The 57,671-nt window shown below is 35.6% G+C and carries 53 protein-coding genes, 1 tRNA gene, 1 rRNA gene and 1 pseudogene (1 of these 56 running past the window's edge); 28 read left to right on the top strand and 28 right to left on the bottom strand.

Going from position 1 to position 57,671, the window contains the following annotated elements:
• Positions 1–110 precede the first annotated feature (110 nt).
• The 5 genes from rrf to B9T31_RS13805 all read left to right on the top strand — a co-directional run bounded on the left by rrf (position 111) and on the right by B9T31_RS13805 (position 5,967).
• Positions 111–225 (top strand): 5S ribosomal RNA (gene rrf / locus B9T31_RS13785).
• 139 nt (positions 226–364) lie between these two features.
• Entirely contained in the window at positions 365–877 is a 513-nt protein-coding gene (locus B9T31_RS13790) for a sigma-70 family RNA polymerase sigma factor (protein WP_086182523.1), read from the top strand.
• Positions 874–1,830 carry a FecR family protein gene (locus tag B9T31_RS13795; protein ID WP_171264764.1) on the top strand — a complete coding sequence of 319 codons (957 nt, stop codon included), beginning with the start codon at positions 874–876 and terminating at the stop codon, positions 1,828–1,830. The genes B9T31_RS13790 and B9T31_RS13795 overlap by 4 nt, the downstream gene beginning before the upstream one ends.
• A gap of 59 nt (positions 1,831–1,889) precedes the next feature.
• Positions 1,890–4,271, top strand: a complete 2,382-nt coding sequence (locus tag B9T31_RS13800) for a TonB-dependent siderophore receptor (RefSeq protein ID WP_171264765.1) — start codon at positions 1,890–1,892, stop codon at positions 4,269–4,271.
• Between the two features lie 478 nt (positions 4,272–4,749).
• Positions 4,750–5,967 (top strand): MFS transporter, encoded by a 1,218-nt coding sequence (locus B9T31_RS13805; protein WP_086182526.1) that lies wholly within the window; start codon positions 4,750–4,752, stop codon positions 5,965–5,967.
• A 7-nt stretch (positions 5,968–5,974) separates the two neighbouring features.
• On the opposite strand, the gene B9T31_RS13810 is transcribed toward B9T31_RS13805, so the two are convergent.
• The 3 genes from B9T31_RS13810 to B9T31_RS13820 form a co-directional block, all read right to left on the bottom strand.
• Positions 5,975–7,354 (bottom strand): dihydrolipoyl dehydrogenase, encoded by a 1,380-nt coding sequence (locus B9T31_RS13810; RefSeq protein WP_086182527.1) that lies wholly within the window; start codon positions 7,352–7,354, stop codon positions 5,975–5,977.
• 193 nt (positions 7,355–7,547) lie between these two features.
• Positions 7,548–7,973 (bottom strand): beta-lactamase hydrolase domain-containing protein, encoded by a 426-nt coding sequence (locus tag B9T31_RS13815; protein ID WP_086182528.1) that lies wholly within the window; start codon positions 7,971–7,973, stop codon positions 7,548–7,550.
• Positions 7,966–8,301 (bottom strand): beta-lactamase hydrolase domain-containing protein, encoded by a 336-nt coding sequence (locus B9T31_RS13820; RefSeq protein WP_086182529.1) that lies wholly within the window; start codon positions 8,299–8,301, stop codon positions 7,966–7,968. The genes B9T31_RS13815 and B9T31_RS13820 overlap by 8 nt, the downstream gene beginning before the upstream one ends.
• Before the next feature lie 134 nt (positions 8,302–8,435).
• On the opposite strand from B9T31_RS13820, the gene B9T31_RS13825 reads away from it, so the two are divergent.
• Genes B9T31_RS13825 through B9T31_RS13835 form a run of 3 tightly spaced genes read left to right on the top strand, consistent with a single transcriptional unit; the run spans position 8,436 to position 10,208 of the window.
• Positions 8,436–9,323, top strand: coding sequence for an alpha/beta hydrolase (locus B9T31_RS13825; protein WP_086182530.1), 888 nt, complete (start codon positions 8,436–8,438; stop codon positions 9,321–9,323).
• A 9-nt stretch (positions 9,324–9,332) separates the two neighbouring features.
• Positions 9,333–9,761 (top strand): thioredoxin TrxC, encoded by a 429-nt coding sequence (gene trxC / locus B9T31_RS13830; RefSeq protein WP_086182531.1) that lies wholly within the window; start codon positions 9,333–9,335, stop codon positions 9,759–9,761.
• Between the two features lie 21 nt (positions 9,762–9,782).
• A complete protein-coding gene (locus tag B9T31_RS13835) occupies positions 9,783–10,208 on the top strand; it encodes an acyl-CoA thioesterase (RefSeq protein ID WP_086182532.1) in 426 nt (141 codons plus the stop codon).
• 44 nt (positions 10,209–10,252) lie between these two features.
• Here the strand turns inward: B9T31_RS13835 and B9T31_RS13840 are convergent.
• Positions 10,253–10,734 (bottom strand): annotated as a pseudogene (locus tag B9T31_RS13840) (DUF4442 domain-containing protein).
• Positions 10,735–10,790: 56 nt separating this feature from the next.
• The gene (locus B9T31_RS13845) at positions 10,791–11,279 is read right to left on the bottom strand and encodes a YajQ family cyclic di-GMP-binding protein (RefSeq protein WP_086182533.1); all 489 of its coding nucleotides are present in this window, start codon (positions 11,277–11,279) and stop codon (positions 10,791–10,793) included.
• 91 nt (positions 11,280–11,370) lie between these two features.
• Between B9T31_RS13845 and B9T31_RS13850 the strand changes: the two genes are divergently transcribed.
• Positions 11,371–11,688 carry a rhodanese-like domain-containing protein gene (locus tag B9T31_RS13850; RefSeq protein ID WP_086182534.1) on the top strand — a complete coding sequence of 106 codons (318 nt, stop codon included), beginning with the start codon at positions 11,371–11,373 and terminating at the stop codon, positions 11,686–11,688.
• A 69-nt stretch (positions 11,689–11,757) separates the two neighbouring features.
• Here the strand turns inward: B9T31_RS13850 and mnmC are convergent, their stop codons facing one another.
• The 4 genes from mnmC to B9T31_RS13870 form a co-directional block, all read right to left on the bottom strand.
• A complete protein-coding gene (gene mnmC / locus B9T31_RS13855; protein WP_416202543.1) occupies positions 11,758–13,611 on the bottom strand; it encodes an FAD-dependent 5-carboxymethylaminomethyl-2-thiouridine(34) oxidoreductase MnmC in 1,854 nt (617 codons plus the stop codon).
• Positions 13,612–13,685: 74 nt separating this feature from the next.
• Positions 13,686–14,168: a hypothetical protein gene (locus tag B9T31_RS13860; protein ID WP_086182536.1), complete on the bottom strand. Its 483-nt coding sequence runs from the start codon at positions 14,166–14,168 to the stop codon at positions 13,686–13,688.
• A 5-nt stretch (positions 14,169–14,173) separates the two neighbouring features.
• Complete coding sequence (locus B9T31_RS13865) at positions 14,174–14,476, bottom strand: YciI family protein (RefSeq protein ID WP_086182537.1); 303 nt, start codon at positions 14,474–14,476, stop codon at positions 14,174–14,176.
• Between the two features lie 37 nt (positions 14,477–14,513).
• A complete protein-coding gene (locus tag B9T31_RS13870; RefSeq protein WP_086182538.1) occupies positions 14,514–15,125 on the bottom strand; it encodes a septation protein IspZ in 612 nt (203 codons plus the stop codon).
• Positions 15,126–15,172: 47 nt separating this feature from the next.
• On the opposite strand from B9T31_RS13870, the gene B9T31_RS13875 reads away from it, so the two are divergent.
• Complete coding sequence (locus tag B9T31_RS13875) at positions 15,173–16,024, top strand: PHP domain-containing protein (RefSeq protein WP_086182539.1); 852 nt, start codon at positions 15,173–15,175, stop codon at positions 16,022–16,024.
• 24 nt (positions 16,025–16,048) lie between these two features.
• Here the strand turns inward: B9T31_RS13875 and B9T31_RS13880 are convergent, their stop codons facing one another.
• Both B9T31_RS13880 and radC read right to left on the bottom strand, forming a co-directional pair.
• Positions 16,049–16,960: a bestrophin family protein gene (locus B9T31_RS13880; protein WP_086182540.1), complete on the bottom strand. Its 912-nt coding sequence runs from the start codon at positions 16,958–16,960 to the stop codon at positions 16,049–16,051.
• A gap of 75 nt (positions 16,961–17,035) precedes the next feature.
• Positions 17,036–17,725: a RadC family protein gene (gene radC, locus B9T31_RS13885; protein ID WP_086182541.1), complete on the bottom strand. Its 690-nt coding sequence runs from the start codon at positions 17,723–17,725 to the stop codon at positions 17,036–17,038.
• A 112-nt stretch (positions 17,726–17,837) separates the two neighbouring features.
• On the opposite strand from radC, the gene coaBC reads away from it, so the two are divergent.
• Positions 17,838–19,112 (top strand): bifunctional phosphopantothenoylcysteine decarboxylase/phosphopantothenate--cysteine ligase CoaBC, encoded by a 1,275-nt coding sequence (coaBC, locus tag B9T31_RS13890; protein ID WP_086182542.1) that lies wholly within the window; start codon positions 17,838–17,840, stop codon positions 19,110–19,112.
• 73 nt (positions 19,113–19,185) lie between these two features.
• Here the strand turns inward: coaBC and B9T31_RS13895 are convergent, their stop codons facing one another.
• Entirely contained in the window at positions 19,186–20,124 is a 939-nt protein-coding gene (locus tag B9T31_RS13895; protein WP_086182543.1) for a phosphatidate cytidylyltransferase, read from the bottom strand.
• Between the two features lies 1 nt (position 20,125).
• Entirely contained in the window at positions 20,126–20,797 is a 672-nt protein-coding gene (locus tag B9T31_RS13900) for a lysophospholipid acyltransferase family protein (protein WP_086182544.1), read from the bottom strand.
• A gap of 160 nt (positions 20,798–20,957) precedes the next feature.
• Here B9T31_RS13900 and B9T31_RS13905 point away from each other — a divergent pair, with 160 nt between their 5' ends.
• Together B9T31_RS13905 and B9T31_RS13910 are read left to right on the top strand one after the other, a co-directional pair.
• On the top strand, positions 20,958–21,314 hold the full coding sequence (locus tag B9T31_RS13905; protein WP_228146050.1) for a hypothetical protein: 357 nt from the start codon (positions 20,958–20,960) through the stop codon (positions 21,312–21,314).
• A 44-nt stretch (positions 21,315–21,358) separates the two neighbouring features.
• Positions 21,359–22,021, top strand: coding sequence for a CDP-alcohol phosphatidyltransferase family protein (locus B9T31_RS13910; RefSeq protein WP_086182546.1), 663 nt, complete (start codon positions 21,359–21,361; stop codon positions 22,019–22,021).
• A 75-nt stretch (positions 22,022–22,096) separates the two neighbouring features.
• Here B9T31_RS13910 and dusA read toward each other — a convergent pair whose 3' ends face one another.
• The 4 genes from dusA to B9T31_RS13930 all read right to left on the bottom strand — a co-directional run bounded on the left by dusA (position 22,097) and on the right by B9T31_RS13930 (position 26,371).
• Positions 22,097–23,119 (bottom strand): tRNA dihydrouridine(20/20a) synthase DusA, encoded by a 1,023-nt coding sequence (dusA, locus tag B9T31_RS13915; RefSeq protein WP_086182547.1) that lies wholly within the window; start codon positions 23,117–23,119, stop codon positions 22,097–22,099.
• Positions 23,120–23,553: 434 nt separating this feature from the next.
• On the bottom strand, positions 23,554–24,762 hold the full coding sequence (locus B9T31_RS13920; RefSeq protein ID WP_086182548.1) for an MFS transporter: 1,209 nt from the start codon (positions 24,760–24,762) through the stop codon (positions 23,554–23,556).
• A 15-nt stretch (positions 24,763–24,777) separates the two neighbouring features.
• Entirely contained in the window at positions 24,778–25,206 is a 429-nt protein-coding gene (locus B9T31_RS13925) for a RidA family protein (RefSeq protein ID WP_086182549.1), read from the bottom strand.
• A 241-nt stretch (positions 25,207–25,447) separates the two neighbouring features.
• Positions 25,448–26,371: a DMT family transporter gene (locus B9T31_RS13930; protein WP_086182550.1), complete on the bottom strand. Its 924-nt coding sequence runs from the start codon at positions 26,369–26,371 to the stop codon at positions 25,448–25,450.
• Positions 26,372–27,011: 640 nt separating this feature from the next.
• Here B9T31_RS13930 and B9T31_RS13935 point away from each other — a divergent pair.
• The 4 genes from B9T31_RS13935 to B9T31_RS13950 all read left to right on the top strand — a co-directional run bounded on the left by B9T31_RS13935 (position 27,012) and on the right by B9T31_RS13950 (position 31,566).
• A complete protein-coding gene (locus B9T31_RS13935) occupies positions 27,012–27,692 on the top strand; it encodes a hypothetical protein (RefSeq protein WP_086182551.1) in 681 nt (226 codons plus the stop codon).
• Positions 27,693–28,648: 956 nt separating this feature from the next.
• Entirely contained in the window at positions 28,649–29,776 is a 1,128-nt protein-coding gene (locus B9T31_RS13940; RefSeq protein ID WP_086182552.1) for a Re/Si-specific NAD(P)(+) transhydrogenase subunit alpha, read from the top strand.
• A gap of 11 nt (positions 29,777–29,787) precedes the next feature.
• Positions 29,788–30,108 carry a proton-translocating transhydrogenase family protein gene (locus B9T31_RS13945; RefSeq protein WP_086182553.1) on the top strand — a complete coding sequence of 107 codons (321 nt, stop codon included), beginning with the start codon at positions 29,788–29,790 and terminating at the stop codon, positions 30,106–30,108.
• Positions 30,109–30,111: 3 nt separating this feature from the next.
• Entirely contained in the window at positions 30,112–31,566 is a 1,455-nt protein-coding gene (locus B9T31_RS13950) for an NAD(P)(+) transhydrogenase (Re/Si-specific) subunit beta (RefSeq protein WP_086182554.1), read from the top strand.
• Positions 31,567–31,653: 87 nt separating this feature from the next.
• Here B9T31_RS13950 and arsC read toward each other — a convergent pair whose 3' ends face one another.
• Positions 31,654–32,082 (bottom strand): arsenate reductase (glutaredoxin), encoded by a 429-nt coding sequence (arsC, locus tag B9T31_RS13955; RefSeq protein WP_086182555.1) that lies wholly within the window; start codon positions 32,080–32,082, stop codon positions 31,654–31,656.
• Positions 32,083–32,166: 84 nt separating this feature from the next.
• Between arsC and B9T31_RS13960 the strand changes: the two genes are divergently transcribed.
• The 3 genes from B9T31_RS13960 to arsH are packed head-to-tail and all read left to right on the top strand — an operon-like array spanning position 32,167 to position 34,242.
• Entirely contained in the window at positions 32,167–32,487 is a 321-nt protein-coding gene (locus B9T31_RS13960) for an ArsR/SmtB family transcription factor (protein WP_086182556.1), read from the top strand.
• 4 nt (positions 32,488–32,491) lie between these two features.
• The gene (gene arsB / locus B9T31_RS13965) at positions 32,492–33,538 is read left to right on the top strand and encodes an ACR3 family arsenite efflux transporter (RefSeq protein ID WP_086182557.1); all 1,047 of its coding nucleotides are present in this window, start codon (positions 32,492–32,494) and stop codon (positions 33,536–33,538) included.
• Positions 33,538–34,242 (top strand): arsenical resistance protein ArsH, encoded by a 705-nt coding sequence (arsH, locus tag B9T31_RS13970; RefSeq protein WP_086182558.1) that lies wholly within the window; start codon positions 33,538–33,540, stop codon positions 34,240–34,242. Before arsB ends, arsH begins: the two co-directional genes overlap by 1 nt.
• 81 nt (positions 34,243–34,323) lie before the next feature.
• Here the strand turns inward: arsH and rsfS are convergent, their stop codons facing one another.
• The 5 genes from rsfS to B9T31_RS13995 all read right to left on the bottom strand — a co-directional run bounded on the left by rsfS (position 34,324) and on the right by B9T31_RS13995 (position 40,250).
• Positions 34,324–34,725 carry a ribosome silencing factor gene (gene rsfS, locus B9T31_RS13975; RefSeq protein ID WP_086182559.1) on the bottom strand — a complete coding sequence of 134 codons (402 nt, stop codon included), beginning with the start codon at positions 34,723–34,725 and terminating at the stop codon, positions 34,324–34,326.
• Positions 34,726–34,809: 84 nt separating this feature from the next.
• A complete protein-coding gene (locus B9T31_RS13980) occupies positions 34,810–35,595 on the bottom strand; it encodes a hydroxypyruvate isomerase family protein (protein ID WP_086182560.1) in 786 nt (261 codons plus the stop codon).
• Between the two features lie 9 nt (positions 35,596–35,604).
• The gene (locus B9T31_RS13985; protein ID WP_086182561.1) at positions 35,605–36,480 is read right to left on the bottom strand and encodes an NAD(P)-dependent oxidoreductase; all 876 of its coding nucleotides are present in this window, start codon (positions 36,478–36,480) and stop codon (positions 35,605–35,607) included.
• A gap of 43 nt (positions 36,481–36,523) precedes the next feature.
• Positions 36,524–37,312: a crotonase/enoyl-CoA hydratase family protein gene (locus B9T31_RS13990; RefSeq protein WP_086182562.1), complete on the bottom strand. Its 789-nt coding sequence runs from the start codon at positions 37,310–37,312 to the stop codon at positions 36,524–36,526.
• A 118-nt stretch (positions 37,313–37,430) separates the two neighbouring features.
• Positions 37,431–40,250: an ATP-binding protein gene (locus B9T31_RS13995; protein ID WP_086182563.1), complete on the bottom strand. Its 2,820-nt coding sequence runs from the start codon at positions 40,248–40,250 to the stop codon at positions 37,431–37,433.
• A 288-nt stretch (positions 40,251–40,538) separates the two neighbouring features.
• Between B9T31_RS13995 and cysM the strand changes: the two genes are divergently transcribed.
• From cysM to B9T31_RS14020, 5 genes are all read left to right on the top strand, one after another.
• Positions 40,539–41,465 carry a cysteine synthase CysM gene (cysM, locus tag B9T31_RS14000; RefSeq protein ID WP_086182564.1) on the top strand — a complete coding sequence of 309 codons (927 nt, stop codon included), beginning with the start codon at positions 40,539–40,541 and terminating at the stop codon, positions 41,463–41,465.
• A 10-nt stretch (positions 41,466–41,475) separates the two neighbouring features.
• Positions 41,476–42,288 (top strand): 3'-5' exonuclease, encoded by an 813-nt coding sequence (locus B9T31_RS14005; RefSeq protein WP_086182565.1) that lies wholly within the window; start codon positions 41,476–41,478, stop codon positions 42,286–42,288.
• A 14-nt stretch (positions 42,289–42,302) separates the two neighbouring features.
• On the top strand, positions 42,303–43,694 hold the full coding sequence (gene rlmD, locus B9T31_RS14010) for a 23S rRNA (uracil(1939)-C(5))-methyltransferase RlmD (RefSeq protein WP_086182566.1): 1,392 nt from the start codon (positions 42,303–42,305) through the stop codon (positions 43,692–43,694).
• 30 nt (positions 43,695–43,724) lie between these two features.
• Positions 43,725–46,028 carry a RelA/SpoT family protein gene (locus B9T31_RS14015; RefSeq protein ID WP_086182567.1) on the top strand — a complete coding sequence of 768 codons (2,304 nt, stop codon included), beginning with the start codon at positions 43,725–43,727 and terminating at the stop codon, positions 46,026–46,028.
• Between the two features lie 468 nt (positions 46,029–46,496).
• Complete coding sequence (locus B9T31_RS14020; protein ID WP_086182568.1) at positions 46,497–47,153, top strand: 4'-phosphopantetheinyl transferase family protein; 657 nt, start codon at positions 46,497–46,499, stop codon at positions 47,151–47,153.
• Positions 47,154–47,197: 44 nt separating this feature from the next.
• Here B9T31_RS14020 and secF read toward each other — a convergent pair whose 3' ends face one another.
• The 5 genes from secF to queA all read right to left on the bottom strand — a co-directional run bounded on the left by secF (position 47,198) and on the right by queA (position 52,940).
• Positions 47,198–48,169 (bottom strand): protein translocase subunit SecF, encoded by a 972-nt coding sequence (gene secF / locus B9T31_RS14025; RefSeq protein ID WP_171264766.1) that lies wholly within the window; start codon positions 48,167–48,169, stop codon positions 47,198–47,200.
• An 8-nt stretch (positions 48,170–48,177) separates the two neighbouring features.
• A complete protein-coding gene (secD, locus tag B9T31_RS14030) occupies positions 48,178–50,076 on the bottom strand; it encodes a protein translocase subunit SecD (RefSeq protein ID WP_086182570.1) in 1,899 nt (632 codons plus the stop codon).
• Between the two features lie 53 nt (positions 50,077–50,129).
• Entirely contained in the window at positions 50,130–50,459 is a 330-nt protein-coding gene (gene yajC, locus B9T31_RS14035; RefSeq protein ID WP_086182571.1) for a preprotein translocase subunit YajC, read from the bottom strand.
• A gap of 100 nt (positions 50,460–50,559) precedes the next feature.
• Positions 50,560–51,690: a tRNA guanosine(34) transglycosylase Tgt gene (gene tgt, locus B9T31_RS14040; RefSeq protein ID WP_086182572.1), complete on the bottom strand. Its 1,131-nt coding sequence runs from the start codon at positions 51,688–51,690 to the stop codon at positions 50,560–50,562.
• Between the two features lie 209 nt (positions 51,691–51,899).
• A complete protein-coding gene (queA, locus tag B9T31_RS14045; protein WP_086182573.1) occupies positions 51,900–52,940 on the bottom strand; it encodes a tRNA preQ1(34) S-adenosylmethionine ribosyltransferase-isomerase QueA in 1,041 nt (346 codons plus the stop codon).
• 176 nt (positions 52,941–53,116) lie between these two features.
• Between queA and B9T31_RS14050 the strand changes: the two genes are divergently transcribed.
• From B9T31_RS14050 to glnE, 3 genes are all read left to right on the top strand, one after another.
• Positions 53,117–53,203, top strand: a tRNA-Leu gene (locus B9T31_RS14050).
• Positions 53,204–53,854: 651 nt separating this feature from the next.
• Positions 53,855–55,090 carry a sensor histidine kinase gene (locus B9T31_RS14055; protein WP_086182574.1) on the top strand — a complete coding sequence of 412 codons (1,236 nt, stop codon included), beginning with the start codon at positions 53,855–53,857 and terminating at the stop codon, positions 55,088–55,090.
• 86 nt (positions 55,091–55,176) lie between these two features.
• Positions 55,177–57,671, top strand: partial view of a bifunctional [glutamate--ammonia ligase]-adenylyl-L-tyrosine phosphorylase/[glutamate--ammonia-ligase] adenylyltransferase gene (gene glnE, locus B9T31_RS14060; protein ID WP_086182575.1) — the 5' portion only. Its footprint extends 265 nt past the window's final position; the window shows 2,495 of its 2,760 coding nt (coding positions 1–2,495); the start codon lies at positions 55,177–55,179; the stop codon falls past the right edge of the window.

The following is a 57,671-nucleotide window of genomic DNA, read 5'->3' on the forward strand; positions in this document are numbered from 1 at the left end:
AACAAACTAATTAAACTCAGATATCTCTGTTAATAACTCTTTTGACCAAGCAACGGCACGTAGTGTAGAAATACAACGAATAAGACCAAATGCAAAGTCATAACAGTTGTGCTGGCGACAATAGCAAGAGTGAACCACCTGATCCCTTCCCGAACTCAGAAGTGAAACCTCTTTGCGCTGATGGTAGTGTGGGGTTACCCATGTGAGAGTAAGTCATCGCCAGCTCATTAATCCTAAACCCCCTTAATCAACAGATTAAGGGGGTTTTTATATAGATAATTAGGGAGAAAAGAAACTTATCTTTTATTGCATTAGGGTATACAGAATAAATATATAATTGAGAATCATTACTAATAGCATTTGTATGATTGAATCGAGTCATAAAAACCAAGTTGAACAGTTATATCAAGAACATCATTCTTGGGTGTACACTTGGCTTTATAAAAAACTAGGAAATCAGGCTCAAGCAGCTGACCTTGCTCAAGATACATTTGTGCGTTTGTTAATGAAAGAAAAACGATTAGAATTGAATGAACCACGTGCATTTATTACAACAATTGCAAAAGGTTTAATGAAAAACTGGATTGAACGTAAACAAATTGAGCAAGCTTATTTAGAAGTTCTTTCACAACAGCCAGAATTATTTTGTCCCTCACTTGAAGAAACAGTCTTAATCATTGAAAGTTTACTTGAAGTATTTTGTTTATTAGATGGATTACCAATTATTGTTCGTCAAGTTTTCTTATCTATACAAGTTGATGGAATAAAATATGATGAAGTTGCGACTCAATTTAATTTATCATTAAGTACGGTTAAACGTTATACGAAACAAGCATATATGCAATGCTTATCTGCATATGTGAACTCCAATTTATGATAAAAATATCAAAAGAAATTTATAGCGAAGCTGTAGATTGGCTAATGAGAATGCAAGAAGCGGAATTGTCAGATACTGATCAATTACAATTTGAACAGTGGAAAAATCTTAGCTCTGAACATCATTATGTTTGGCAAAAAACATTAGAGATGTCGAAGTTAATTGAACAAATACCATCTGATATTACACAGCCTATTCTAAAAAACATGGATCAATATCAAGCAAAAGATAAGAAAAATTTGTATCTTGGGTCAACTTTTACATTTATATTCATATTCATTATATATTTTATGTATCCATATTCACCATGGTATGCAGATTATCAAACAGATGCAATAAAGCAGAAAACAATACAATTACCCGATGGCGGTATGTTAACGCTGAATAATTCGTCAGCAATTGATGTTAATTATTCAAATGATTTGCGTAAGATTGTTATTAAACGTGGTGATATTTGGATTAAAACTCATCATGATGTAATGAATAGACCTTTTATTGTCGAGTCATCTCATGGCACAGTGCAAGCACTGGGTACTGAATACTATATTAGTCAAAGAAATGAGAATACATTAACAGCAGTCGATGTTGGTGCAATTAAAGTTACACCGGAGCAGAGTGCACAAACTCTTATTTTAAATAAAAGTCAGCAAGTGATATTTAATTCACAACATATTTTCAATGCGATGCCTATACAGCCATCATCATTTGCTTGGAAATCTGGTTTTATTATGGCCGATAATATTACCCTTAAAGCACTCATGAATGATTTACAACCTTACAAGAAAGGTCTGGTTTATCTATCTGATGATGTTAAAAATATTAAAGTTTCTGGAAATTTCCCGACGCAGAATTTACAGCAAACGTATCAAATGATTTCAAATACCTATCATGTTAATGTTGATGAATTCTTAAACGGATACATTATCAAAATAAAAAAAAATAAGAAAAATTGACACTTTTTTAATTCTCAGCGGGCATGGTTAATAAGAAGATTAATTTCATTGGAATGATTATGGCACGTGTAGGAAAGGCAGAGTTTTACTCATCATTTTTGAGTCAATCTGTAAAAGAATTACTCTTATGCTCAATATTGGGTTTTACTTCTGGTAGTTTTGCCAATGGAGAAATTCAAAAAAATTATCAAGTTGAAAAGGGAACATTGGGACAAATCTTATCGCATTTCACATTTCAATCAGGTATTGCATTATCATTTGATCCTGCTATTACTCAAGGTAAAATGAGTTCGGGGTTAAATGGTCGTTATACTGCTGAACAAGGTATTCAAAGGCTGATTAAAAATACGGGTTTAAGACTTGTAAAACGTAATGACCAGAGCTGGCAGATTGTTGAAGAGCAGAAGAAAGTAGAAATCAATGAATTAATTATTTCAGATAATCGTGGTCAAGCAGAATTTACACAATTACCGACGGTTATAGTAAATGCTGAACCTAATTATAATACGTTTCATCAGAAAGCAAGTTTGTCTCATTTAGACTTAGATCAACAACATACGCCACAATCTATTTCAATCGTAGACCAAGAACAAATAAAATCACAAAACTTACAAACAGTTGCACAAGCTCTAAATTCAGTCCCAGGGATTACCACAGTCAATTATGGTGATGGGAGTTCATATTTTAAATCACGTGGTTATGACACAGATATTCAATATGATGGTTTACCTGCCAATGATAGTTTGCAATATATTAATCAATTCGATTTAGCCTATTATGACCGTGTAGAAGTGCAACGTGGCGCAGCAGGGATATTACAAGGTTTTGGTAATCCTGGAGGAACGGTTAATTTGGTTCGTAAAAAGCCAACTGAAGAATACCAGTTGAATGGTAGTGCTGGAATAGGAAGTTGGCAAAATGCGCGTACGACATTTGAGGTTAGTGGTCCTTTAGATACATCTAAACAGTTTACAGGGTTGTTTGGGACAGCATTACGAACTCAAAATAGTTTTCGAGATTATGAAAAAGACCAGCATGGTTTATTGTATGCAGCTTTAAGCGGTAATTTTACGGATCAAACAGTATTAACAGTAGGCGGTGCTTATCAGCATAACCGTGATAAGGGAATTGATTACGGAACGTCTTTATATAGTAATGGTATGCCTGTAAACGCACCAATATCAGCATCTTTTGGTTTACCTTGGAGTTATATTTCCGAAGATATTTCTGAAGTTTATGCTGTACTAGATCATCAAATAAATGAAAAATTAAAAACTCAAACATCGATAAAATATCGTGAAAATGATTACGATAGCCGTTATGGTTATATCATGCGTCGGGTGAACTTAAATAATACAGCAAATTATTGGTTACAAGCACAGAATGTAAATACTAAATGGTATTCTGCAGATTCGTATGTCGATGGTAAATTTAATTGGTTGGATCAAGAGCAACAATTTGTCTTGGGTATTAACTATGATCATTATAACAAATTGAATCAATGGGGAGGGAAAAGTGGAGGTGTTGTAGATATTTTTAATATACATATCCCTGAAACAAATATCCCATTTTTAAATAGTGAAGAGATAAAAACACAGCAATATGGTGCTTATGGACAATTTTTATTAAAACCTGTCCGTGATTTTTCAATTATTTTAGGTGGAAAACAAATTTGGTATAAATTAGATAATTCAAATTTAAAAGATCAAATTGGAAAACCAACGCTGCAAAAGTTCAATCCGTATGTGGCTTTTACTTATGATATTACGACCAATATGACCAGCTATATCAGCTATAACAGTATATTCTCACCATCATCAGATACAACCTATACTGGCGTGTTACTGAAACCACGTGAGGGCGAACAGTTTGAGGTGGGTGTAAAAACTCAATTGGTCGAAAACTTAAGTTTAAATATTGCTGCTTATCAGTTAAAAGATGAAAATCGCCCGAAAGCAGATCCGATAAATCCAAATTTTTCCGTTGCAATTGGCAAGGCAAGAACTCGTGGTGTTGATGTATTGTTAGAAGGTAATTTATCAGATAATTGGAAAGTGAATACGGGGTATACCTATCTTGATAGCAAAGTTTTAGATACCGATACTGTCAATAAAATTCAAGATGTAGAAGAGCCAAAGCACTCCTTTAAATTATGGACAACGTATGCTTTGCCATATTTTAACAGCCCTGGAACGTATATTGGTGCTGCATTTAGAGCGCAATCAAAAACTTCACGTGATGCTAGTAACCCATATTGGCAGAAAAACTACACTGTTACAGATGTATTATTGGGCTATCAAGTTGATCCTAATTTAAATTTAAGTATGAATATTAATAATATTTTTAATGAAAAATACTATACACGAGTGCCTTCAAATTTCTTTGGTTTATATGGTGAGCCGAGAAATGTTATGCTGACATTACGTTATAACTATAAATAATAGTATGTAAATTGAGCTTGATTTTACTAAAATTAATAAAGATCATCATTGCGATGAGCATGATAAAGAAGCCCTGATGTATTGTCAGAGCTTCTTTAATTAAATTTATAATATTTATATGATGATTTTTATTTTTTGATTATATTTTTAGTTGATAGGTTGTTGTGTTCTTATCACCTTGATTGTTACATCTTAAGCATAATAAGTTTGATTGGAGAAAAATAGGCGGATATAACGGCTCATCATGTAAGACAAAACTTACAAATGTAGAAAAAGTAAAAATAAAATATTAATAATTCAATATATTATTTTTTATATTTTGATGAGACGTTTATTCATCTGTAATTTTAAAAATAGAGGGGGTGAAATAAAATTATTTTAAAAAATAATAAGCTATAGATAAGGCTACGATAAACCTCGAATTACTATAATTTTCAACTTAAAATAGCGATATAATAAGCATATCAAGGGGATAAATATGCTTAAAGTAACAGAATCAGAAAATTATATTGAGTATGGAACATCCGCTTTTACTGCTGTACTTGTCTCATTATTTTTAGCAGGTTTTGCCATATTTTCCTGCTTATATTGTATACAACCCTTAATGCCAATTTTGGCAGATTTTTTTAAAGTTTCTGTAACTCAAAGTAGTTTCCCTTTATCCATTTCAACCATTGCACTTGCATTCGGTTTATTGATAACTGGCTTTATTTCTGATTATTTTGGTCGTAAGCCTGTGATGGTCATTGCATTATTTAGTGTTGCAATCTTGCTTTTAATCAGTGCTTTTCTACCTTTTTGGTCATTATTTTTAGTTGTCAGAGTTTTCATTGGCATTGCTGTTAGTGGTGTTGCAGCAGTTGCAATGACCTATATTGGTGAAGAAATTGCACAAAAAGATATTGGTTTAGCGATGGGCTTATATATATCTGGCACGGCAATTGGTGGCATGGGCGGTAGATTTATAGCAGGTGTATTGGTTGATTTTGTAAGTTGGCAAGCAGCCACAGCGGTAATCGGCTTAATTAACTTAATCATAGCCTTTATTTTTTATAAAAAACTCCCAGCCTCAAGGCATTTTCAAAGTTATCCTATTCGTTTTTCTCGCTTTATACGCTCATTTAAAGAAAATCTAAAAGATTCCAAATTAAAGCTTTTGTTTTTACAAGGTTTTATTTTAATGGGATGTTTTGTATCTGTTTTTAATTATATGAGCTTCCATTTATTAGATCAGCCATTTAATTTATCTCAAGTTTGGATAGGTTGTTTGTCTTTGGTGTATTTAGCAGGAATTTATAGTGCACCACGTGCCGCTGAATGGGGGAGAAAATGGGGGAGACACAGTGTTTTACCTTGGATGCTGGTCTTGATGATGTTTGGTGTTTTTTTGATGTATAGCCAAATGCTTTATATTGCATTTGCTGGATTGTTAATTTTTACTTTTGCTTTTTTTGCTGGTCATTCGACAGCAAGTAGTTGGGTGTCTGTACAAGCGCTACAGTATAAAGCAGTTGCTTCTTCTTTATATTTATTTAGTTATTATTTAGGTTCCAGCTTACTTGGAAGTGTGAGTGGCTTAGTTTGGGAATACTCGCAGTGGAATGGGCTACTTGCTTTTATGCTCGTTCTTTTATTCTTCGGGGTTTATATTGCTTGGCGACTTAAACAACTGACAAAAGCATCATCAGTTGTTTAGTACAAATCTAATGCGTATTGAGTTGTCGTCTCGCATGTTTGAGAGCTGTTCGCAATCCTTCTTCTAAGGTTGGATGATAGAAAGGTTTTTTAAGAAGCTCATCTAGGGTGAGTTTTGAATCGATTGTCCAAGCGAGTAAATGAGCTAAATGCTCAGCTTCAGTTACAAACAGCTCTGCACCAATCAGTAAACGCGTTTCCTTTTCAATATACAGCTCGATGGCTCCTTTATTTTCTGCCATGACAGTCGCTCGACCTTGTTTACTATAGTCAACATAACCACAAACGTAGTTAATGCCTTCTTCTTGTAATTGCTTTGCACTTTTACCAACAATGGCCATTTCTGGTTGACTAAAAACAATGCTGAATGGTGTTAAGGTCTTTAAGTTTTTAAGTTGTGGATAGTTTAAGCAGTTATAAACAGCTTCACGTCCTTCATGTGCAGCTTCGTGTTGAATTGGAGTAGTTGTATATGCATCACCGACAACAAAGATTGGGTACTCTCCTAATTGTTTGGTGGATGGATCTATATTTAAATGTGTTAAATTTTGATATTGCGAATCAATATGCTGTAAATCTAATGTGCTTAATAGACTACGACGACCTGTTGCATTCAAAACATACTCTACATGGATGGTTTTGCTTTCGCCATGTTCAGTAAAAGAAATCTCAATATCGTGTTCATTTTTCTGTATATGATCTGGCAAGACTTCGAAATGAATGTTGAGTTCTGAGCCTAATTCGTGTTGGGCTAAGGCTTGTAATGTTGTACTGGTTAAAGAACCCACTTTACGACTACGCGCAAAAATATCAACATTGACGCCTAAACGATGCATTGCTTGTGCTAATTCAAGTGCAATTACGCCACTGCCAATAACCGCTAAAGATTTGGGTAGACATTCGAGTTCAAAAATTTGATCCGAAGTCAGAAGATACGATTGTAATTCCGCTTTGAGTTTTGGTTCAAACGTTGGAGTTGAGCCAACTGCAAGAATAAAAGTTTTTGCTTGATAATGTTGATCATTGACTTGAATCGTTTGATGATCAATAAAGGACGCGCGACCAGAAATTTTATGATGTTCTGGCCAACGGTCTACATCTTTTTGTGTTGCTGAGGTAAATTGATCGCGTAATAAGCGAACTCTGTGCATAACAGCACTCGCATCAAGTTGTGCATCAATCGTTAAAGCTAATTCATGTGCATGTTGAATATTATGCATACGATTAGCACTCGCAATTAGTACTTTACTTGGCATACAACCTACACGAGCACAGGTGGTATCCCATGGACCATCATTCACAATCAAAAGGTTTTGAGTATATTTAATAGCCTCTTTATATGCAGCTATTCCCGCAGTACCCGCACCGATAATAATAATGTCGTACATAAAAAAACCTAATAAATGAGCATCGTTAATACATATCACATTTATAGGTTTTAATAAAAAAATTTAAAATAAAATGGAAATTTACCGTTTAATTGGTTAAATCGATGTTCCGACACTCACGCCCACAGTTGGGCGAACATTCATGGTACTGCATCCAACAATCGTGAGGGAACATAAAAGAATCATCAAAAATTTATTCATTGAGTAAGCCTTGTTTTTTTGCCTGTGCATATAAGGATGCTGAGCGAGCTCCGGTTTTACAAACCATTAAAATAGGTTTAGGTAGCTCATTATAATATTGAGCAAACTCTTTAATGTCTGTTTGATTAATATTGCCACTTTTTACAGGTTGATAAATCACGCCAATTCGTTTTTTTTCAGCAATGTCTCTCAACTGGGAAACAGATACAAGATTTCCAACTTCTTGATCTGGGCGGTTAACGATGACAGTTTTAAAACCCTGTGAAATTAATTGGGTAAATTTATCAGTAGTCATCTCGCCAGAAACACTCAGGGTTGGTGCCAAAGCTTGACTTAGATTATCTTGTGCAACCACGATAGGTGAAATATAAGCTAAACTAAAACAGAGCAAAATACGTTTTAGATAATGATTAATCATCTAAAAGATCCATTTGCTTTGCAAGTTGATAAAGATTGTTTGACCTGTTACCTGTACGACAAAACATTAGAATAGGTTTTGGTAATTCATTAAAATTATTTGCAAATTCTCGAATGTCCAACTCAGAAATTTGACCAGGAATGACGGGTTGATAGACATAATCTAAACCTGCATCACGTGCAGCAACTTCAAGTGCAGCTGACGTTGGTTGCGTTGGGCCACCTTCAAGATCTGGTCGATTGTTGATAATAGATTTAAAACCTTTTTCAACAACTTGACCAATATGCTCAGGACCAATTTGACCTGCAAAACCAACGTGATCACTCATTGCGGCACTCCATTCAAATAAAATATAAAGATAGCCTATGATAACATTAAGCTGTAAATTGATCTTAATGTTCGAATAAATTTATAAATAATTAAATTTACTTTAGTCATACATGATTGTGGAATGGAGCCAGCATGTTTGCATATATTGTTGAACCACTCTATGTGAAAAATGGGCAAGACGTCATTGCAGCAGATTTTTATCATCCTAAAAATATAGAACGTCCTCCTGTAATTTTAATGGCACCTGAATTTGCTTCGCTACGACATTTTAAGTTAGCGCAATTTGCAAAAAGATTTGCAAGAGCAGGTTATGCCGTCGTTTTATTTGATTATCGATATTGGGGTGGAAGTACAGGGCGACCAAGAGAGCTGATTTCATTAGATTTACAATTGGAAGATTGGCGTATGATGATTGCTCATCTTTCAGCGCGTAAATCTATTGATACAACGAAGATTATATTATGGGGAACAGGATTAAGTGGGGGGTATGTACTTCAATTAGCAGCCACATTAAATAATATTCATGCGGTTATTGCTCAAGTTCCATTTGTTGATGGTAATGAATATGCAAAGTCTTACCCGATTCAATATATGGCAAAAGCACTGAAACGATCGAGTCAGGATTACATGAGTGCTAAAATTGCCATACCATCGAAGAAACTGGCAGTCGTTGATCCAAATGGATTATGTATATTTCCAACACATGAGGCTTATGAAGGGTATTTGTCAATTCTCAATCCCGACTTTTATTGGAGTGGAGAAGTCCCAGCACGTGTATTTTTTAGCTTACTTAAATTTAGACCTATTTTGCAGGTTGAACACATAAAAATTCCATCCTTAATTATCGCAGCTCAACATGATCGCCAAATGCCTGTAGAGGTTGTGCGTGAAACAGTGACGAATCTTGCGCTTCATGTTGAATATCATGAATGGGAAATGAATCATTTTGATATTTATCATGGGAAAAACTTTGAAAAAGCCATTTCGACCCAATTAGACTTTTTATCTAAATTAATATGAGAATGTTAGATGATTATTGTTTGTCCTGCATGTAGTGCAAAAAATCGAGTGCCTGAGGAAAAACTTTCAGAGCATCCAAGTTGTGGCCAATGTCACGAAAACTTGATTCCATTAGCACCTATAACGTTAAATGAGAAAAATTTTAGTCAATTTATTTCATCCAGTGACTTACCCATTTTTATAGATTTATGGGCGGAATGGTGTGGACCATGCAAAATGATGGCACCTCATTTTGAGCAAGTGGCGAAGGATTATCCTCATGTGATTTTTGCGAAAATTAATACGGAAGAAAATCCACGGTTAAGTGCTGCATTTAATGTCCGTAGTATTCCAACTTTAGTTTTAATGAATAAAACCAATGAAATTGCTAGAATAAGCGGTGCGCTACGATCTAGTGAACTAAAACAATGGCTAGATCAGCATTTGAATGCTTCGTAATTACGCGAACTTGGAGTTAATGTGTCAGATTCTTATGTAAAACCTGAAGGAATATTGTCTCTTCAAACGATTGCAATGCCAGCAGATACGAACTGGAGTGGAGATGTCTTTGGTGGCTGGATTGTGTCACAAATGGATTTGGCTGGTGCAATTCATGCAGAACGTTTTTCTAAAGGGCGATGTGCCACGATTTCCATTAACCAAATGACATTCTTGGTGCCTGTTAAAGTCGGCGATGTTATTACTTGCTATACAAAAATTTTGAAAGTGGGGAATACTTCAATTCAAATGCAAATTGAGGTTTGGGATAGTCACGATAGCTCTCGTCCTGCAAAACGAGTAACGGAAGGCGTTTTTACTTTTGTTGCTGTTGATGTAAAAGGTGCTAAACGTCAGATTCCTGAAGAATCAAAACAGTTGTTTTTAGAAGCTCAAACAAAAAATTAAGAGATATCGATAAAAAATCCCAGAGTTAATCTGGGATTTTTTGACTATTTTTTTTGCAGTTGATTCTTTGCCACCCATGCCCATCGCATCTCACAGTGAATAGGTGATTCAGCACTCTCATCGGTGACTATAACCGATCACTATTTTGCATATATTGTTGTTGTTCGTGGGTCAGTGTGGCGATGGCTTGCATAGTGCCTTGGATTGGGCGCTTAAAATCAATATGTAAAGATTTAATCAGAACAATGACACGGTCAGGTACATTGAGTGCAGTAACAAAACCAGTTGCTGTTTCTGCAAGTAACGTCATGGCACATGCATGCATTTGTCCAATGTGATTTTGCATAGATTTATGATTGTCCATACGGACAATCACTTGTTGCGGTTGCATATCTATATATTGAATTTTAGCGGTTCCCACCATAGGGACAATCCGACCAAACGCTTTATTCCAAAGCTTTGTACGAATTGGCTTTGGAAGCTTAGATGTCATGTTGACAAGTTTAAGTAAGCGATTGGTTTTCATTGCACCTAAATCTCGTATAAAAAATTAATTTTTTAGCCTACAAATGTCAACGAACCCTAGTCTTTAAAGTTATTAAACTGTAAAGGAACACCAAACTGTTGTTCTTTTAAAAAACTCATGATTTGTTGCAAAGTATCGCGTTTCTTGTCTGTTACACGAATTTTATCTCCTTGAATAGAAGATTGCGCTTTAATGCCACTTTCTTTAATAGCTTTATTAATTTTTTTCGCAGTATCTGAGTCAAGCCCATCTTTTAATTTAACAATTTGTATGTAATTTTTACCTGAAGCAGTTGCTGTTTGTGGATCAAGTGCTTGAATATCGATCTTACGTTTATAGAAGTGGCTTTCGAGCATGCTATATACCTGATCGCATTGGAAATCACTTTCGGTTTTAATTTTAATTTCTTTTGCTTTTTCGTTAAGTTCAATAGAAACATCTTGACCACGGAAATCGAAACGTGTTGCAATTTCTTTTTGGGTGTTTTGAACAGCGTGATTAACTTCAAAAACTTCCAATTCTGAAACGATATCAAAAGATGGCATACATTAGACCTTTGCAAATATAAAGAATATCTGAGATGCTAGGGATGTTTTCTTCATTTGCCAAGTGCTGTTTACATCAAAGGAGTGCGTAATGATCCGTAAACAAGAAATTACATCATTTGAGTTCCCAGAAAATGCCGTAATCTGGGATGTCCGTGATACAAATGCGTATGCTGAAGTGCATGTAAAAGGTGCAGTTAATCAGCCTATTGCTAATTTATCAGTAGATAGTTTATCTCAGGTGTCTGCGGATCAGCCAATTTACATTTTATGTGGTGGTGGAAGTAAAGCACCTCGTGCTGCTGAATTGTTAGAAGGTTTTGATAGCAGTCGTGAGTATGTTGTTTTAATGGGAGGCACACGTGCCGCTCGTGACGCAGGCTTACCTTTAGTAGAATTAGGTAGCTAAATAAAAAAGCGCCATTTGGCGCTTTTTTAATGAAATCAGATTTTGCTAAAATTGTAACAAAAATTATCATTATCCTTTGAAATATGGTTTTTTAATCTTTACTTTCTTTTGAAATCGACGAATATTAATTTTTTTTAGTAAATTTGAAGAAATTGGGCAAGCTTCAGTAAGAATTAAAGCTGCTAAAATTTCGCTACACAACGGTGCAAATAAAAATCCTTTTGAACCTAAACCCGCCAGACTATAAATCTGCTCATCTTCATTTAAAGTACCAAGTAATGGAAAGTAATCTTGACTTTGAGCACGAATAGATGCTCGACCTTGCCAATTTTCAAGGGATATTAGCGATTTTGCATATTGTGGGAATACATTGTGGATAAGTTCATAGTTATGCACATGATCTTCAAGTAGCACTTCTTCATCTTCTCGGTTTGGATAAAAAGATGCACCAATAATCAATTGATCTGTATTGAGTTGCATACAGTATCCACCATAACTATAGGCTTGATCTAAGCGTAGTGATTGAGGTGTATGATTCAACCAGCTGACTTGTCCACGTATGGGTTTTAAAACAGGATAATTTTCAAAGAGAGAAGTGCTTTGCCTTGCAGCACAAACAATTGCATGATCATACACAGCCAATAAACGTTTTTCAGCAAATAGATTGACTCGATCTGTTTGGGTGATTTGCGTAATTTCTGCATGTTGGTATTGGATAAGGGGGTGTTGCAAAATTTGATCACATAATTGATGTGGATAAACTGCCCCAGCTTTAAGTAGTTTTAAACTTGAATATTCGGTTTCTAGCTGACTTTGGTCTTTTGTTTCAGCAGTTAATATATGGTTTGGGTATTGCTGAGCTAAATTTAGAGACTCATCTGTATTTTTAAGTACTAGTTGATTAATTTGCAGAGGGCGAAATGCCTTAAAATTTTGATAATAGCTTAATGCATACTGCCATGCTAAGGTCATTAGATGTTCAGCACTTTGATTAAGTGGGCATAGCTTTGGATTGAGTAATGCTAAAGGATTACCTGAGCCACCTGAAAGTGGTGCTAACTTATCGTAGATGACGACTTGATGACCCCGTTGTGCAAAAGCCCATGCACAACTTAAACCAGCAATACCCGCGCCAATAACTGCAATACGGCGTTGTTTATTTTGAGCCTTCAAGTTTACTGGACTTTTTTTTTGAGTGGATTCTATGTCCTGTAAATCATTTATGCTTTCCGCTGCAAGCCAGATTGCTTTTAACATTTCACGTTTATGACCAAAACCACGTGGTCTGGTAATTTGAATTCCTTGCTGTTTTAAGCCTCTTTTTAACACGCCTGCCACACTAAATGACGCAAACGTAGTACCAATATCTGAAAGTCTTAGAATATGCTTGAGAACATTTTCTTCCCACATATCTGGGTTGCATGAGGGTGCGAAGCCATCTAGAAACCAAGCATTTACTTGATGGGTTTTTTCCATATGAGGGAAAATATCATGCACATCACCCAGCCATAAGTCTAGAGAAAAATTGGCTTCAGGAAAGTTTAGGCGGTGACAACCTGCAATTGCTAAAGGATATTGCTTAATTAATTGTTCAGCAAAGGGCTGTAATTCTGGCCATGCTCGTAACGCACGAGTAAGATCAGCCTTATTGAGTGGAAATTTTTCCACAGAAATGGCATGTAAATGACTTTGATTATTGGGTCGAACTTGTTGCCAAAGCTGCCAAAGCGCCAAAATATTGAGTCCAGTGCCAAATCCAGTTTCACCCACACTGAAATATTCAAAATTTTGTAGATTTGCTAGGCGTTCTGCTAAGTCGTTACCATTTAAGAAAACATGTCTTGTTTCTAGTAAACCATTACCTTTGGAAAAATATACATCTCCAAATTGTTTAGACACTGGAATATCAATCCCATCGATCATTTGCCAATCAAGATCAGCAGTTTGAATTGCACCAGACAAATCTCAAAGCCTTTTATGAATATATTAAAATGAGTTTACCATTGACGACGACGTTTGCCATAAACGTAACTGGCAATCAGAAAGCCTAATAATACGCCTATTGCAATCGTAACTGCACCATATAAAAACATTTGCGCACTACGCTCACTTTGTAGGACTTGAACTTGCACCCCAAGATTATCATTTTTTAATTGTAATTCTTGATTTTGAGATAGTGCTTCTAAGTTTGCTTTTTCAAGTTGTTGTAGACGACTTTCTTGATCTTTCACCAATGCTTTGACTTTGGCTTCTTGTAGTATTTTATTTTTGGCCAGTTGCTCTGCTGTGAGTTTTTGGTCTGGTATATGCGCCGTATTTTGTGATGCTGAAGGAATCACGCCAGGTTTATTGGCAGGAATCGTATGCACCGTTGCTAATTGTTGCCCTGTTGCAGGAGGTGTTGTACTTTGGGGTTCAACAGCCCAAGCAGATGAACCTAAATATAATAAGCTGAATACACTAAAAACAACGATGCGCATGAACCTTATCCTTTAGGGAATGCTTTATTAAATGGTTTAACATCAATATGACTATAGACCCCTTCTTTTAAGAAAGGTTCTTCTTTTAACCAAGCATCGAGAGCTTCTCTTGATTCAAAATCGACGATAATGGTACTGCCGTAAAAACCCGCTTGTGGATTGCTTGGATCTTTAGGCATAGCACCAGCAACAATTAAACGACCTTCTTCATCTAATTGATTTAAGCGAGCAATATGTTGTGGGCGAATAGCAAGGCGCTTTTCAACAGTGCCTTCCTGATCTGTACAAGTAACGACAAATAATGGCATGTGAGTGCTCTCTATCTTGAATGAATGAACCAAATAATTACTCAGGATTTTTAAAGTATTTACGCAATACAATAAACTGGATAATAATAAAGGAAAACATCACAATCATGTCACCGAAAGCTGTAAATTCTCCCCAATATTTTCCATTCATATACAGAAAGGCGAAAAAAACATGCAAAGATGACATCAGTGCAAACATTGCAGCCCAAGCATAATTTAGTTTAAGCCAGCCTGTTCTTGTTAAATCAAAGATAGGACCAAATAAACGCTGAATTAGAGGCTTACGTTCTTTACCAAAGAAAGGTGATAAAATGAATGCAGCGGAAAAAACAAGGTTTAATAATGCAGCTTTGAGTTTGATATAAAAATCATCTGATAGCATTAAGGTAATACCACCAAATACAACCGTCATGAATAGTACAATCCACTGCTGCTTTTCTAAGCGGAACTTTTGCATGATAAACATTGCACCGTAGACCACCAGCATAGAAATAATTAAGCCAGTCGTTGCAACAAGAATATTATTATTATCTACGCCCCCAGTAGAACCAACCAATTGTAATAATGGGTGATGCGTATCTTGTGGATCTACCGTTTTATATAAATAAAAGAAAATAATTAGTGGCACAAAGTCTAAAAGTGCTTTCATGTTAAAGTATCTGAATCTGATTAAATAAATGACATATAGTATAAGTGATGGAAGGCATAGATTTACATACACATAGTAATATTTCTGATGGAACTTTATCGCCAGAACAACTCGTATATGCTGCGGTAGAAAGAAAAATTCATACCTTGGCACTAACCGACCATGACACCATGGATGGTTTGATTCTGGCAGAAAAAGCAGCAGAACAACAGCCAATTAATATAATTTCTGGAGTTGAAATATCCAGTCAATGGTCTAGACCATCAACCAAAAAAACGTATGGTGTTCATATTGTTGCATTAAATATGAAAAACTATGATCCTTTAAATGTCGTTTTAGCAGAACAAAAAAAAATTCGTGCTGAACGAGCAAAACAAATTTGTAATTTATTAATTCCTTTGATTCATGACGATATTTATCCAGATGTCATTTTAAAAGTTGATGGGGATGCTGATCGAATTACGCGAACACATATTGCAAAAACATTAGTTGAAAAAGGCTATGTATCTCGGGTGCAGCAAGCATTTGATAAATACATTAAAGAGGGTAAAAAAGCCTATGTGAAATTTGATGGCTTGGATTTAGAAAAAACCATTGAGGTTATTCATCAAAGTGGTGGTTACGCTATTTTAGCTCACCCAACGAAGTATGATTTATCTGCAACAAATATTCGTTATTTAATTGAAATCTTTGCTCAATATGGGGGAGATGCTATCGAACTTCCACCTGCAAGTGAGCCTGCATCTACGCGTCAAATGATTGATCGTATGGTTGCAGAACATCAATTAAAAGTTTCGGTAGGAAGTGATTATCATGGCGATCATATGCCATGGCTTCGATTGGGACAAATTCCACGTGTGAAAGAAGGTCAAGTTGGAATCTGGGAGCTTTTTAGATAAAACTGATTTAATCGCAGTAAAAGATTAAAGTAAATTATGATTTTGAGCTTGAATTGGAGGCGGGGTTTGTTTGCCTAGCGTTCCAAGTAGTTCTATTTCAATGGTACGAACCATTGCATCTAAAGGAAGATCATTACTTTGCGTTCCAAAAGGCTCTTCAATTTCAGAACTGAGCGCATCTAATCCTAAAAAGGTATAGGCCAAAATACCAACTAAAAGAGGTGTTGCTAAACCAAGCGTTGCACCTAAACTAAAAGGCAGCATAAAGCAGAAGAAATAAACAGTACGGTTTAGTAATACTGAATATGCAAATGGTAAAGGCGTTGTTGCAATTCGATCACATCCTGCTTGTACCAAACAGAAATCTGAAACATGATCATTGAGCTGCGTATAGATAATATCTGAAATTTCACCTTCTTTGAGTGCTTGCATCAGCTCCCATTGAATGAGGCTAAGTGTATATTGTGGTGCATTGACTTGTTGATAAAGTTGAATTAAGGCCTGAGGACTCATGCCACTAGTGGCAACGAGTTCGGTCGGATTAGCTGTTTGATGTCTCAGACGATCTCTAAGCACATTAGCAAATACGATGACATGTTGAATTACACGTTCACGTCGACCTTGGCTCAGTATACGGCAATCTCGATCAAAATGACGTGCATTGGCAATTAACATTCCCCAAAGTTTACGAGCCTCCCACCAACGGTCATAACATGCAGAATTCTTAAAACCAAGAAAGATCGAGAGCACAACACCAATTAAGGTGAAACCAACCAAAGGAAACTCTGGAAAGCTAAAATGTCCAGCATATGATAGTCCACCAACAACTGTAGAAAGTAGCGTTACAAAACCTAAAGGCGGAAGTACCTTTGGTAAAATAGTGCCACTCCAAGAAAACAATAATTTAAATACGCTGGTTTGTTCGCGGACGATCATTTGTTGGAATCTTCATATTTTTTTCAAATATTCGTACCTTGTCATAGTTTTGTCAATCTTAATATTCTATTTGGTTCATTTTTTCAATAATGAATGTTCTGCAAAGGAAAAATGTCCTTCTAAAGAAATAATACAATGATCTATTAATTGAATATCTACCATTTGACAGACATATTGAATTTGATGTGTCAGCTGAATATCCGTATTTGATGGAAATGGCATGCCTAATGGATGATTGTGAGCAACAATAATAGATGTGGCTTGTTGCATAATTGCATATCTCAGTAACGTGTTTATAGAGATCTCACAGGAGTTGATTGAACCGAAAAAAAGCTTTTTAAAATGAATTTTGCGTAAATGACTATCGAGACATAACACAGCAAAAACTTCTTGTGTTTCATTTAATAATTCAAATTTTAAATAGTTGATGAGTTGGGTTGAGTTATTCAGTTCTAGTTTATCTTGCATTAAATTCGTTGAAACATAGCGAAGTCCTAATTCCTTCACAGCCATAAGCTGAGCATATTTACTGGTACCTATACCATGAAACTGTGAAAATTCACGATAAGGGGCATCAAGCAATACACTCAGTTGACCAAAGTGTTGAATGAGTAAACGCGCAAGTTCTACGGCAGAATGTTGTTGTGAGCCAGAACGTAAAAAAATTGCTATTAATTCAGCATCTGATAAGTGCGATGCACCGAAGTGGAGTAATCTTTCTCTAGGGCGCTCATTTTCAGGCCAGTTTTTTATAGAAATAATCATATTTTTTATACTTTTTTTTGATGAGTAATGCTTAAATTCCTAGAACGAGTCTTGGGAAAGGTTTTATTTAATGATATTGTGAGCGCCACTGCAACAGAAAGGTAGCCTGTTTGTGAGTTTTGACTTAAGTGTAATTCCGAATAAAAATATAGTATTAGCGGTAACAGGGGGGATTGCAGCTTATAAAAGTGCAATTTTAGTGCGCCGTTTAAAAGATGCGGGCTTTAATGTTCGCGTGGTGATGACGAAAGGTGCGTTGGCATTTATAACGCCATTAACATTTCAGGCACTGTCTGGAAATCCAGTACATATTGAGTTATTGGATCCTGAAGCAGAAGCTGGAATGGGGCATATTGAACTGGCGCGCTGGGCGGATTTGCTCTTGGTCGCACCTGCAACATGCGACATCTTGGCGAAATTTGCTGCGGGTTTAGCCGATGATCTTTTATCGACACTATACTTAGCAACCAAAGCACCTGTTTGGGTTGTACCTGCGATGAATCAACAAATGTGGGCTGCTAAAGCAACACAGCGTAATTTAGCCACCTTAGTTGAAGATCAAGTTCATGTGATTATGCCAGATGCTGGTTCACAAGCTTGCGGTGATGTTGGTTTAGGTCGGATGCCTGAACCCGAATCAATTGCGTATCAAGTTACCGCATATTTTCATCAAGCACAGCGTGCCATTGCTGAAAAATTTGGTTTATTGGCTGGTAAAAATGTGGTCATTACAGCAGGTCCTACGCGTGAAGCCATTGATCCTGTGCGTTATATTTCAAATCATAGCACTGGAAAAATGGGGTTTGCTTTGGCAGCAGCATGTTATGCAGCTGGTGCAAAAGTGACATTAATTGCGGGACCTGTGAGTCTAGACACACCGAATGGTGTGCGTCGAATCAATGTGCAATCTGCATTGCAAATGCTTGATTGTAGTCTGGAAATGCTTAAAGAAGGCTGTGATGTCTTTATTGCAACTGCAGCAGTTGCTGATTATCGTGTTGCACAGGTTGCTGAGCATAAAATTAAGAAATCTGGTGATGAGCTAGATGTGGCATTGATTAAAAACCCAGATATTGTAGCAACGATTGCCCAGCAAACTAAACGACCTTTTATGGTTGGTTTTGCTGCTGAAACTCGAAATGTTGAAGAATATGCAACGGGTAAATTACTGGCTAAAAAGCTAGATATGATTGCATGTAATGATGTTTCACGAACTGATATTGGTTTTGCATCAGATCAAAACGCGATGACGGTATTTTTTGCAGAGCAATATCATATGGATAAGCAAAATTTAGAGAAGGCATCTAAGCAGATAATTGCTCAGCAACTGGTTGAAGCCATACATGAAGCTTTACATATACAATCTGACAATGATGAACAGTTTTAATTTTGAAAATGCTTAATATAAATTAAATGCAGCTTGGGCTGCATTTTTTATTTATTGACATAACAGTCGGGCTTTAGCCCCACCAATAACGAATGATATGGAAAAATATTGGTGCAGAAAAACAAATAGAATCAATACGATCCAACATGCCACCATGACCTTGAATGAGATTCCCCCAATCCTTCACACCACGATCACGCTTAATGGCAGACATCACTAAGCCACCAAAAAAACCAAAAATACAAACAATAAAACCAATTAACGTAGCTTGCCAATAATTAAAAGGTGTTAGCCATGACATGGCAACACCTAAGGCAGTGGCAAGAAATATGCCGCCAAATAAACCTTCAATAGTCTTAGATGGTGATAAAATGGGTGCAACTTTATGTTTACCAAATAATTTTCCACACATATATTGTAAAACATCAGAAATCTGCACCACCATAATGAGCCAAATTGCTAACCAAATTTTTTCACCATCAAAACCACTTACTTTTAAATTGAGTAGTGCGGGAACATGAGAAATACAGAATACACTCACCATTAAGCCCCACTGAATTTTGGAACTACGCTCTAAAAAATGTGTTGTATCTTCTGCTTTTAGGCTTGCGATTGGCACAAGTAAAAAGACGTAGAGTGGAATGAAAATTGAATAAAGACCATACCAGTCTGTATAAATTAAGTAGTACTGATAAGGAATGACGAAATAGAAGGCAATGAGTAATGGAAAATAATCCCCGCGCCGTGTGGGTAATAAACTAATAAACTCACGTAATGCAAAAAAAGAAATAAGCGCAAATAACACAATAAATGCGATTTTACCCAACGTAATTGCTACTGCTAATACAATTAGCATGACCCACCAAGCATTGATACGGGCAACTAAATTATCGATAACAGGTGCAGGTTCCTCACCAGCACGTCGTTTTAAAATAAAACTAATACTAGAGGAAAGGATGAGAATACCAGTAAAGATACCAAATAAAATATAGGTTGCTGGAAGCTGAGCCATATTATTGTACCTCGTGGTTTTTTAATTCTAAGAGTTGGTGGCGTGCATAAGCTAGAAATTCAGTTTTAGATAAATTTAAATTATGAGGTAAAGGGGCACCAAAAATAACAGTGGATAAAAGTGGTAGAGGTAAAAATGCACCTTTAGGCATAACGCGCTTTAAATTTGAAATCCATACTGGGACAATTTCAACCTGTGGAAATTGTTCGGCTAAGAAAAATAAACCACTTTTAAAATCTAATAGCTCTGTGTCATCACTTAAATTACGTGTGCCTTCAGGGAAAAAGATAATAGAATCCCCCTGTGATAATGCATCTGCAATACAATATAAAGGATCTGTGGATTTATCGCCATTTCGCTGAATGGTAATTCCTGAAAATGTATCTTGAATTAAAAATCGACGAAACCCAGCTTTTAACCAATAATCAGAAGCAGCAACAGGACGTGTTTTTTCTCGTAGTTCTTTAGGTAGTGAAGACCAGAGTAAAATAAAATCAATATGACTATTATGGTTTGCATAATAAATTCGTTGAATGGGTTTAGGCTCACAGCCCAGCCATAAACTACGTGCACCAGTGAGTAAGCGTGCACTGCGACGAATAATAAAAGAAATAAGACGTGCAAGAGGGTGGCTGATAAATGGAAGCATACTTTGTTGTGATGATATATTCATAATTTTAATAGCACTTTAAAAGTGATGTATCACTTTGATTATTTTGTAATAATACTTCAATTATTGTATAGTGCAACAGATTAAGCTAAAGTAAATGTGAATAGTACAACAAATTCAGAAAATGATTAAAAAAATTAATAATACTCAAAGGTATAATTATTTGTCAGCCACACTTGCGTTTTTACTGTGGGGTACATGGTCTTTTTATATCAATTTTCATCAAGGTAGTTTGCAAGAGGGTATCGTATCTGGGTTAGCACAAGGTATTAGTAGTTTCATTATTACACTATTTATGACGTACTTAATTGAAAAGCAATTCAATTTTTATCATCATAAAGTCTTAAAATTACTTCTTCCTCCTTTATGCACTGTTTTATTGACTGGAAGTTGCTTGCTCATTGTTCACCATATTGTGCAAACTCCCAATATTTTAAAAACAGTTACTCCAGCTTTAACTGTTGCTTTATGCTTTGCTTTTTTTACTAATTTTAAGTTATATCAGCAACTTAAAGGGTAAATATTCTTTAGGGTTTTCATTTAATTAAAAATAAGAGAGGCAATATGGCAGATGAATCGATTGAGAATAGACGACCGCTCAAAGTACGTGAGGTTGGCTTAGTAACACAGTTGGCTCGTTGGTTAAGTCAAAAATCTATTACGCCCAATCATATTTCTCTTTTAAGCATTGTTTTTGCTTTATTGGCAGCAGTTGGTTTAATCGTTACTTTATATAGTACAGGTGCATCAAGGTTTTTTGCCTATATGTGTACTGCATTATTTATTCAAGGGCGTTTACTTTGTAATTTATTTGATGGCTTAGTGGCAATTGAAGGTGGAAAATCTACAGCATCTGGTGAGTTATTTAATGATATTCCAGACCGAATATCGGATCCATTGATTATTATTGCAGCTGGTTATTCTATTGTAAGTATTGGTTTTGGGGATGTATTGGGTTGGTTGGGTGCATTACTTGCGGTTTTAACAGCTTATATTCGAACTTTAGCTGTTTCAATTGGTGCGCCAGCAAATTTTACAGGTCCTATGGCAAAACAACATCGGATGGCTTTATTAACAGTTGCCTGTATTGCAACTGCAATTGAACAGACATGGTTCAATCATGATTATATTATGATTATAGCCTTAATTATTTTGAATATTGGAGCTGCGATCACGATTATTCGTCGAACAATTTTGGCTTATCAATTTTTAGAAAAGCATCAGTAAACTTAGTGGATATTCGCTTGAAAAGATGGAAGAGATTGATTATTAATTTTATAAATCAATCTCTTATTGTTTAAATTAATTTACTTGATGCTGTTGGATATAATCTTCGGTACGTTGCATTGCCGCTTGAATATTGGCAATGGCATTTTCAACATCTGCAAATGTTTTAGCATTACCGCCACTTAAGGCTTGTCGCCATTTACGTGCGCCAGGAAGATTTTGAAATAATCCTAAAATATGCCGTGTAATCACGGAGAGAGGGGCACCCTCTTCCATCCGCCTTGCAATATAAGGCAACATTTGCTGCATGATCTCAAAGCGATTTGGCATATCTAGGTTCCATAATTGTCCAAGTTCTGCCAATAAATAAGGGTGATGATAAGCTTCACGACCAATCATGACACCATCTACATGTTCAAGATGTTTTAGCGTTTCAGCAACTGTTTTGACCCCACCATTTAGTTCAATGAGCAAATGTGGACGATCTTGTTTTAAACGATATACATCTTCATAGCGTAAGGGTGGAACTTCACGGTTTTCTTTAGGAGATAATCCTTGTAGTAATGCAATACGTGCGTGGACAATAAAATTTTTGCATCCCGTTTTTGCGACAGTATCAACAAAATGTAGCATTTCTTCATAGGACTGCATGTCATCAATACCAATACGGTGTTTAACGGTGACAGGAATATCGACAGCGTGCTGCATTTCTGCAATACATTCAGAGACTAAATCTGGCTCGGCCATTAAACATGCTCCAATTTTATTATTTTGAACACGATCGCTTGGGCAGCCTACATTGAGATTAATTTCATTATATCCCCAATCTTGTGCCATTTTAGAACAGGTTGCTAAATCTTGAGGGTTTGAACCACCTAGTTGTAAAACAATAGGATGTTCTTCTTGATTAAAATTTAAATGTCGTTTTGCATCACCAAAGAGTATCGCGCCAGTGGTGACCATTTCTGTATATAAAATAATATGAGGATTAAATAATCTAGCAAAAAATCGGTAATCTTTTGTGGTCCAATCCATCATAGGTGCAACGGAGATACGTGGAAGCTTTGATATATCTACATTTTGTTTTAAATCAGTCATTTAAACACCTACGTTGGTCCATATTCCTCATAACTTTTATGATGCTTTTACTATATAAATGATTATCATAAAATCAATCACCTATTATTCTAAATTGAATGATGACGGTCATTTGACTTTAATCGACGTGTAGCATTTAGAAAAAGAGGATATGACATCACTTGATATAGGAACTTTTAATATAAAAGTTTAAGTAAAAGGAGTATGTAAAGAAAGAAGACGAATTAGAAAAGAATCCTGAATTAATGTCAACTGTCAAAATGACATGAGGATGATAGAAGCTTTGTATACATAATAGTTCGCTATTTTTGAGTATGACTCAAGGATGAACAAATCTAAAAAAGTAAATAAAAATCTAATGTACAGAATGTTTAGAATAGACATTAGACTTTTATAACATTTAAATTTTAAAATGTTCGTGAGAAAGGTATCACTTATTTTGTATGTGTTAACGGAATATTTAAGTTGAGTTTATGAGCATATAATCGATCAATAATGGCAAATAGAGCTGCCAAGCAAACAAAGGTTAAACCTGCGATACAACTCATTTTCCATCCTCCGTGATGCCAAGCATAGATACCGACTGCTGAGCCAGTTGCACCACCGATGAAATATAGAGTCATATAAATAGAATTAATACGTGATTTTGCATCATCTCTTAGTCTAAAAATAATGTTTTGGTTACTGGTATGCACCATCGCTAAACCTAAGTTAATCGTACCAAAGCCAACGATATAACTCGCGATAGAAAATTGTCCGTAATATAAGAAAATCCAACTTAATGCTAAAATACTAATTCCAGACCAAGTAATAGCTTGTGTATGACCTTTATCTGCAAACTTACCAACTGTTTTTGTAGACAGTGCACCAAATACGCCAATCAGGGTGATAATTCCAACCATGAAGTCAGGTAGGCCAAATGATGAGCCTAATAAAACAGCAATTGTTGAGAATAAAATACTCATTGCGGCAAATGCACAGCCACCAATCAGTGAACGTAAAACCAGTCTTTTTTCCTCTTTGAATAAAGCAGCCATTGATTTAAAAATATGAAGATAGCTGATTTTTGAAATAGGAATATATGGTAGACGACGTTGCAAAATAATGGCAATGATAAGCATTAAAATTGCACTGAAAAAATAAATAAATTTCCAGTGAATTAGGTTTGAAAATAGTCCTGCTAAGCTTGTTGAAACTAGAATCCCAACCAATAATCCGCTCATCAGTAAACCAATAACTTCACCTAATTTTTGAGGTGCGACAGCCATGGTTGCAAAAGGGATTAAAACCTGTGCGGCAACAGAAAATAATCCGATCATGATTGTTCCGACCCATAACATGGGTAAATTAACGGAAAATGCACATATAAATAAGCCGATAGAAGCGAGCACCATCAAGAGAGGAATAAACTTCGTTTTATTAACAATATCGCCAATCGGAACAATTAAAAGCAAACCCAGCGCATAAGAAACTTGTGCAAATGTTACCGTAAGTGCAACTTGTGACTCTGGGATTAAAAATGATTGATGGATTGAATTAATTAATGGCTGGCTATAGTAATTCGCACCAGCGCATAAACCACAAGCAATAGCCATTAACCAAAGTAAGGATTTATTCTCACTAATGTCATGTTTGAGATGCATAATTTCTATTTAACCTTAACAATATGCTGTAACTTCAATCTCAATGAGCATATTGGGGAGTGCTAATCGAGGAACTGGAATTAAGGTGCAAGCTGGAAAAGGTGTATTATTCCACATTTTTTCGATTTGTTTGATAAGTATTTTGTGTTTTTGATCATCATGATCAACAATGAGTACTCTTAATACTGCAATATTAGAGATATTTACATCAGCAGCAGTTAATGCATTTTTAATATTTTCTAGAGTTTGAATTACTTGCTGCTCAAAGTCTAGTGACAAAACACCATCAATATTTTCTCCACCTTGACCTGCAATATGAATCACACGATTAAAATTTTCAACAATTGAAATATGGCTATATGCATTAGGTGTTGGATCATAAAGCTTTGTTGGGTTGATAAATTGTAAATTGGTTGTATTTTTATGATCTTTTTCAAGTGACATGGTTTGTATCCGATTAGATGAAGTATTAGATTATTATTAAACCTTAAGTTAACTTTAGGTCAAGTGCTAATTATAGAATATATATTGAGTAAGCAATTAGTTTGTGATTCATATTTATCACTGAGCACTTATTTATTCTGTACGTTAGTATTATGAATAATATGAGCTGAATATATCAATGATCAGTTTTGAAAATCACCATGATGATTGAATTCATCAGATACGGTGCATAGATTTTTAATCATGCTAATTTTTTCTTTGCAAACGTAATAATCAATACACCAGTGATATTTAAAAAACAGCCAAACCATTGAATCATATTTAAATATTCACCAAGGAATAGGGTGGCAAGAATGAGAGTTAAAACTGGACCTACAGATGCAATCATTGCAGCTTGAGATGCACCTAAACGAGCAATACTTTGAGCCATTAATATTGTGGGTAAAACAGTCACTAAAAAGCCAAGTGCAATTCCATACCAAATCGTCTCTGTCGGAAGTTGTGATAAAAGTTTTAATGGTTGAGGTGTTTCAATAAAAAAATGAAGTAATGTTCCAATACATGCAACGCTTAACGCTAATCCTGTAAAATTCCATGAACCAAACTTTTGAATTAATCGGGGAGTCAGTAAAAGATATATGGCAAAGCTCACTGCGCTCGCAAATACAAGGCTTGTACCTAACCAAAAATCTCCTTCATGAGGGACTGTACTTTGCTCTTGGAGCATGACAATTACTGTTCCACCATAGCTTAAGGCAATCGCAAAAATACTTTTAATCCCAAGTCTTTGTCTAAAGATAAAACTTGAAGCAATCACAGTGAGGGTGGGATAAAGAAATAAGATAATTCGCTCTAATGATGCACTAATATACATCAGACCAACAAAATCGAGCCAACTTGAAAAATAATATCCAATTAAACCTGCCAGCAGTAATAATGCCCAATCAGTAAGCGCAATATTTTTATTATGGTGTCTATTTAGCCAGCAAAGAACTAAGAAAAATGGCAAAGCACTTGCCATTCTCAATGCCATTAAAACGGTGCCATCAACAAGTGGAGACTGGGCATATGCTTGCTTAATGAGAATAGATTTTGTACTAAATAAAAATGCAGCAAGTACTGCAAAAAGAGAACCTGTTTGGGTTTTAGTCAGAGAAAACTTCATATAGGCAACTTTTATGCTTGAGGCAATGCTTTAAGGAATAATCAACGATGAGCTGCATGATTTATCCAGATAATTATAAACCCGAAATCATTAGATATTAAAATATAAATAAGTCATAGATCGATTAACAAATTGGAATAAGCTGTTCGAGCTCCTAGCTGAGGTGATCAATGTTAAAACCAGATATGAAAAGGGAGGATGAAGAAATAGTGATTAAATTGTGTATAAATATTAAACAAAATCAGAATAAATAGAATGATGAAATTCATCTAAGAAATAAGCATTATATTTTAGTTTTTTATTAAATAATTACTATTCTATTCATATGTTTACAGTGAGTTTTTTTGTTGTGTCTGCCTATCTTGATGATTTAATATCTATTTTAATAATGATAATTATATCAATAAATTAAAAAATAATGTGTGTTTTTTATAGTCTATTTTTGATGTATTTATATTTTATTATTTTGTTTGTTTAGTACGAATTTATAATTGCAAATATTAACATTAAATCATTAATAAAAATAAAAATAAAAATATAAATTAGATAGTTAGGTGGTAGTAAATTTACAACGTAAATAGAAAACTAATATGAATAATCAGATAATTTTTAAATATGATCTTTCACTGGAGACACAAAAATGAGATTAATAAAAGCAATATCTTTATTGGGGCTGACGCTCTCTTTTGGAGCACAGGCGATGGCTGAAAACCCTTTCTCTGTTCGTGTTGAAGGCGGATTAACGGGATATGGGGGGGCAGTTCTTTATGAGGTAAATCCCTATGTTAGCTTAGCTCTAGGATATAATGGGGGAAGAGTAAATTGGCGAGACAATATTAAAATTAATAAAATTAAGTATGATTTAGATATGGATAATAATACGACATTCGCAAATGTCATTATACGACCTTGGGGAAATAACAATAATACGTGGATTAGTTCTTTTTATACCATTGCTGGTATTGCTTATATTGGTGACAATTATAAACTTCATCGATATTTTAAACCAGGAGAAAAACGCCCTTCTCAAATCAATAAGTATGTACCTAAAAATGTTGGAATCGAAGCAAGTGGATACTTAGATTATGGTAGTAATCTATCGCCTTATGTTGGTTTAGGTATTTCTCCGAAATTTAATAAAAATTGGGGTGCATTTTTTGAAATAGGAACATCTTATACTGGAGAGGCTGAAGTTCATCTGACTCATGTAAATGGTCGAAATGTGGGATCGATTGGTGTGAAAACTGACTATCGATTAGATAATGAAACCATTTTTAAATGGCATCCTGTGGCTAAATTGGGGATCACATATTCTTTTTAATTTTAAATATCGTCATGGCTAAAACAAGTAAAAAACTGATTTTAGCCATTTTTTATGTCAATTTATGAGAACGAGACATACTCACCAATAACCCAAAAAAAGCTGAATGACATTTGTAATAATAGTTCATTATTTTAGAAAATTAGTTATTAAGTAAAACGATAATCATGATGATGATTAGGATTGTTGAATAGAATTTAGCTGCTCGTAAAATTTATTTTCAGATCTGATATGCGGTGGAAAAGAGGGAAATGGATAAAATGAGTAATTTTATACTTCCTCATTAGATTATTACTCAGGAAAAATCGGTAAAAAAGATTGGGATGAGAATAACCTAAAAGATCTTATTAAATTTTGCTCGAAAATGGTGCAAATTCAAATTTCATATCACAGGCTAAAATGATCATAAAAAAAGTTTAAAAAAAATTGTAAAATTTAAAAGACTTTTATTTTGTTCATTGAACATTTAAAAATAACGAAATAATGTTGCTAGAAATAATAAAAACAAAACAGAATACGGATTCAAGTAGTGGTTGATTGAATACTAATTTTTTACTTATGTCATTTGGGTCAATATCTCAATAAAAATTAAATTCTAGGAAGAAAATGCCCATAAATAAGCGCCAAACAAGTATAAGTAAATTTCTGAATTGATGACGCTGTAGTGTCAATTTGGTCAATATGGCGAGCGTGTATAAGGCTTCATAAAGCATGTAATTGTAAAGAAAGATAACTTCTAATATAAAAAAAAGTTATAAGAAGCATAACCATGTATTTTTAAATTTTATTAGGATTCGGATGAATTGCCAGTTCATGTTCTAGGTATTTATTAAATAAATAGTAGGTAGTAATTAAAAAAATTTTCATTAGAATCCAAAAAATCACAGAAATTTATATCCTGAGGGAATACTGCTGAACTTTGCAGTATTGATATGAAATTAGCTTGAGGGACGCTCATGCAAATCGGAATTCCAGCAGAAACTGCTCGCGGTGAAAATCGTGTTGCGGCAACACCTGAAACAGTAAAGAAATTAATCAATGCAGGTCATAGTGTTGTCATTGAACGTAATGCAGGTGTAAAAGCTGCTTATATTAACGATGCTTATGTGCAAGTTGGAGCAAAAATTGTTGATGATGCTTATTTAGACAGTCAATTAATTTTGAAGGTTCGTGCACCACAAGATGATGAAATTCAAAAACTTTCTAAAAAATCAACAGTGGTGGCAATGTTTGATCCATATCGCAATACAGAACTGGAGCATTTTGCGAATCAACAGGTATCGGCTTTTGCACTTGAACTTTTACCGAGAACCTTATCACGTGCACAAAATATGGATGTGCTTTCTTCTCAAGCTAATTTAGCAGGATATAAATCTGTACTGTTAGCAGCAACAGAATATCAACGTATGTTCCCGATGTTAATGACGGCAGCAGGAACGGTGAAACCAGCTCGTGTTGTGATTATGGGGGTGGGGGTTGCAGGCTTACAGGCAATTGCGACCGCAAAACGTTTAGGTGCGATTGTTGAAGCAACTGATTTACGTCCAACGGCCAAAGATCAAGTTGAGTCTTTAGGTGGAAAGTGGCTAGATGTTCCGATGTCTGAGGACGAGCAACAACGTGCAGCCGATGCCGCTAAGAATGGTTATGGTTGGATGCCAGGTGAACAATATATTAAAGATCAAGCGGCAATTGTCGATAAAGCAGTAGCAAATGCAGATATTGTGATTACAACTGCGTTATTACCTGGACGTGATGCCCCACGCTTAATTAAGGCTGAAACTATAGCGAAAATGAAGCCAGGTTCTGTTGTTCTTGATATGGCTGTTGAAACGGGTGGCAATGTTGAAGGATCTCGGTGTAATGAAACGGTGACGACTGAGAATGGTGTGAAAATTTTAGGTATTCCTAATATTCCATCAACAGTTGCAACTGAAGCATCTGCCCTATATGCACGTAACGTTTTTAATTTCATTGAAACATTATTTGATTCAGAAAAACATTTTTCTATTAATGAAGAAGATGAAATACAAAAAGCATTGCTCATCACTCATGGCGGTCAAGTACTGCTAAAGCGCGGTTAAGGAGAACGGTCATGGTTGAAACAATTACGATTTTTGTCTTGGCTATTTTTGTTGGTTATTACGTTGTTTGGGGGGTAACACCTGCATTACATACGCCATTAATGGCAGTCACTAATGCATTATCATCCATTATTGTGGTTGGTGCGATGATTCAGACAATTGGTATGCCTGGGGTGATTGATGCAAACGTACAATTCCAAAGTATTAATGTTGTGAGTGTACTTGGAGCAGTAGCTGTATTTTTAGCCAGTATTAATATTTTTGGCGGTTTTGCGGTTACTGCACGGATGCTGGAAATGTTTAAACCAAAGCAAAAGAAAAAAGAGGGCTAATCGATGGAATTTATTCGTGCAAATGCAGATTGGTTTTATTTGGTTGGTGCCATTTTATTTATTCTAACGCTACGTGGTTTATCTAGTCCCAAAACTGCAATTACGGGCAATCGTTATGGCATGATTGCAATGACCATTGCAGTGCTAAGTACTTTTTTTGTTGCAGATCATCCTGTTGTTTGGATGATTGTTGGTGCAATGGTGCTAGGTGCAATTGTTGGAATTGCACGAGCTCGTACTGTACCAATGACACAGATGCCTGAAACAGTGGCATTAATGCATTCATTGGTTGGTTTAGCAGCAGTACTTATCGCAATTGCTGCAATTTTACATAATAACCAATTAACTGAATTATTCAGTCAAAATGGTGCAGTACTCAGTGCAGCTGGTGTAGAACATGTGCATATGAGTAAAGTTCATTTATTTGAACTTTTTGTGGGTTGTTTTGTTGGTGCAATTACATTTACTGCATCGGTATTTGCGTACGGCAAGTTAGCAGCAAAAAAATGGGCAAAAACCATTTCAGGCGCTTGGGTGAAACCTGTTCAAGCCATCCTTTTTATTGCAATGCTTGGCTTTGGTATTAGCTTTTTTCTGACCAGTGATATGACATCTTTCTGGGCGATGACTGCACTCGCACTTATATTTGGTTGGGTTTGGATTGCACCAGTTGGTGGTGGTGATATGCCTGTTGTGGTATCGCTCTTGAACTCATTTTCTGGCTGGGCTGCGGCAGGAATTGGTTTTACTTTAGAAAATAATATGTTGATTGTTGCAGGTTCACTGGTCGGTTCTTCTGGTGCAATTTTGTCTTATATTATGTGTAAGGCGATGAATCGTTCAATCATCAATGTCTTATTTGGTGGCACAATGGGTGGAGCTATTGCACCTACAGCAGGGGCAGGTGAACAAGTTCAACGAAACTATCGTTCAGGTTCTGCTGATGATGCTGGATTCTTAATGTCAAATGCAGATAGTGTCGTGATTGTACCGGGTTATGGTATGGCACAAGGTCGTGCACAAAATGCAGTAAAAGAATTAGCAAACTTATTAAAAGAACAAGGCGTAACAGTTCGTTTTGCAATTCATCCAGTGGCAGGGCGTATGCCTGGTCATATGAATGTCTTACTTGCAGAAGCAGACGTAGCCTATGAAGATATTCTGGAAATGGATGAAATCAACTCAGACTTTCCAGCAACTGATGTTGTACTGGTGATTGGTGCAAATGATGTGGTGAATCCTTCTGCAAAAGATGATCCTAACTCACCAATATACGGGATGCCAATTCTTGAGGCGCATAAAGCACGTACAATTATGGTCATTAAACGTTCAATGGCAACTGGTTATGCTGGTTTAGATAATGATTTGTTTTACAATGATAAAACCATGATGATCTTTGGCGATGCGAAAAAAGTGGTTGAAGATATGACCAAAGCAATTAATGGCACAGGACATTAATGGGCAAAATAAAAATATTGTTGATTTTACCTCATACTTCACAGTAAATAAAAAGATCCCAATATTGGGATCTTTTTATATGGCAGTTTATTTTAGACGGTTTAGATTATGATCTATGATCAGTTCACCATCTTCTTTTGAAAAAGCGTGTTGTTGAGGATCTGGAAGAATATCTAATACACTTTCAGAAGGTCGACATAACTTTATTCCAAGCTCTGTAATAACAAACGGTCGATTAATTAAAATAGGATAATCTAACATCAAATGGATAAGTTGATCTTCTGAAAAATGCTGATTGTTTATACCGAGTTGTTGATAAGGCTCAACATTTTTACGAATAGCATCCATGACCGTTAATCCAGACATGTGAATCAGATGAATGAGCTCCTGTTTACTGGGAGGTGTTTTTAAATATTCAATAATTTCAGGTTCTTGCCCAGAATTACGAATCAACGCTAAAGTATTTCTCGACGTTGCACATGCAGGGTTATGATAGATTTTGATGTAAGTTGACATTTTTTGTATCAGTTTTAAAGAGGGTATTGTATTTATATATGGATATGCGTATATTCGCAATAGTGAATATATTGAGAAATAAAAATGAATCAAGCTGATTTTTTTAAGTGCTTATCGGATCCAACGCGTTTGGAAATTATGAAACTTGTTCTCAGTAAAGAAAATGTTTGTGTTTGCGAGATAACTGAACAGCTAGCGCTGAGCCAGCCTAAAATTTCAAGACATTTAGCATTACTTCGCAATCTTTCAATATTACTTGATCAAAGAAAAGGGCAATGGGTGTATTACAGGTTAAATCCAGCATTACCTGAATGGGCAAATGCAATTTTAGATGTTCTTAAAAGCCAAGCGAATGTATCTCAAAAGACGAGTGCTGATTTATCGATTTCATATCAATGTGAGTAAGATCATGGCTGCTTCAAAAATTTCATTTTTAGATCGCAATTTGACGTTGTGGATTTTTTTTGCAATGGCTTTAGGAATGGGAATTGGATTATTTTTCCCAGCAGCATCGGCTGCTCTTGATCAATTAACGATTCAAACCGTTAATATTCCAATTGCAATCGGTTTGATTTTGATGATGTATCCACCATTAGCCAAGGTAGATTATGTAGCATTACCCCAAGTCTTTACGGATAAAAAAACATTAATTTTATCATTAATACAAAATTGGTTAATTGCACCATGTTTCATGTTTATTTTAGCCATTATTTTTTTACATTCTTATCCAGAATATATGACAGGTTTGATTTTAATCGGTTTGGCACGTTGTATTGCCATGGTTTTAATTTGGAATGAACTAGCTGGCGGTGATAACCAATATGCAGCAGCATTGGTTGCTTTTAATAGTGTTTTTCAAATTCTATTTTTTAGTACATATGCATGGTTTTTCTTAAGTTTTTTACCGCCATATTTTGGAATAGATGCACAAGTAATTCAAATTAGCTTTTGGACGCTTACTCAAGCGGTACTCATCTATTTAGGTATTCCTTTTATATTAGGTTTTTTGACACGCTTGATTATGGTGAAGAAAAAAGGACTTGAGTGGTATCAAAATCAATTGATTTCAAAAATTAGTCCAGTAAGTTTGATCGCACTGTTATTCACCATCGTGGCAATGTTTAGTTTAAAGGGTGGGGATGTGATTCACTTGCCTCTTGATGTCCTTAGAATTGCAATTCCTTTAATTATTTATTTCATTGCTATGTTTTTCATAAGTTTTTTCATGAGTAAGTGGCTTGGAAATAATTATGTTCAAACCGCCGCTATTTCATTTACCGCGGCTGGAAATAATTTTGAATTAGCACTTGCAGTTGCAATTGCGACATTTGGTTTAGCATCACCAGTGGCATTTACAACAATTATTGGTCCTTTGGTTGAAGTCCCAGTTTTGATTGGTTTGGTCAGTATTTCACTATGGTTAAAGAAAAAATATTTTAAAGAGGCAACATATTAATGAACCTTCCGAATATAAACTTAGATCTTCTTGAGCAATCTAAATTTGAACAAATACAGGCAAAATTATTAGATCATGCACCTAAAATCCTATTGTTGTATGGTTCAAATCGGGACAGATCATTTAGTCGTTTAGCTGTTCAAGAAGCAGGGCGAATTTTGCAGTATTTAGGCGCAGAAGTAAAAATTTATCATCCTAAAGGTTTACCTTTACCTGAGGATACCGATCTATCACACCCAAAAGTGAAAGAGCTGTATGAACTTCTAGCATGGTCTGAAGGAATGGTGTGGTGTTCTCCAGAGCGACATGGTGCAATAAGCTCTGTTTTAAAAACACAAATTGATTGGATTCCATTGGCTGCAGGAGCAATGCGAGCTACACAAGGTAAGACCTTAGCTGTTATGCAGGTATGCGGTGGATCACAATCTTTTAATACAGTTAATCAGTTACGCATTTTAGGACGATGGATGCGTATGATCACCATACCGAATCAGTCATCAATACCTAAAGCATTTTTAGAGTTTGACGAACAAGACCGAATGAAGCCATCGCCTTATTACAATAGGATGGTTGATGTGATGGAAGAATTATATAAATTTACACTACTAACCAGAGGTCAAACGAAATTTTTGACCAATCGTTATTCTGAGCGTGTTGAAAGTACTGAAGAACTTTCAAAAAGAGTGAATCAAAATGCGATTTGATTTTTAAATTATGAATCACTTAAATTTCTATTTTAATTTAAAATAAAAAAGCGACCATAAAGGTCGCTTTTTTGAAATAGATTAAGTAATTGATTCTGGTGTTGTGCGCCATAAACTTTCTAAATCATAGAATTTTCGTGCAGTTGGTAGCATAACGTGAACAACGACAAAACCTAGATCGATTAAGATCCATTCTGCATCACGTTCGCCTTCAACACCAATTGGTCGAAAACCTGCTTTACGTGCTTCTTCGGCAACATTATTTGCAAGTGACTTTATATGGCGTGTTGACGTACCACTAGCAATGACAATAGCATCTGCTACATTGCTAATTTTACTGATATCAAGTTCAACAATTTCTTTAGCTTTTACATCTAGAAGAGCTTCATGTACGACTTTTAAGCAAGCATGTACATCAGTGCTTTGAGGATCGATTGCGAGATCGTAAGAATTAGAAGCGCCGGGCGATGGTTCTAAATTCATAAAAGGTATAAATTCCTGACAATTTTTCATCTTCTAATATAGCTGTTTTATCAAAGAAATTCAATTGAACAAATATAAAGCGATTTAAAATGATGAGAAATATTTGTTTTTCCACATAAAAGATTGTTCAGAATGTTGCGAAGGTTTGTATTCTGCTGCCAAAAAACCTTTATATGTACTCTGTTTTAACCATGTAAAAATATCGTGAAATGGGATGGAACCAGTATCTGGTTCATGACGACCTAGACAATCTGCAAATTGAATATGTCCAATGTTATCAATATTACCTTGCAGTGCAGTTAGAATGTTTTCACCCATCATTTGCATGTGATAACAGTCAAATTGTATTTTCAGTGCAGGATGTTGTACCGCTGCTAAAATATGTTGAGCTTGTGCTATATTTTGAATCAAAAAATGAGGCATATCGATGCCATTGATCATTTCAAATACAGGCTGAAGATTATATTTATCAAATAAGGCACTTGCCAATTTTAAATTATCAATCAGCGTATCTAAGCATATTGCATAATCGAGATGACTGGGTTGCTTACCTGCTAGAATATTCACGCTGGGTACATGAAGCTGATTTGCATAATGAATTGCTTGTTCGAGGGCGTGTTGAAATTCTTCTCGTTTATCTGGATGACAAGCTAAACCATTTCCACCTTGCATTAAATCACCCGCAGGCACATTAATAAGACATAAATGAAGCTGATTTTTTTCTAATTCTTTACGTAATTCTTGAACTTTGAGTTCATATGGGAATTGAATTTCTACAGCATTAAAGCCATATTTTTTGGCTAATGCAAATCTTTCAATGAGTGGAACCTCTGTGAAAATCATGGAAAGATTAACAGCTAAACGATACATGATCTGCCCTTATGTGCTTTTTATTTCAACTTGATGAATGATACTTGCTAAATCTGCTTCAGCATAACCATTATCTTGATGAGCATTTAATTGTGTTAAAGCACATTTTGCAACAGGAATGGATAAATTGTATTGAGCAGCAAGTTGAATTGCATTGTTCAAATCTTTAGAGAGAGTTTGTACTTTCCATTGCACAGGTTGAAAGATATGTGTTGCCATGCGTGGAGTTAAAATCTGGAAAGGTTTAGAATCTGCAAATCCACCTGCCAGTGCAGGTGCGAGTAAGGTTGTATCTACTCCTGCTTTTTCTGCAAGAGCGACCGCTTCAGCAATCAGTGTACTATTCGCTGCTACAATTAATTGATTACATATTTTAGTTGCTTGTCCTGTACCGCTATCTCCCATGCGAGTGACACGTTGCGAGAGTGCGGAATAAATTGGAGCTAAATTTTGAATGATTGTTTGATCACCACCTGCAAAAATCACCAATGTACCATGTTCTGCACCTGCTGTTCCCCCTGAGACAGGAGAGTCAATCCATGTGACCTGTTTTACCTTTGCTTTTTCTGCAAGCTCTAACGTTTTATTTACAGATAAGCTTGAAAAATCAACAATGATTTGTGATGACATTAATTTATTTTCAATCCGTGAAAATACACTTTCTACGGCAGAATCATCAGCAAGACAGGTTAAAATGATGGAGTAATGATGAATATCATCAAGGTTTAAAGTGCTAGCACCATGTTCAATCAATGGCTGGCACGCACTAGCAGTTCTGTTCCAGACAGCAACTTGAAATCCTGCATTAATAAGCCTTTTACTCATCCGGACACCCATGAGTCCCATCCCTAAAAAAGCGATTTTAGTGTGTTGATCTATTTTCATCTGCTGTCCTTGCTGTCATATTAAATGTTTAAAGTTTTCGGTATTATTTATATTGACGGGCTAAAAACTGTACATCAGGATGCTTGTCTTTTTTTCGAGCCAGTTGGCTATTTTTACCGATTAATAACTTGAATTGCCATATTTTTTCTAAACGTAAGGATTTATGAGGATTATGTTCCATGGCATTCAAAACTCGTTTTACTGCGATTAAGGCATCAGGCGAGCGCTGGATCAGCTCTTCTGCAAGCTGTTGGGCTTTTGTAAATGGAGCGTCATCTAAATGTGTGACTAATCCAACTTCTTTGGCATAAGTCCCTTCGAAAATACGTGCAGTTAAGCTTAATTCTTTTGCTAAATCTAAGCCAATAATTCCTTTAAGTGATTTGCTTAATCCCATATCTGGCACAAGTCCCCAGCGACTTTCCATGATTGACATTTTTGTTTTAGGGTGACTTATACGAATATCAGTAGCTAAAGCCAGTTGCATACCTGCGCCAAAGCAAAAGCCTTCAAGTGCAGCAATAACAGGGATGGGTAATTCTTGCCAAATTAAAAATGCTTTTTGGAAGAGGCTTTGCCCTGGTTTTAGTAATTCCCAAGTGGCATAAACACGATTTCTAGGATCGTTGAGATCGGCTAAATCAATGCCTGCACTAAAAACCTGTGCCTCGCCTGTTAAAATGACACAGCGAATATTTCGATCTTTTTTTATTTTTTTTGCAGTCACAATAAGTTCTTTTAGTAGCGCAAAGCTCATGGCATTACGCTTATCAGGGCGATTCAACCAAACAGTTGCAATACCATTATTTTTTTCTATACGGATTAAAGTCATAATCGTCGCTCTTATTTTTACAGTCATGAGCATAACATGTACTGTTGCGCGTGAAATGACACCATAGTCATATAAAAAACGAAAACTAAGCTTTTGAATATTGATTTTTATTGATTACTTAGTTTGTGACATGGTGATCTAAAATATGCTGTGCGGCATCTTGTACGTGTTGAATGACCGTTTTTAGTTCATCAAATCGTTGTATTACATTTTGAATAAACAGATCATCAGCCATTTTTCTTTCTTTGCGTAAAGTTGAAACAAAATGCTCGAATGTTCCCGTTGTTTCTTGTAATAAAGGTGTTCCGACATAACGTGTTGCACCATGTAATCGATGCAATACATGCTCAAGCTGAGGAAAATCTTCAAGCTCAATTAATTGTTCCATTTCTTCTAAATCAGAGCTAAAGCTATCGGTAAGCATTTTTAATAAATCTAAGGCTAAATCTTCTTTATTGGCAGCAAGTTGTATACATTGTTGCCAATTTAAAATATTCGGGTCTAACGCTTCTATCACCGATGATTTCTCTGCAAAATGATTAGTTGTGAAATTTTTATTGGTCCATTGCGTTAAAATTTGAATGATTTGTTCCATTTGAATAGGTTTAGTGACATAGTCATCCATACCTATTTTGAGAAGTTTCTGCTTTTCATCAGCTAATGCATGTGCAGTGAGTGCAATAATTGGAATCGGTTTATGGTTCTCCAATGTCGACTCTAAAGAGCGAATGGCACGTGTGGTATCCATACCAGACATTACAGGCATTTGAATATCCATGAAAATCAGATCATATGGTGTTTTGTGTTGCTGACTTCGTGCTTGAACAAGATCGAGTGCTTCTTTACCACTTAGAGCTTTGGTTGTGACGATATTTAACTCACCTAACAGGGCTTCCAGTACGATTAGGTTTGGTAAGTGGTCATCTACAGCCAAAATATGTAAGCCTTTTCCATCAAATTCTTCAGTTTCAGGTTCTTCAAATTGGTGATGATTGTTTAGTAAATCAATTAAGGCTGTGCGGCTGAGTGGCTGATAAAGTGGGCGTGCTTTATATTCCAATAACATATCTGGCTCTAACGACATTTGATAACCGTAGATTGCAATCTTCCCATCATAACGTGTGCGAATTTCTTTAAGTAACGCTTCGGTATCACCACTATGATCGACGATGAGCCAAGTATCTTGTTGTTGTTTTGGTAATTGATTTAATCGGCTAAATAAATCTAGAATAGAGACAGATTCATCATGATTGACCTGATAATTTTCTAAATATTGTCTTAAAATACTGGCAGTTGCTGGATGGGCAATATAGGATAAGACTTGAGTCTGACTGAAGTCGGGATGAATCACCTCTTCATTTTCATTGACTTCAAACTTAGCGGTAAACCAAAAAGTTGAGCCTTTATCAGTGGGTGCGCGTTCCTGATTATCTTCAAATCCAATATGCCCAGACATTAAATGAACCAATTGTTTGGAAATGGCTAAACCTAAACCAGTACCACCAAATTGGCGAGTAACAGAAGCATCGCCTTGTGAAAAAGATTCAAATAGTTTTTTGCGATCTGTTCCACTGAGTCCAATACCACTATCTTGAACGCTAAAATGAATGAGGCATTGTCCAATATCATCGTGCTCAATTCGCGCACGCACAATAATTTCACCATCAGGTGTAAATTTAATGGCATTAGAAATAAGATTGGTTAAAATTTGTTTAAAGCGAAGTGCATCACCAATGACAAAAATAGGCAAATCATCTGCAAAATAAAATGCCATATCAATGTGTTTTTGGGCAGCTAAAGGAGAGAGCATGTCCATTACATCATAAATTGCTTCTTCTAAATTAAATGGTGCTGTTTCGAGTTCGAGTTTACCAGCATCAATTTTAGAAAAGTCTAATACATCATTAATGAGTGCTAGCAAATGTGCAGATGATTTACGAATGGTTTGTAAATATAATTTTTGTTCATTGCTCAAAGTATTTTGACGTAATAAGAGATGGATAAATCCATCAATACTATTTAACGGTGTTCGTAATTCGTGGCTAATGTTGGCTAAAAAGACCGATTTGGATTGATTGGCAGAAATCGCTTGGTCGCGTGCTTGGCGATAAGTAATGTTTTGGACTTCTAATGTATCTAAAGTACGACGCAAATCATCTTCTGTTTGTTCCGTATGTTCTTTGAGTTCTAAAAAACTAAAGTGTAAACGTTTTACCACGTTGGCAATATCACGTTGTAATAGTCTTAATTCCCCAGTGCTATTAATGACCATGTGTTGATCTAAAGTATCGACATTTAAACGTTGTAGCTGCATCCGAATTTCGTACATTGGTGCAATCCAACGTCTTGAATAGAAGTTCAGACAAAGCAAAAGTAATAATAACGTTAATAATCCTGTTGCCACTAAGACAATCATGACACGATAGCGAGCTAACTGTAGCGGTTGATTATCGAGCTCAATTAATAACCATGCTTGATTGTTACTTTCATCTTGAATTGGAAGTCCATAAACATTACTGTCTTTGGATTTAATGGGACCAAAAAAAGAATTATTATGTGTTGGAATTGCAGGCCAAGGTGATTGAGACTCAAATCCTGCGCTAATTAAATTTACTTCATTTGAATTGATTAAAGCCGTTCTAAGTAAGCCTTTTTCTTTCATCATGTTTTGCATGAAATTCGTCGGTGATTGGAAGAATGTCCAAGGCATTGAACTTAATTGCGTTAGTGCAATTTGAGCAGGAATATCATTTCGCGTAAGAATCGCAATTGCCGTTTGTTTTTGTTGTGATTTTGCGGCATTTGATGTTTCGGTGAGAACCAGTGCTGCACCCACACAGGCAAGAATAGTAATCGGAACAAAGATTAACGCAATAAGCTGCCCATAGGCATGGTTGAGATCTAATCTTTTAAATAACTTTTTATTGATATTTGACATAAGTAAAGCAAGCTATTCCTACTATTTTAGAGTGTACCATGCTTTTGATTTTGCCATAGTGCTTGATTCTATTTTTCTCATTTAATTTATTCTTGATAAAAATTATAAATATAGTGAATTTTAAAGCAGAATTTAAATTGAAATAAAACTGGTTTCTAAGTGCCGGAAGTGAAAATAGGGATCTTTTGTTGAGTTATTATTGAACACACTTGATAAAAATCAATTCAAAAGGATGCAGAAATTAGGTTTTTTTCATACAATATGTGCACCTCGATATAGGTACACATGATGAGTAGCACACCCCTAGATTTTAATGCCGATGAATTTTTGTTAGACCATTTTGTTGGAAAAACCCCGCTAGTGCGTTTGCAGCGCCTTGCAAATCACACTCAAGCAACGGTATTGGCAAAACTTGAAGGCAATAATCCAGCGGGTTCTGTAAAAGATCGACCAGCATATAATATGATTATGCAGGCGGAAAAACGTGGTCAAATTCAGCCAGGCGATACTTTAGTTGAAGCAACGAGTGGTAATACTGGAATTGCATTGGCTATGGTTGCTGCAATGCGTGGTTATAAAATGACGCTGATTATGCCTGCAGGCTCAAGCCAAGAGCGTAAAGATGCAATGCGTGCCTATGGTGCAGAGCTGATCGAATCTGAAAACATGGAAGAAGCACGTGATTTAGCACTTCAAATGGAAAAAGATGGTAGAGGTTTTGTTTTAAATCAGTTTGGTAATCCAGATAATGTAGAGGCTCATTATCTTACAACTGGACCTGAAATCTGGGAACAAACGGGTGGTAAAATAACGCATTTTGTTAGTGCAATGGGAACCACTGGAACCATTATGGGGATTTCTAAATATTTAAAAGAAAAGAATCCAAATATTCAAATTATTGGTTTACAACCTTCTGAAGGGGCGAATATTGCAGGTATTCGTCGGTGGCCTAAAGAGTATCTTCCGACTATTTTTGATGCTAAACGTGTTGATAATATTATGGATATTCCACAAATTGAAGCAGAAAAGACAGCACGTCGTTTAGCACGTCAAGAAGGCATTAGTGCGGGTACGTCATCGGGTGGTGCAGTATGGGCTTCTGTTAAAATTGCTGAAGAAAACCCAGATGCTGTCATTGTCTGCATTATTTGTGATCGCGGAGATCGTTACCTTTCAACGGGTCTCTTTTCTGTGGTAGATTCAGAAGAAAAATAAGAGTTATTTTATGCGCTTACCGATTTTAATATTTGATATAGAAACCATCACTGATTTGAAGTCAGGTGCGCATTTGCATCAGTTGGATTTGCCTGCTGAAGATCTTGAACAGGCATTGATGAAATTGCGTCGTCAAGACGCAGGAACAGATTTTCAGCGTATTGCTTTACATGAAATCGTGTGTATTTCAGGTTTATGGATTGATGAACTTGGCGCAATGACATTATTTTCATTTAGCCAAGAAAATGATAGTGAAGCTGAAATTCTAAGAAAGTTTCTTTCTATTTTTGATAAGCGACATCCAACTTTAGTGAGTTGGAATGGAGCGCAATTTGATTTACCCGTCATTTTATTTCGAACCATGTATCATGGACTAGCCGCACCAAGTTTATTTGATCAGGGTGAAATAGATACGCAAAAACGTTATAATAATTATCAGAATAGGTATCATCAACGACATATTGATTTGATGGATGTAATGGCCATGTTTAATGGTCGTCATTTTCAAAAATTAGATGATATCGCCCATTTGCTTGGATTTCCTGGAAAAAGAGGTGAGACGGGCTATCATATTCCAGCATATATTCGAACCAAGCAATGGCTAAAATTAACCAGTTATTGTGAAGGAGATGTATTAAATACATGGTTGATTTATATTCGGTGGCAGTTGCTTAAAGGGCAATTAAGTCATGAAGACCATCGATTATGGATACAAAATACCATTAACTATTTAAAAACACAGCCACAACATACAGACTTCTTGAATGTATGGTCTCAATCTGCCCAAAACACTGCTTTTACAGCATCAGATTTTAATTTTTAACACCTTAGGTATTCATGAAACATAGAGCCAAGCCTCGTACAACTCAACACGGAACTTATATTTTTATCGTTGAGTCATTATCACACGAGGGACGTGGTATCTCGCACTATGGAACGCATCCAGATCATCCAGTTGAAAAGCATGGTAAAAAAGTATTTATTTATGGTGCGTTACCGGGTGAAACAGTAAAAGCACGAATTACCAAGGTTGTTTCAAAATTAGAAGAAGCAGATTGTCTTGAAATTTTAAGTGAACATTCTGCAATTCGAGTAAAACCACAGTGTATACATTATGATCATTGTGGCGGCTGTAATATGCAGCATCTGCATGAAGATGAACAAATTCGATTGAAACAAAATGTATTAAAGTCACATTTAGAACATTTTGCAGATGTTATTCCAGAATTTTGGTTAGAACCATTACGTTCAACACGTGAAGATTATCGTCGAAAAGCGAGAATTGGAGTACGTTATATTCCAAGACAAGATAAACTTGTGGTTGGATTTCGTGAAAAATCTAGTAATTATTTAACATCGATAGATCAATGTATGATTTTAGATGAAAAGTTTGGCTCAATAACACGGTTAAAGCAATTACTCCAAAGTCTAAAAGGCAAAGCACACATCGGTCATATAGAATTAGCCATGGGGGGCAATGAATGTGCCTTGGTTGTTAGGCAAACTGCACCTTTATGTCTTGAAGATATAAATCAGCTGGAACAGTTTGCATTACATAAGCAATGGCAATTGTATTTACAACCTGAAGGTACAGAAAGTCTTAGGCGAATAGATGCAGATGAAAGTATGCGTTTACAGTATGTTTTGGGAGCATTTGATCTAAAGTTTAATTTCCATCCCTTCGATTTTACACAAGTTAACTCTACAATTAACCCACAAATGGTTAAAATGGCATGTGATTTGCTTGAAATCAAACAAGGTGAACGTATTCTTGATTTGTTTTGTGGTCTAGGAAATTTTTCATTACCTTTAGCTCAATGTGTGGGTTCAACAGGTTTGGTCATTGCTGTTGAGGGTTCTGAAGAGATGGTTCTGCGTGGCAAGGAAAATGCTGATTTAAATAATTTGAATAATATTCAATTTTATTCACAGGATTTAACACAAGATTTTTCACATCATTCATGGGCAAATTTAGGTTTTGACGCGCTTTTGATTGATCCGCCACGCTCAGGTGCTGAGGAGGTAATGGCTTATTTACCTCAATTTGGTGCGAAGAGAATAGTTTATGTTTCATGTAATCCAGCGACTTTAGCGAGAGATGCTGGAATATTGGTTAAACAAGGTTACCAATTGAAAAAGGTGGGAATAATGGATATGTTTAAACATACCGCTCACGTGGAATCAATTGCATTGTTTGAACAGGTGAAAGAAAACCTAAGTGGTTTATAATAATGATGTATATAACAATAGGAGATGGGTATGGTCACAGTACGTGAACAGCTTCCAGGACGCTTAAATGAGTTGTCTGACGAAACGACTGTAGAACATGCCGAGCAAGCACGACAAGACATTGCAAAATGGCTGAATAGAGTTCGTGATCGATTAGATGGGGCTGCACTAAAGAGACTTGAAGAAGTTGCAAATTATACCTTACAAAAAGAACTAGAAAGCACCGTTAGCCATAAATCTAATACGCTATATACAGGCATTGAGATGGCAGATATTCTGACACATCTGCATGTCGATGAAGATACGTTATCGGCATCTTTACTGTATAGAGGGGTACGTGAAGGAATTATTCCTTTAGACAGCGTAAAAGTACTTTTTGGCGAGATGGTCTATGGTCTTGTTAAAGGTACGTTGGCAATGGGGAAGCTTTCAGATCTCATTGAAAAAAATAAACGTTTAGAAGATCACTTTAATAATGATCAACGAGAACATTTGACTGGCATTTATAAAATGCTAATTTCAGTCACTGAAGATGTTCGAGTTGTTCTTATTAAATTGGCTGAACGTACTTTTGCACTACGAGAATTGGCATACTCCTCAAAAGAACGTCAAGAGCGTGTTGCACGAGAGATTTTAACGATTTATGCACCTTTAGCACATCGCTTAGGTATTGCTCAGCTTAAATGGGAGCTTGAAGATCTCGCTTTTCGCTATTTAGCACCAGATCGTTATAAAGAAATTGCATCTTTACTTAATGAAAAACGCTTAGAGCGTGAACAATATATTCAATTCGTGATTGATAAGCTTAAGAAAGAGCTTGCTGATCATGGTATTGAAGCTGAAATTAATGGTCGAGTAAAACATATTTATTCGATTTATCGGAAGATGAAGAGCAAAAATTTAAGTTTTGATCAGCTCTACGATATTCGTGCGGTCAGAGTTTTGGTTAAAGGGGTTCCAGAATGTTATCATTCATTGGGTATTGTTCATCAAATTTGGCGTCATATTCCACATCAATTTGATGATTATATTACCAATCCTAAAGCCAATGGTTATCGTTCATTACATACTGCCGTCATTGCGGAAAATAAATCTTTAGAAGTACAGATTCGTACAAAAGATATGCATGAAGAAGCAGAGCTTGGGGTTTGTTCACACTTTAATTATAAAGAAGGTTCAAAGATAACAGATCGATCTTTTAACCATCGCTTACATTCTTTAAGATCCGTACTTGAGCATTATCAGGAAAGAAATGATGCGAGTGCGCACAAAGATGAAAATATTGAAGATTTTGAGCAACTTCAAGAGTTTGAAGATTTTGAAAAAATTTATGTATTTAGCCGTGACGGAGATATTAAAGAATTACCGCGTGGTTCTACTGTCTTAGATTTTGCCTATCATGTTCATACGGAAGTTGGTAACAAATGTTATGCTTCACGTGTAAATCAGCGTTATGTTCCTTTGACATATACATTAAAAACAGGCGAACAAGTTGAGATTTTAACTAAGAAAGATCGTGAACCTAACCGTGATTGGTTAGTGAATTCTTTGGGCTATATTAAAACAGCTCGAGCACGCGATAAATTACGCCATTGGTTTAGACAGCAAGATCGAAGTAAAAACTTAGAAGTTGGTCGTGAAATTTTAAATAAAGAACTTTCTCGCTTAGCACTTCATCCAAAAAGTATCGATTTAAATGATTATTGTAATCATTTTAATGTTAAACACGGTGATGATGTATTAATTGGTTTGGTGAGTGGAGATATCAGCCTTCATTCATTAATTAATCAAGTTAATCGTCATATGCATTTAGATCAGGATGAACCTGAACTGGTGCTAAAACCAACGTTAAATCCTCGTGCAAGTCATACACTTTCTGCGCATGGGATTCTAATTGATGGTTTAGATAATGTGGAACTGCATGTTGCTCAATGTTGTCAACCCGTTCATGGTGAATCGATTGCTGGATATATCACGTTGAATCGAGGGGTAAGTATTCATAAAGTCATTTGCCCCGATTATGTGCGTATGATTTCTCAAGAGCCAGAACGTGCTGTGGAAGCAGATTGGGAAATGCAGCCAACTCGCGGTCAAAGTGTGCAAATTGTTGTTGAAGCTTATGATCGTCGTGGTTTATTGAAGGATTTAACCCAAGTCATATTTTCCGATCAAATTAATATTCGTCAAGTGAATACCATTTCAGAAGCAGATGGTATTGCGAATATGAAATTGCTCATTGAGGTAAAGGGTTTAGCACAGCTATCTAAATTACTTGCTCGATTAGAGCAACAACCAGGTATTATTAGTGCAAGAAGATTGGTACAAGGAAACTAATTTTCTTTTCAGAAAAAAACAGTGTTTGATTGCACTGTTTTTTTTATATTTGATTTTTATGGATTAATCGTTTTTAAGTTTTTGATTTAAAAATATTTTTTATAAATATAAATACTGCCGTTAGAATGAATTTAGATCATTATTTAATAACAATTCAAGTATCGTTCTACAATGTTTATGCATGTAAAACTGATAGCTTCTTTAGCTAGTATGTGAAAAGTAAAATAGCTCGCTTGAACTATTTTATTTGGTAGACTAATTTGAATTAGGGGAGGAATATTTAAAGTTAACCGATCTCCATGAGATAAGAATTTCACTATTTAAGTGATGAAAAGGAGTATTTTTAGAAAAATATTCTTGATATGATTTTTTAAAACTATGACTAATTAAGCGATATATTGGTTAAACGAATTTATTTTAAATGTACAATAAATTGTGTAATAACCAGTGTAAATAAGAGTCGGGTAAATGAAAAAGCAGAAATTAATTACAGTTCACACATGTGCTTTAACCCAAATTTTATTCAAAAATAAAACTGAATTTGCAGATATCCGTAGTTTCAATATTTATAAAAAAGATAAAATTTACCAATTACGTAATCAACTTTTAAGCGAGACGCTGAATAAAAAGATAATTGATACAGATATCATCAAAACAGCATATGGAAAACCGTACTTAGCAAATAACTCCAATTTTTCATTTAATCATTCACATAGTCAGCAAAACTATGCGCTTGGCTTTAGTCATTGTTATAACGAAATTGGGATAGATGTTGAAGACTTAACGCGAATTGTCCGTTATGAAGCATTGGCAAATCATGCATTTCATTTCAATGAATTAAGTATTTGGAAAGAATCAAATTATTCTAAAGAATATTGGTTTAAAGTCTGGACGACGAAAGAGGCCGTGCTGAAAGCAGCAGGTTTAGGTATTCGTATTAATTTAAAAGATTTTGATACACAGGCACATTTTGAAAAAAATACGGGCTATTGTTATCATCCTGTGATTGGTGGGTGGTGTTATCAGAATTTTTATTTAGAAGGTATGGTATTAACTGTATCATGGCGATTAGGAGCAATGAATGAAGATGGATATTTCCCCCAAATAGACCTTGTGATGCATTAAAAAGCCCATCATTAAGATGGGCTTTAATCATTTAAAATTAAAGGTTAATGTACTTCTTCTTCATCAAATTCAGGTTTTACTTGTACAATAAAATCTTGACGATTGAGCCCACGCCATAGGGCGAAAGCAGTACCAATATAAATTGATGAATATGTTCCAACAAATACACCAATACACATTGCAACCGAGAACCATTTTAAACCATCACCACCCAAGAACATCATTGCAAGTACCACAAGTAATAATGTCATCGAAGTGTGAATGGTACGTTGTAAGGTTTCAGTTAATGCAATATTGATAATTTCTAATGGCGTTGCTCCGCGAATTTTACGGAAGTTTTCACGAATACGGTCAGATACAACAATATTATCATTGAGTGAAAAACCAATAATTGCAAGCAGTGCAGCTAAAACAGTTAAGTCAAATGGCCATTGCATCATTGCAAATACACCAAGTGTTACAATGATATCGTGGAAAAGAGATAAAACTGCGCCCATTGCTAATTTAAATTCGAAGCGAATGGTTACATAAACCAGCATTAGAATAAGTGCTAAAGCAACAGCACCTGCTGATCGAAGATAGAGTTCATTACCAACTTGCCCACCGACCATATCCACTTTATTTACATCTACCGTATTATTCGGTAATTGCACGGCTGTGGTAATGATCTGAGTCAGGTTTTCAACTTCCATTCCTTCCTGCACTGGCATACGAACCATCAGATCTTGATTCGACCCTAGTGTTTGTACAACAGGGTCATGAAAGCCTGCTTTGGTGAGTGCCTGAATTACTTCAGCAGATTGAACTGGTTTTTTATAGTTTAATTCCGCTGAAATACCGCCAGTAAAGTCTAAACCTAAGTTGAGCCCTTTAGTCGCAATAAAGAAGATGCTGGCAATGGTGATTAAGATAGAAAGCAATGCGGCAGGCAAAGCAATCTTCATAAATGGAATGATGCGCTCTTCTTCAGGACGACCATATTTTTTTGAATCGAGTTGAGTATTTTCAGTCATCATAGATCTCCTTAAATGCTCAACTTTTTCAAGTTACGACGTTTACCATAAATGATTTGTACAATTGCACGAGTTACTGTAATTGCAGTAAACATTGAGCAAACGATACCAATCATTAACGTTACAGCAAAGCCTTTAATTGGGCCTGTACCAATAGCGAATAAGATAAATGCCACTAAGAAAGTGGTAATGTTAGAGTCGAAAATGGTGTTATAAGCACGATCATAACCTGCAACAATTGCTTGTTTAGGCGATGCTCCCCATTTCATTTCTTCTCGTATCCGCTCACAAATAAGGACGTTTGCATCGACAGCCATACCAATGGTAATAACAATACCTGCAATCCCTGGAAGGGTTAAGGATGCACCAATCCAAGACATTACGGTCAAAATCATGGCTAAGTTAAAGACGAGAGCAAAGTTAGCAATGAAGCCAAATAAACGGAAGAATACTACCATCCAAATTGCGACTAATAAGAAACCAATTTGAGTAGATAATACACCTTTATCAATGTTTTCTTGCCCTAGGCTTGGTCCAATAACGCGTTCTTCAACAAAATACATTGGTGCAGCTAAAGCACCTGCACGGAGCATAAGTGCAAGTTCAGCAGCTTCTTGTGGAGAGCTTAAACCTGTAATACGGAATTGAGAACCTAAGACCGCTTGAACAGTTGCAGCATTAATAATTAAAGATTCTGTATAAGGCGTACGAACTTCAGTTTGAACACCTGTAGTTGGATCTTGCACATAGCTAATTTTTTGTTTATTTTCAATAAACAATACCGCCATGCGTTTACCTACAGCATTTCGAGTGGCATCTGCCATGAGTTTGCCGCCAGCAGAGTCTAAAGTAATATTAACTTCAGCACCGCCAGTATCTTGGCTAAACCCACTCGAGGCATTCTGAACACGTTCACCTGTTAATATACGATTACGATTTAATAATAACTGGCGACCACTGTCCAATGATTCATAAGCAAATGCTTCAGTGCCTGGAGGAAGCGTTCCTTGGATTTGCCCTGTATATGGGTTAATTGTTTGATCATTTAAATCAGAAACTAGACGGAATTCTAAGTTTGCTGTACGTCCTAAAACACGTTTTGCTTCCGCAGTATCTTGAACCCCTGGCAATTCTACGACAATACGATTACTGCCTTGAGTTTGCACAAGTGCTTCAGCAACACCTAATTCATTAATACGGTTACGTAAAGTGGTTAAGTTCTGATTAACAGCATAGGATTCAATTTCTTGTTTACGAGCAGGTGTGTAAGCGAGGCGTAATGTTGGACCTTCTGCTGTTGCAACAGCTTGTTGGGTATACTCATTACCATTGCCACGCAAGAAATCCATCGCAGCTTCACGGTCTGAAGTATTCGCAAACTGAATATTAATCGTATTGTTATTTAAAGATAAACTATTAAATTTAATTTTATTATCACGGAATTGACGACGCAGATCTGTAGAAGATGTCTCCATACGTTGTGCAATCGCTTTATCCATATCCACTTCGAGTAAGAAGTGTACACCACCGCGTAAATCTAGACCGAGCTTCATTGGTTTGGCACCAATTTTTTGAAGCCATTCAGGGGTTGTTGGTGCAAGGTTAAGTGCAACAACATAGTTGTCACCTAAACCACGACGTAACGCTTCTTTCGCTTTTAATTGTGCTTCAGAGCTATTGAGACGTAAAAGCGCAGCATTATTGGTGAAGGTGTTGTCGTGACTTGCAATGTTATCGCTTTTTAAAATTTGCTCTGCTTTTTGTAAGATGCTTTGATCAATTTGAGTACCAGCTTTGGCACCGGAAATTTGAACAGCAGGTTCATCTGGATACAAACTTGGCAGGGCATATAAAGTACTTATCACGAGTACAACGATGATAAGTAGATATTTCCATGCTGGGTAACGCATTTATTTTCTTCTTAAAATGAAATTAGTCGTGCGTAATGCACGACTATTTTTGATTAAAGACTATTGAGAGTGCCTTCGGGAAGAACTGAAACAACGCTTGCACGTTGTACTTTCACTTCTACACCACGACTTAACTCAACAACTGCAAAATCACCTTCAAGTTTTGTGATTTTCCCCATTAAACCACCAGCAAATACAACTTCGCTGCCTACACCAAGACTTTCAATCAATGAGCGGTGTTCTTTTGCACGTTTTGATTGAGGACGCCAAATTAAAAAATAAAAAATTGCAACGAATACTGCAATCATCAAGACGTTAGCCATGAGGCCAGGTTGTGATGCTGATTCACCAGCAGCATGAGCAGTAGCAATAAAAAGGCTCATTCGATCTTCCTAAATTAAAAATGAATTAACTCTATATGAGATGTAAATTGACTGACTAGCAATTTACATGGTCTTTAAGCTCAGCGCAAATGCTGAACGACTATTCTTGTGGACACGGAGGAACTTCTAAACCACGACGGGTATAAAAATCCTCTACAAATGCATCAAAAGTTCCATGATCTAATGCATCACGAATATCTTGTGTAAAACGTTGATAATAACGAAGGTTATGTATAGTACCTAACATAGAGCCGAGCATTTCTCCACATTTTTCTAAGTGAAATAAATAAGCACGGGTAAAGTTTTTACAAGTATAACAATCGCAATGTGGATCTAATGGACTTTGATCATGGCGATATTTGCTGTTTCGTATGCGCACAAGACCATCAGTCACAAAGTAATGACCATTACGCGCGTTTCGAGATGGCATGACGCAGTCAAACATATCTACACCACGTCGAATACCTTCCACAATATCTTCAGGCTTACCTACGCCCATTAAGTAGCGCGGTTTATCTGTAGGCATTTTGTGAGGAAGATAGTCGAGAACCTTGATCATTTCCTCTTTAGGTTCCCCAACCGATAAACCACCAATGGCATAACCATCGAAACCGATTTCCAATAAACCATTTAATGATTCATCACGTAAATCTTCATACATTCCGCCTTGAATAATACCAAACAAAGCATTGGTGTTTTTTAATTCTTCATGATGATGTTGTTTACAGCGTTTTGCCCAACGCAGAGAAAGCTGTAATGATTTTTGAGCTTCTTCATGTGTCGCAGGATATGGTGTACATTCATCAAAAATCATGACAATGTCAGAGTTCAAAACTTTTTGAATTTCCATTGAAATTTCAGGAGATAAAAATACTTTTGAACCATCAATTGGTGAACGAAATGTGACACCTTCTTCTTTAATTTTACGCATTGCCCCTAAACTAAAAACTTGGAAGCCACCTGAATCTGTTAAAATGGGTTTATTCCATTTCATAAACTCATGTAGACCACCGTGTTCTTTAATGACTTCTAAGCCAGGACGTAAATACAGGTGAAACGTATTGCCTAAAATAATTTGTGCTTTAATTTCTTCAATATCTCTTGGAAGCATGCCTTTTACGGTGCCATAGGTTCCAACAGGCATAAATACAGGTGTTTCAACGACACCGTGTTCAAGGGTTAAGCGGCCACGTCGAGCTCGACCCGACTGAGCTAATTTTTCAAACTTCATAAAAAATCCGAAATCAAGGCGAAAAAACAGTTCGCTGATTGTTAATGCTAAAAGAGCGTTATTTTCCTAGATTATGCCGTTAAACACCAGTATTAAACGTATTGAATTTGGTAAATATTTAGAAAGAAAAATTGTTTTATTTTTAAACTATTAAGATGTATTAAGGAAAAGAACACTATTTAAAAAATAAGATAGTGTTCTAAATTGGCTTATTGTGACGTAGCTTGATCAATGAGCATCGCATCACCATAACTAAAGAAGCGATATTTTTCTGCAACAGCGTGATGATAGGCATCTAAAATATGGTTTTGTGTTGATAATGCAGAAACAAGCATTAATAATGTAGATTCTGGTAAGTGAAAATTGGTAATTAAACGATCAACTACTTTAAACTTATAGCCAGGATAGATAAAAATCTGTGTATCTCCTGTCCATGCACCGAGTTCACTTTGATGGGCCTGTGCAGCACTCTCAACTGCACGAGTTGCAGTAGTGCCTACAGCAATGACTTTATTTCCACGAGCTTTGGTTTGTTGAATGAGTTCAACGGAATGCTCAGGAACATCACACCATTCGCTGTGCATTATATGATTTTTAATGTCATCTGTACGAACAGGAAGGAATGTGCCAGCACCAACATGTAAGGTGACAAACGTTTTTTGAATTCCTTTTTCTTCTAATTTTTGCAATAAAGCATCATCAAAGTGAAGGCTGGCTGTTGGTGCTGCAACACTGGCTAATTTACTTGGGTCATTAAATACAGTTTGATAGCGCTCAGTATCGATATCTTCTGCTTCACGATTAAAATAAGGTGGAATAGGTAATTTCCCGTACTGATCGAGAACATCTAAAATGGGTTGTGAAAACTCCACAATAAATAAATTTTCATGGCGTCCTTGAACAGTGACTTTAACTTCATCTTGACCAATGAAGAGTTCTGCACCAGCTTTTGGTGAATTGCTGGCCTTAATATGACAATGTGCAATAAATTTGTCTTGCAGGCGTTCCACTAAAACTTCAACGGCGCCGCCCGTCGCTCTTTTTCCTTTTAAACGGGCTTTCATCACTTTGGTATCGTTGAGGACAAGCAGATCTCCAGGAGAGAGTAAATCTACAATTTGGCTAAAATGATAGTCATGATACTGCCCTTGGGCATCTACGTATAAAAGTTTAGAAGCACTACGGGTTTCAAGTGGATAACGGGCGATAAGCTCATCGGGAAGATCAAAATTAAAATCGGAAAGCTGCATGATTAAACAATTAAATGATAAAGATTTAAAATTCTAGCTAGTATATGCTTTTTTGAAAGGATGCGTTATTTTTGTTTTTTTCTAGAAAAAATAAATGAATGATTTAAAAATAGTCAAATATGAAAAACGCATATTGACAAGAATTTTAAACAGTTTATTATACGCCACAACACCTTCCCGAGGTGGTGAAATTGGTAGACGCGGCGGACTCAAAATCCGCTGTCAGAGATGACGTGTCGGTTCGAGTCCGACCCTCGGGACCAAAATATTGAATAGAATATTCTTAGAAAACCCTGAAGCTTTATATAAGACTTCAGGGTTTTTTATTTTATATATTTAGTTTCAAGGAATAAAAAAATTACGCAATTAAACGTAATTTAATTATGTCGCATACTGATTATAAAAATAATGAAATGGTTCTGAAGTTAATCAACTTTTTAAATGAGATGTATTTAAAATAAATTAAGATAATTTTATTAGAATACCTGTATCAATAAAAAAATATGTTCAAATTTTTATTTTAAGATGACATAAATAATATCTATTTTTTAAATATCATTATAATTAAAATAGTAGTTTCACTTTTAGGATGAATATTTTAGTGAAAATTAAAATAATATAACAAATATATCAAATTTTTTTATAATAACTTTTTATTGAAATTGTAAAATTATTCTTAATAAACAGTAGTGTAATAATAGTAAATAGTGTGATTTATATTGTCTATATTTTTTTTTTTAATTATTATTTCGTTAGTTGAGTTTAATTTTTTAAAACTAGTGTTAAGAAAAATTAAATAGATTTTTTATTATTGGCTATAAAATATTTAGAATAGTGTATCTTTTTGTTAAAAATTGAGATAAATATAGAATGAGAACTGCCGATATGTACTGAAATAAAATAACGAGGGAGTTATGAAGTTAGAACTACTGACCATCGGCCCAGAAACAGAAAAATTGAGAGCTTGTCAGCTTTCATTATTATTGGGTGTATATACGCAGAATAATCAAATTGCTCATTTTTTAAAAATGGCATGTAATCTTTTAAAAATTGATAAAGGCATTTTTGTATTTGAAGAAGAGCCTTATGGTTGGCATTTTTCACAAAATGTTTGTAGTGCTTTTGCTAGAAAAACATATCAACGATTTCAAAGTCATTTTTCTGATCAATTTTATATTGATATTGATCATCCTAATTATAATGCAACCTCAAATATTTTAAACGCAATGGGGATTAAACATAATCGTTATGTTGCGATCAGCCTTATTTATCAAAATAAAACGATAGGGTATGTGGTATTTTTTGATGAACAAAATATCGATTACCAGCGAAATTATCTTTGTATTGTGCATGAGTTGATTCAGAATTTATTATCAATCTTAAACTTACGTATAGAAAATGCAGAATTAAAAGAAGCATACGAACAAGAGTCTGCACTTAATTTTAGCAAAACCAAGTTTTTTCAAGTTATTGCACACGATTTAAGAGCGCCATTTCATGGCTTATTGGGATTTTCTGAAGTTCTGGCTAGAGAGCGAAATTTACTGACTGAAGAAAACATTGATGAAATTAGCCATTATTTATTTGATACGGCACAGTCTACTTATAATTTATTAGAAAGCTTATTAAATTGGGCAATGGCAGAAGGTGGACGGTTTATTTGTCATCCAATTAATTTTGATATTTTTCAGTCGGGACAGATTGTAACTGAAGTCTTGGGTGGTTTAGCAATCAATAAAAATATTAAGCTCATTAATCAAATTAAGGTCAATACAAAAGTATATGCAGACATTAATATGATTACATCTGTGATTCAAAACTTAGTGTCTAATGCACTGAAATTTACCCCGACAGATGGTTCTGGTGTGGTAACACTTCAAGCGGAACAAACAGAAGATCAAGTTTATTTTTATTTACACGATACGGGAATGGGAATTTCCGAAGCGCAAATTTCAGCTTTATTTGAGCCAAATTTAACTGTAAGTATTCGAGGTACTCGCGGTGAAAAAGGTGCTGGATTAGGTTTAGTTTTATGTAAACGTTTTATTGACCTAAATAAAGGGACAATTTCAGTGACCTCAGAAGAAGGGAAAGGAACGACATTTAAAGTCAGCTTGCCTAAAGAAAAAGTAGTGACAAAGTTAAAATGAAATTTTGAGATTTAATTTTTTCCAAAAAATAACATGAGCTGTTATAACTATATTGATAATGGAAATATGATGCTTTAGGCTTAGAAATGAATTTAGATCAGTTGCATAAAACATTAGTTGCTAGTCAGTATGCAGAACAGATATTAGAAAAACATAAATCTCTATTAGAAGAAGATTATGCAAAAGACCAATTTTCAAATACATTAAATAAAAAATCACTAAGTAACATTATTGAGTATGAACTGTGCAATATTCAAAATGAAGCAGAGTGGATGCAAATCATCCGAATTTTAAGAGCACGTTTGATGTTTCGGTGGATTTGGCAAGATGCTAATCAATTGACCAATGTCATTCAATTAACACAAGAATTATCAGATTTTGCAGATTTAGCAGTGATTGCTGCTAAGAACTTTGCTTTAACACCGTTAATTACAAAGTACGGTGAACCACTGAGTTATGCTGGAAAAGCTCAAGATTTAATTGTGATTGCAATGGGAAAGCATGGTGCTCAAGAATTAAACTTATCAAGTGATATTGATTTAATTTTTGCATTTGATGAGCAAGGAGAAACCAACGGTAGAAAGTGTATTGATGTACAACAGTTTTGTATTCTTTGGGGGCAAAAACTGATTTACTTGCTTGATCATATCACATCTGATGGTTTCGTATTTCGAGTTGATATGCGCTTGCGTCCTTGGGGAGATGGATCAGCGCTTGCGATTAGCCATGTTGCATTAGAAAAATATTTAAGTCAGCATGGTCGTGAATGGGAACGTTATGCATGGATTAAAGCACGTGCTGTTACAGGTGGAAAAGAAGGGCAAGAATTATTACACATGACTCGACCTTTTGTGTTTCGAAAATATGTGGATTACACCGCTTTTGAAGCAATGCGTGAAATGAAAACCATGATTGAACGAGAGGTTCTACGTCGCAATATTGAAGATGATATCAAATTGGGTTCGGGTGGAATTCGTGAAGTTGAATTTATTGTTCAAGTATTTCAATTGATTTATGGTGGAGCAAAATTAGAATTACAAGATCGTAAGTGTTTAGTCAGTCTACATCATTTAGGTGAGGCTGAGTTATTAGATCAAGCGGCAGTCATTGAATTAGAAGATGCATATTTATTCTTAAGACGTGTTGAACATGCAATCCAAGCATTGAATGATCAGCAAACACAGTCTTTACCTACAGAACCAGATTTGCGACAACGCATGGTCGATACGTTAGGATATGGTTCGTGGGATGAGTTTTTAAGTGTATTAAATGAAAAACGTAAGAAAGTAACCTATCAGTTTGAACACTTAATTAAAGAAAAAGATATTGATCCTTTGGTCGACAGTTTTACCCAATTGGAAAAAAAATTGGATGAAGTTTTAGATGATAATGCCAAGAATCTTATTCATGAATTTTGGCATGGACATGCTTTAAAAAAATTACCAGCAAAAGCTGTACAACGATTAAAAATGTTTTGGCCACATTTAATTGAAGCAATTTTACAATCAAATAAACCACAAATTGCCTTAATGCGTTTGATGCCTTTAGTTGAATCAGTCATGCGTCGTACGGTTTATTTAGTGATGTTAATTGAAAGTAAAGGTGCATTGCAGCGTCTGGTCAAAATGGCAACGGTTAGTCCGTGGATTTGTGAAGAACTAACACATTATCCTGTTTTATTAGATGAATTTTTATCTATGGATTTTGAGCTACCTAAACGTCAAGATCTTGAGGACTCTTTACGACAACAATTGCTACGTATTGAAATTGATCAAGTTGAAGATCAATTGCGCGTACTTCGCTTATTCAAAAAATCTAATGTGTTGACAGTGGCTGCCAGTGATGTGTTGGCGGAAAGTTCGTTAATGAAAGTATCGGATGCATTGACTGATATTGCTGAAGTATCTGTGCAGGCAACGTTGAATTTAGCGTATCAAATTACAGCAAAAAAACATGGTTATCCATTAGATATGGAGGGACAACAATGTTCTCTTGATCATTTAGCATTTGCTGTGATTGGATATGGAAAAGTCGGTGGGATAGAGCTTGGGTATGGTTCAGATTTAGATTTAGTATTTATTCATTATATGGATGAACAAGCAGATACCAATGGTCAAAAACAAATTAGTGGCTTTGAGTTTGCGATGCGTGTGGCACAAAAATTCATCTCATTAATGACGACACAAACTTTAGATGGTCGTGTATATGAAGTTGATACACGGTTACGGCCATCAGGTGAAGCGGGTTTATTGGTAACCAGTCTAAAAGCCTTTGAACAATATCAATTAAAAAGTGCATGGATGTGGGAGCATCAAGCATTGGTACGTGCTAGAACTATTGCTGGGCAAAAAAGTTTGTGTGAAAAATTTGAAGCTCTTCGATGTAAAATTTTAACGATGCCACGCCAAGAAGCTTTAGTGAAAGAAGAAGTATTAAAAATGCGTCAAAAAATGAAAGACCATCTCGGTTCGTCGAAAGAACAGAAAAAAGAAGGAATATTTCATTTAAAACAGGATGCAGGTGGTATCGTTGATATCGAATTTATGGCACAGTATATGGTATTGGCATGGAGTGGGTCGAA

Origin of the sequence: Acinetobacter sp. ANC 4558 (assembly GCF_002135375.1) — a bacterium.
Classification (GTDB): Bacteria; Pseudomonadota; Gammaproteobacteria; order Pseudomonadales; family Moraxellaceae; genus Acinetobacter.

What these genes read in the sequence shown, in the direction of transcription:
- B9T31_RS13790 (WP_086182523.1), top strand. Translation starts at nt 365, where the DNA reads ATGATTGAATCGAGTCATAAAAACCAAGTTGAACAGTTATATCAAGAA.
- B9T31_RS13795 (WP_171264764.1), top strand. Translation starts at nt 874, where the DNA reads ATGATAAAAATATCAAAAGAAATTTATAGCGAAGCTGTAGATTGGCTA.
- B9T31_RS13800 (WP_171264765.1), top strand. Translation starts at nt 1,890, where the DNA reads ATGGCACGTGTAGGAAAGGCAGAGTTTTACTCATCATTTTTGAGTCAA.
- B9T31_RS13805 (WP_086182526.1), top strand. Translation starts at nt 4,750, where the DNA reads ATGCTTAAAGTAACAGAATCAGAAAATTATATTGAGTATGGAACATCC.
- B9T31_RS13810 (WP_086182527.1), bottom strand. Translation starts at nt 7,354, where the DNA reads ATGTACGACATTATTATTATCGGTGCGGGTACTGCGGGAATAGCTGCA.
- B9T31_RS13815 (WP_086182528.1), bottom strand. Translation starts at nt 7,973, where the DNA reads ATGATTAATCATTATCTAAAACGTATTTTGCTCTGTTTTAGTTTAGCT.
- B9T31_RS13820 (WP_086182529.1), bottom strand. Translation starts at nt 8,301, where the DNA reads ATGAGTGATCACGTTGGTTTTGCAGGTCAAATTGGTCCTGAGCATATT.
- B9T31_RS13825 (WP_086182530.1), top strand. Translation starts at nt 8,436, where the DNA reads ATGTTTGCATATATTGTTGAACCACTCTATGTGAAAAATGGGCAAGAC.
- trxC (WP_086182531.1), top strand. Translation starts at nt 9,333, where the DNA reads ATGATTATTGTTTGTCCTGCATGTAGTGCAAAAAATCGAGTGCCTGAG.
- B9T31_RS13845 (WP_086182533.1), bottom strand. Translation starts at nt 11,279, where the DNA reads ATGCCATCTTTTGATATCGTTTCAGAATTGGAAGTTTTTGAAGTTAAT.
- B9T31_RS13850 (WP_086182534.1), top strand. Translation starts at nt 11,371, where the DNA reads ATGATCCGTAAACAAGAAATTACATCATTTGAGTTCCCAGAAAATGCC.
- mnmC (WP_416202543.1), bottom strand. Translation starts at nt 13,611, where the DNA reads ATGATCGATGGGATTGATATTCCAGTGTCTAAACAATTTGGAGATGTA.
- B9T31_RS13860 (WP_086182536.1), bottom strand. Translation starts at nt 14,168, where the DNA reads ATGCGCATCGTTGTTTTTAGTGTATTCAGCTTATTATATTTAGGTTCA.
- B9T31_RS13865 (WP_086182537.1), bottom strand. Translation starts at nt 14,476, where the DNA reads ATGCCATTATTTGTCGTTACTTGTACAGATCAGGAAGGCACTGTTGAA.
- B9T31_RS13870 (WP_086182538.1), bottom strand. Translation starts at nt 15,125, where the DNA reads ATGAAAGCACTTTTAGACTTTGTGCCACTAATTATTTTCTTTTATTTA.
- B9T31_RS13875 (WP_086182539.1), top strand. Translation starts at nt 15,173, where the DNA reads ATGGAAGGCATAGATTTACATACACATAGTAATATTTCTGATGGAACT.
- B9T31_RS13880 (WP_086182540.1), bottom strand. Translation starts at nt 16,960, where the DNA reads ATGATCGTCCGCGAACAAACCAGCGTATTTAAATTATTGTTTTCTTGG.
- radC (WP_086182541.1), bottom strand. Translation starts at nt 17,725, where the DNA reads ATGATTATTTCTATAAAAAACTGGCCTGAAAATGAGCGCCCTAGAGAA.
- B9T31_RS13895 (WP_086182543.1), bottom strand. Translation starts at nt 20,124, where the DNA reads ATGGCTCAGCTTCCAGCAACCTATATTTTATTTGGTATCTTTACTGGT.
- B9T31_RS13900 (WP_086182544.1), bottom strand. Translation starts at nt 20,797, where the DNA reads ATGAATATATCATCACAACAAAGTATGCTTCCATTTATCAGCCACCCT.
- B9T31_RS13910 (WP_086182546.1), top strand. Translation starts at nt 21,359, where the DNA reads ATGGCAGATGAATCGATTGAGAATAGACGACCGCTCAAAGTACGTGAG.
- dusA (WP_086182547.1), bottom strand. Translation starts at nt 23,119, where the DNA reads ATGACTGATTTAAAACAAAATGTAGATATATCAAAGCTTCCACGTATC.
- B9T31_RS13920 (WP_086182548.1), bottom strand. Translation starts at nt 24,762, where the DNA reads ATGCATCTCAAACATGACATTAGTGAGAATAAATCCTTACTTTGGTTA.
- B9T31_RS13925 (WP_086182549.1), bottom strand. Translation starts at nt 25,206, where the DNA reads ATGTCACTTGAAAAAGATCATAAAAATACAACCAATTTACAATTTATC.
- B9T31_RS13930 (WP_086182550.1), bottom strand. Translation starts at nt 26,371, where the DNA reads ATGAAGTTTTCTCTGACTAAAACCCAAACAGGTTCTCTTTTTGCAGTA.
- B9T31_RS13935 (WP_086182551.1), top strand. Translation starts at nt 27,012, where the DNA reads ATGAGATTAATAAAAGCAATATCTTTATTGGGGCTGACGCTCTCTTTT.
- B9T31_RS13940 (WP_086182552.1), top strand. Translation starts at nt 28,649, where the DNA reads ATGCAAATCGGAATTCCAGCAGAAACTGCTCGCGGTGAAAATCGTGTT.
- B9T31_RS13945 (WP_086182553.1), top strand. Translation starts at nt 29,788, where the DNA reads ATGGTTGAAACAATTACGATTTTTGTCTTGGCTATTTTTGTTGGTTAT.
- B9T31_RS13950 (WP_086182554.1), top strand. Translation starts at nt 30,112, where the DNA reads ATGGAATTTATTCGTGCAAATGCAGATTGGTTTTATTTGGTTGGTGCC.
- arsC (WP_086182555.1), bottom strand. Translation starts at nt 32,082, where the DNA reads ATGTCAACTTACATCAAAATCTATCATAACCCTGCATGTGCAACGTCG.
- B9T31_RS13960 (WP_086182556.1), top strand. Translation starts at nt 32,167, where the DNA reads ATGAATCAAGCTGATTTTTTTAAGTGCTTATCGGATCCAACGCGTTTG.
- arsB (WP_086182557.1), top strand. Translation starts at nt 32,492, where the DNA reads ATGGCTGCTTCAAAAATTTCATTTTTAGATCGCAATTTGACGTTGTGG.
- arsH (WP_086182558.1), top strand. Translation starts at nt 33,538, where the DNA reads ATGAACCTTCCGAATATAAACTTAGATCTTCTTGAGCAATCTAAATTT.
- rsfS (WP_086182559.1), bottom strand. Translation starts at nt 34,725, where the DNA reads ATGAATTTAGAACCATCGCCCGGCGCTTCTAATTCTTACGATCTCGCA.
- B9T31_RS13980 (WP_086182560.1), bottom strand. Translation starts at nt 35,595, where the DNA reads ATGTATCGTTTAGCTGTTAATCTTTCCATGATTTTCACAGAGGTTCCA.
- B9T31_RS13985 (WP_086182561.1), bottom strand. Translation starts at nt 36,480, where the DNA reads ATGAAAATAGATCAACACACTAAAATCGCTTTTTTAGGGATGGGACTC.
- B9T31_RS13990 (WP_086182562.1), bottom strand. Translation starts at nt 37,312, where the DNA reads ATGACTTTAATCCGTATAGAAAAAAATAATGGTATTGCAACTGTTTGG.
- B9T31_RS13995 (WP_086182563.1), bottom strand. Translation starts at nt 40,250, where the DNA reads ATGTCAAATATCAATAAAAAGTTATTTAAAAGATTAGATCTCAACCAT.
- cysM (WP_086182564.1), top strand. Translation starts at nt 40,539, where the DNA reads ATGAGTAGCACACCCCTAGATTTTAATGCCGATGAATTTTTGTTAGAC.
- B9T31_RS14005 (WP_086182565.1), top strand. Translation starts at nt 41,476, where the DNA reads ATGCGCTTACCGATTTTAATATTTGATATAGAAACCATCACTGATTTG.
- rlmD (WP_086182566.1), top strand. Translation starts at nt 42,303, where the DNA reads ATGAAACATAGAGCCAAGCCTCGTACAACTCAACACGGAACTTATATT.
- B9T31_RS14015 (WP_086182567.1), top strand. Translation starts at nt 43,725, where the DNA reads ATGGTCACAGTACGTGAACAGCTTCCAGGACGCTTAAATGAGTTGTCT.
- B9T31_RS14020 (WP_086182568.1), top strand. Translation starts at nt 46,497, where the DNA reads ATGAAAAAGCAGAAATTAATTACAGTTCACACATGTGCTTTAACCCAA.
- secF (WP_171264766.1), bottom strand. Translation starts at nt 48,169, where the DNA reads ATGATGACTGAAAATACTCAACTCGATTCAAAAAAATATGGTCGTCCT.
- secD (WP_086182570.1), bottom strand. Translation starts at nt 50,076, where the DNA reads ATGCGTTACCCAGCATGGAAATATCTACTTATCATCGTTGTACTCGTG.
- yajC (WP_086182571.1), bottom strand. Translation starts at nt 50,459, where the DNA reads ATGAGCCTTTTTATTGCTACTGCTCATGCTGCTGGTGAATCAGCATCA.
- tgt (WP_086182572.1), bottom strand. Translation starts at nt 51,690, where the DNA reads ATGAAGTTTGAAAAATTAGCTCAGTCGGGTCGAGCTCGACGTGGCCGC.
- queA (WP_086182573.1), bottom strand. Translation starts at nt 52,940, where the DNA reads ATGCAGCTTTCCGATTTTAATTTTGATCTTCCCGATGAGCTTATCGCC.
- B9T31_RS14055 (WP_086182574.1), top strand. Translation starts at nt 53,855, where the DNA reads ATGAAGTTAGAACTACTGACCATCGGCCCAGAAACAGAAAAATTGAGA.